Raw genomic sequence first — 55,220 nt, forward strand, 5'->3', positions numbered from 1 at the left:
CGCGCACAATAAATATATGGCGGGGGCCCGGCGCCCGGCGGGTTGTTGGGGGGTGGGTGGGGGCGGGGGGGCGCCCCCCCGCCCCCCCCCCCACGGCTTCACCGGAGTCCCGACTCCACGCGTGTGCGGCCCCGGCATATCGAAACGTTTCGACATGCCACCGTGGTACCGCGTGGAGTCAGGACTCCACCCTACAACTCATCCAGCGAAAAAATCCGCCTGTGCTCGCGGATCGCATACCGGTCCGTCATCCCCGCAATGTAATCCGCAATCTTCCTCGCCTGCTTGTGCGTGTCCCCCGCCGCCACCTGGTAATCCGGCGGCAGCAGCACCGGGTCGGTCATGAAGGCGTCGAACAGTTCGCGCACGATGCGGCTGGCTTTGACGCGCATGCGGTTGACCTTGAAGTGGCGGTACAGGTTCGCGTACAGGAAGCGTTTCAGGGCCGTGGTCTCGGCGCGCATCTGGTCCGAGAAGCGGATCAGGGGCGGCGCGGCGCGCACGTCGTCGATGCTCTGCGGCGCGGCCTCGACGAGGCGCGCGGCCGAGGTCTCGACCAGGTCGGCCGTCATCGCCGTGATCATCAGGCGGATCGTCTCGTACAGGGCGCGCCGTCCCGGCAGGCCCGGGTACTGCGCCTCGACCGTATTGCGGTGGCGCGCGAACAGCTCGACTTCCATCATCTGCTCCATCGTGAGCAGGCCGGAACGCAGGCCGTCGTCGATGTCGTGGTTGTTGTAGGCGATTTCGTCGGCCAGGTTGGTCAACTGCGCTTCCAGGCTCGGCTGGGTCTTGTCGAGGAAGCGCTGGCCCAGCTCTCCCAGCAGGCGCGCATTGTTCGGCGAGCAGTGCTTGAGGATGCCCTCGCGCGTCTCGAAGCTCAGGTTCAGGCCGTCGAAGGCGCCGTAGTGCTCTTCCAGGTGGTCGACCACGCGCAGGCTCTGCAGGTTGTGCTCGAAGCCGCCGTAGTCCTTCATGCATTCGTTGAGCACGTCCTGGCCGACGTGGCCGAAGGGCGTGTGGCCGAGGTCGTGCGCAAGCGCGGTGGCCTCGACCAGGTCTTCGTTCAGGCGCAGGCTGCGCGCCAGCGTGCGGCCGATCTGCGCCACTTCGATCGAATGCGTCAGGCGCGTGCGGAACAAATCTCCCTCGTGGTTCAGGAAGACCTGCGTCTTGTATTCGAGGCGGCGGAAGGCGGTGGAATGGATGATGCGGTCGCGGTCGCGCTGGAACTGGCTGCGCGAGCCCGGCGCCGGTTCCGGATAGCGGCGGCCGCGCGACTTCGACGAGTGCGCGGCATACGGGGCCAGGTGGGCGTCGAAGTCGATCATGCGGCTGTCCTTATCGTTGTATGCAGGCGTCCAGGGTGGCCAGCAGCAGCTCCTGCGGCACGCTGGTGATGCTCGGGCTGCCCAGGGGTTTGAGGAGGATGAACTTGATCGCCCCGCCCTCGTTCTTCTTGTCCACTTCCATCAGCTCGATCCAGCGTGCCTCGCCGAGGTCGGGGGCAGCCGTCGGCAGCCCCGCAGCCTTCACCAGCGCGCGCACGCGTTCGACCGCGGCCGCGTCGATGAAGCCCAGGCGCTGCGACAGGTCGGCCGCCATCACCATGCCGCAGCCGACCGCTTCGCCGTGCAGCCATGCGCCATAGCCCAGGCCCGCCTCGATCGCGTGGCCGAAGGTGTGGCCGAAATTGAGGACGGCGCGCAGGCCGCCTTCGCGCTCGTCCCGGCGCACGACGTCGGCCTTGATCTCGCAGGAACGCGCGATCGCGTGCGACAGCGCCTGCGCGTCGCGCGCCATCAGCGCGCCGATGTTCGCTTCGATCCAGTCGAAGAAGTCCGCGTCGAGGATGGCGCCGTGCTTGATGACTTCGGCCAGGCCCGCCGACAGCTCGCGCGGCGGCAGGGTCGACAGCGTACTGGTGTCGGCCAGTACCGCGCGCGGCTGGTAGAAGGCGCCGATCATGTTCTTCCCGAGCGGGTGGTTGATGCCGGTCTTGCCGCCCACCGAGGAGTCGACTTGCGCCAGCAGCGTGGTTGGGATCTGCACGAAGGGCACGCCGCGCATGTAGCTGGCGGCGGCAAAGCCGGTGAGGTCGCCGATCACGCCGCCGCCGAGGGCGACCAGGGTGGTCTTGCGGTCGCACTTGTTGGCCAGCAGGGCGTCGAACACCTGCATCAGCGAGCCCCAGTGCTTGTGTTCCTCGCCGTCGGGCAGGATGATTTCCACCACGTCGCGCCCGGCCGCGCGCAGCGGCGCCGCCACGGTTTCCAGGTAGAGCGGCGCCACGGTGGTGTTGGTGACGATGGCGACCTTGTTGCCGCCGACGTGGCGCGCCAGCAGCGCGCTGTCCCGGATGACGCCGGAGCCGATGGCGATCGGGTAGCTGCGCTCGCCCAGGTCGACGTTGAGGTTGATGTGTGCTTGTTCGTTCATCGAGGCCGCCCTTGCGCGCCGGGCGCGTCCTGCTTCGAGCGCGTCCAGCTGGTCCAAAATTGTCTGAACCATCGATTGTACGTTAGGTCGGCCGGTATCGATGACGAGGTCCGCGATCTCGCGGTAGAGCGGCTCGCGCTGGGCCAGCAGCTCCTCGAGTTTCTTGCGCGGGTCGGCGGTCTGCAGCAGCGGGCGGTTCTTGTCGTGCGAGGTGCGCTGCAGGATGCTGCCGATGCCGGCGCGCAGGTAGATCACGGTGCCGCGCTCGGCCAGGTAGGCGCGGCTGGCGGCGTCGAGCACGGCGCCGCCGCCGGTGGCCAGCACGATGCCGCGCTGGCCCGTCAGCTCGCGGATCATGTCCGCTTCGCGCCGGCGAAAGCTGGCCTCCCCTTCGATCTCGAAGATCCAGGGGATGGTGGCGCCGGTACGCGCCTCGATCGCGTGATCGGAATCGACGAAGCGCTTGCCCAGCCGGCGTGCGAGCTGGCGGCCGATGGTGGTCTTGCCAGACCCCATCAGGCCGACCAGAAAGATGTTGTGTTGTTTTTCCTCGGGCACGATATCGACGTCGCTCAAAAAGACAAACGGCCAGTACGAGCCTGGCCGCCTGTTGTTACGGTCCCCCGTTGGTCACTTCGATTACGGGCAGCTGAACGCCAGTTTAAACGGAATCGTCGTCACCACCGTGGTTGGCGAGGTGACGGTGACGTTAAAGGTCGACGTGACCGGGGCCGTGCAGTCCTTTCCGCCCGGGTTGGAAATCGAGAAAGTATGCGAGGAACCCTGCGCACCCGAGACGTTGTTGCCGGTGATGTCGTCACCGCTGGACGTATGCGGGTAGATGTTCGGCACCGTGGCCGGCACCACCGGAGCGGCGGAGCCGTTGACCACATTGGTCACCTCGACCTTGGTACCGAAGGGCATCGGGTTCAGGTTGACGTCGTTCAGCTGCAGCACGAAGACCTTGGACTCGGTCGCACGCACGGTGCCCAGGTCCGTCACGGCCGGCGGAGCCAGCTTGACGCCGTCGAGGAAGACGTTGGCCGCACCGCCGCCGCCGAAGAACAGGCCGAGCTTGGCGAAGATCGTGTTGCTGCCGTCGGTGCTGCTGGCGCAGATCGTCGCCAGGCCGGCACGGGTGCTGTCCGGGCTGACGCCGGCGCCGCTGCCGGTGTTGCAGGGGGTCGCCGGCAGGCCCGGCGTCGGGATGCGCGGCGCCTGGGTGCGGAAGTCGACCGAGCAGCCGCCGTTGACCGTGTTGCAGCCGCCTTTGTCCGACGAGCCGACCGAGCCCATATTCGTCTGGAAGACCACCGGGGTACCGTCCGGCACGGGGTTGCCGGAGCTGTCGGCGATCATGACCTGGATCCGGGTGGCCGGTTCGGTCGGGCTGCTGTCGTAGTTCCAGCCCTCGAGGTTGAACTTGGGGGCGCTGAGCGAGAACGCGCGCTGGACCGGCAAGCCGGTGGTCACCACGATCGAGTCGGAGGTGGTCGAAATGTCGGGACTGGTCGTGGTGGCGGTCCCGGGCAGCGTGGCGAAGATGCGGAACGAGGTCGGTACCGTGCCCGAGTTGACGGTGGTGATCACCTCGCCGTTCTCGTCGGTGCTGTCGCTTAGCTTGTTGAGGCTGACCAGGTTGGTCGATGGCCTGAACTCGACGAGACGGCGCGGCAGCGGATTGCCGAACTTGTCGAACACGCGGAACTTCAGGGTGGCCGTCTCGGTGCGATTGAGGCCGCCCTGGCCGCGGATCACGATCGACTTGTCGGTCGGCGAGGCCGAGACGAACTGCACCGAGGCCGCATCGGGCAGCGAGATCTTCAGGGGGGCGCTGGCCGGGACCGAGACGCCATCGGAAGTGACCGTGATGACGTCGTTGTTGGCGCAGCCGAGGTCGCGGTACACGGTGGTTGCGACGCCGCCGTTGGTCGCGACGGTGGCGGCCAGCGAGGCCTTGCCGGCGGCGACGCAGGCCGAGCTGAAGTGCACGTTGACCGGCTGCGCCGTGTAGCGCGCGCCGCCGGCGAGCAGGTCGACCGACAGGTTGGTCGTGCCGTAAGCGGCGATGCTGTCCGACTCCGCCTTGAGCGTACCGAAGGTGAGCGTGGTGGCGCCGACCATGTAGTTGGTCTCGCTGGTGGCGGTGGTGCCGGCGACGCTGCTCGTCACGGTCAGCTTGGCGGCGCCGCCCGCGGCCAGGCTGGCGGCGCGCAGGGTGACGCGGGCCACGCCGTTGGCGTCGGTCAGCGCGGTGCCGGCCGAGGGCGAAAACACGGCCAGCGAAGCGTCGGTCGCGAAGGTCACCAGCGCGTTCGGCACCGGCTTGCCGGCGGCATCCTTGATCACGGCCTGCACCGTCAGCGGCGTCGCGCCGGTGAGCGAGTTGCTGGCCTGGCCGCCGCTCGACAGGGTGCTCAGGGTCACCGTCGGGGCGGCCGACGCCACCGGGGTGGTCGGGGTGGTCGGCGCCGTGCCGCCGCTGCTGGCCGGCGGCGCGACCGCACCGGGGTCGCCGCCACCGCCGCCGCAGGCGGAAAGGACCGCCGCGGCGATCAGGGTCAGGGCCGCCGTGCGTGCGTGGGAGGCCGGGGTGCTTTTCAGGATGTCCTGCATGATGGTTCCAGTTCTTGTTAATTGTTCGATATGGCGGACGATGCAAGCGGCATACATTGCGGTCCCTGAAACGACACAGCGACACGCGGTGGCGTGTCGCTGTGGGTGTAACGCTTTATTTCTTTACAACTGGTCGGGTAACGGTGTCCTCGTCAAAGGCCAGGACGCCGCTCAGCGCGCGCCGGCCACGCGGTCGGCCACGATCTTCGGCGTGATGAAGACCAGCAGTTCCGTCTTCGCGTTCTCGCGTCCCTGGGTCTTGAACAGGTAACCGACCACCGGGATATCGCCCAGCAGCGGCACTTTTGACTCGTTGCTGCGCTCGGTCTGCTGGTAGATACCGCCCAGCACCACCGTCCCGCCGTTCTCGACCATGACCTTGGTCTTCACGTGCTGGGTGTTGATCGCAAAGCCGGCGCGTGTCTCTTCTCCCTTCGAATCCTTGCTGACGTCGACTTCCAGCACGACGTTGCCGTCGGGGGTGATCTGCGGCGTCACTTCCAGGCGCAGGTTGGCCTTCTTGAATTCGATCGAGGTGGCGCCGCTCGAGGAGGCGACCTGGTACGGCAGTTCGATGCCCTGCTCGATCACGGCCACCATCTTGTCTTCGGTGACCACGCGCGGGCTGGAGATGATCTTGCCCTTGCCGTCCGCTTCCAGCGCCGACAGTTCCAGGTTCAGGAAGCGGTTGTCGGCCGACGAGAACAGCGAGAACGCCAGGGTCGAAGGCGAGATGCCGCCGATCGCCGCTGCCGGCAGGTTGACCATCGTCGTGTTGCCGAAACCGTTGGTGCCCTCTCCCGTCTGGCCGGTGATCGTGCCGACGTCGGCCAGGTTGCCGCCGATGGCGACGCGGTTGTTGCCGCCGATGCCGTAGCCGGCGTCGCCGCCGCGCAGGCCGCGCATGTCGTTGAAGCCGATCTTGGCGCCCAGGTTGCGCGAGAAGCCGTCGTTCGCTTCGACCAGGCGCGCTTCGATCAGCACCTGCTTGGAGGCGACGTCGGTCTTCTGGATCAGCATGCGGATGTCTTCGATCTTCGACGCGATGTCGGTCACGAACAGCTGGTTCGTGCGCGGGTCGATGATGGCGCTGCCGCGGCGCGACAGCACGCGGTTGCGGGTGTCGGCGCTGGCGCCGCCGCCGGCGTCGAGGCCGAACACGGTGCGGAAGGACTCGGCCTTCTGGTAGTTCAGCTGGAAGATTTCGGATTTCAGCGGCTCGAGGTCGGAAATCTGGGCACGCTGCTCGAGTTCCAGCTTTTCCTTGGTCAGCAGCTCTTCCTTCGGCGCGATCCAGATGACCGTGCCGTTCTTGCGCATGTCGAGGCCCTTCGATTGCAGGATGACGTCGAGCGCCTGGTCCCAGGGCACGTCCTTCAGACGCAGGGTCAGGCTGCCGGCGACCGAATCGCTGGCGATGATGTTCAGGCCCGAGATGTCGGCCACCGCCTGCAGCGCGGCGCGCACTTCGATGTTCTGGAAATCGAAGCTGATCTTCTCGCCGCGGAAGCCCTGGACGCCCTGCGCCAGCTTGTTCGGGTCTTCCTTCACCGGGCGCACGGCGACCACCAGCTGGGTGTCGCTCTGGAACACCGACTGCTCCCAGTTACCCTGGGCTTCGATGATCATGCGCGTGTTGGCACCGTTGGCGCTGGTCGTCACGCGCGAGACCGGGGTGCCGAAATCGGTCACGTCGAGGCGGCGGCGCAGGGTCTCCGGCAGGCCGGTGTTGAAGAAATCGACCTGCACCCGGTTGCCGAGCTGGCGCACGTCGACCGCGACGTTCCCGTGCGGGAGGTCGACCACGACGCGGCCTTCGCCGTCGCTGCCGCGGCGGAAGTCGAGGTTGCGCAGTTGTTGACGGGGCGCGGCGGCGGGAGCTGCCGAGGCCGACGTGGTGGCGGCGGGCGCCGGAGCAGCTGCCTGAGCGCCCGCGCCTTCGACGGTGACCAGCACCGACTTGCCGTCGATCGCCGTCGCATACGCGACCGGGCGCTTCAGGTTCATCACGAGGCGGGTGCGCTCGCCGGCCTGCACCACGTTCACGCCGCGCACTTCACCGAGGTTGATCTCTTGCGTGTTCTTGCCGGTGGCATTGCTGGTGGCGCCGAAGTCGAGGGCGATGCGCGCCGGGTTGGTGATCGCGAAACCGAGCGGCAGCCTGGCGGGGGCGTTCTTCATGGCGATGTTGACCACCACATTGGCGCCCTGCTGGTTGGCCGTGATCGATTCGATCGCATTCTCCTGTGCCCAGGCCGAACCGATACCGGCGCCGACGGCCAGCACCAGCGCCACGCATTTCATTGCGAATGGGGTCATTTCCCGATCTCCTTACTTTCCTGCAATTCCAGCTTCGATATCCGCTCGACCCAATCGCCGCCCGCGTCCTGTACCACTTCCCGAATCTCGACCGCGACGGGCGTCACGCGCACCACCTGGCCGAAGTTCTGGCCCAGGCGCTGTCCTGCCTTGATTCGGTAGACGCTGCGTTCGATTTGCACCAGGGCAAACCCGACACCGTCCTTCTGCATCATACCGACCATCCGCATGGTGTCGAGCGGATAATTTTCCAGCGCTTCGCGCGGGCGGTTCATGTCCGGCTGCCCGGCGCTCGGCTCTTGCGGCATGCCGCCCGGCCCGGCCAGCTTGTCCGGGTTGAACGGATCGACCGCGCCCTGCTGGTCGTAGGCGTAGGGCACGAATTCCTTGGGCGCCGGCAGCGGCTTGACCATCGGCTGGGTCTGCGCCTTCGTTTCTTCCATCCAGGTGCGCACTTCGCGCACGTCGCTGTCGCCGCAGCCGGCCAGCAGCAGGGCCAGCGTCAGGGCCAGCATCGGGCTGGATGCCTTGTGTAAGGTCGTCATGGCGTGCCCCCTGCTTGCGTGTTCTTCTTCGCCTTCAGGCGTGCCGCCTTCTGCGTCGCCAGTTCGTCGGCGTCGAGGTAGCGGAAGGTCTTGGCGATCGCGTCCAGGGTCAGCTTGCCGTCCTTGTCCGCCTTCAGCGCCATGTTGTTGAGCGTGACGATGCGCGGCAGGTGGGCCATGTCGGCGGCAAACGCGCCCAGGTCGTGGTAGCTGCCGCTGATCTTGATGGCGATCGGCAGCTCGGCGTAGTAGTCACGCACGACGATCTGGTCGGGGCGGAACAGCTCGAACTGCAGGCCACGGCCGACGCCGGCCTGGTTAATGTCCGACAGCAGCGCGGCCATCTCGGCCTTGCTTGGCAACTGCTTCTCCAGGCGCTCGACCGACTGGTCGACCTGCAGCTTCTGCGCCTGCAGCGCTTCCAGGTTGGCGGCCTGCGCGATCTTCATGCGGTATTCCTCGCGCAGCGTGGTTTCCTCGCTGGCGAGCGCCTCCTGGGTTTCGAACTGGCCGCTCCAGTACAGGAAGTGGCCGAGGCCGACGACGGCGGCGAGCACGCCGGCCGCGCACAGCAGGCGCGGCGCCAGCGGCCACAGGCCGGGCGGGCGGCCTTCCAGGCCCTGGAATTGGGACGCCAGCTCGGCGCCCAGTTGTTTGACATCGATGTTCATGGGGTGCTTCCTCCGGCGGCGCCGGCGCCCGGCGCCTTGCCTGGTGCTTCGGTCTCGTCGGCCTCGCGGGCGCGCTTGATCGCCACGGCCAGCGTGAACTCGACCGCCTTGCGCGCGATCTTGTCCTGGGTGAGCACGGCCGCCTTCACCTCGCTCAGCTCGGGACGCTCGAGCCAGGGCGAATTGCTCGAGAGGTTGCGCAGCAGCTCGGCCACGCGTTCCTGCGACTGGGCATAGCCGTTCAGGACCACGCGCTGGCCTTTCTGCTCGAAGCCCTTCAGGTAGACGCCGTCCGGCGCCTGGCGCACCAGCTCGTCGAACAGGTAGACCGGCTGGTTGCGGTCGCCCTGCAGGTCTTCGACGGCCTGCTGGCGCGATTTCAGCGCGTTGATCTCTTCCTTCAGGGTGGCGATGGCCTTGATCTTCTTGTCGAGTTCCGCGTTCTCGGTGCGCAGGACGTTGTTGCGCTCTTCCTGGATGGCGATGCGGCTGGCGTTCCAGCCGCCCACCAGCAGCACCACGGCCGCGCCCAGCAGGCCGCCGAGCACCAGCATGGCGATGAAGGCCGCCTGCTTCTGTTTGCGTTTCGCTTCCCGGTGCGGGAGCAGGTTAATCCGGATCATCAGCCAAACCTCCGCAGCGCCAGGCCGCAGGCAACGAGATACGACGGCCCCTCCTGGCGCAGCTGCTGCTCGCGCATGCCGGCACTGAGCAGCATGCCGTCGAAGGGCGCCACGGCGGCCGTCGGGATGCGGGTGCGTCCGCCGATCAGTTCGGCCAGCCCGGGCAGCTGGGCGCTGCCGCCGGCGAGCCAGATCTGGTCGATGCGGGTGTACGGGGTCGAGGTGAAGAAGAACTGGATCGCGCGCGTGACTTCCATCGCGGCGTTTTCCAGAAAGGGAGTAAGCAGGTCGGCGCGGAAGTTCTCCGGCAGGTCGCCCGATTTCTTGCGTGCCTCGGCATCCTCGTAGGACATGCCGTAGGCGCGCACGATTTCCTGGGTCAGCGCGTTGCCGCCGAAAGGCTGCTCGCGCTCATAGATGGTGTCGCCGTTCTGCAGCATCGAGACGTGGGTCATGCCGGCGCCGATCTGGAACAGGGCAACGATCTTTTCCGGTCCACCCGGCGCAGCGCGTTCGAGGGCGGCACGCGCGGCGTAGGATTCGATGTCCATCACGGTGGCGGTGATGCCCGCGGCCTCGGCGACGGCGACCCGGTCCTCGACCTTTTCGCGGCGCGCGGCGGCCAGCATCACTTCCATGTCTTCCGGCGAATTGGCGGCCGGGCCGACCACGTCGAAGTCGAGGCTGACCTCGTCGAGCGCGAAGGGGATGTACTGGCTGGCTTCGGATTCGACCTGCACTTCGAGCTGGTCTTCGGCCATGCCGGCCGGCAGGATGATTTTCTTGGTGATGACGGCCGCCGGCGGCATGCCGAGGGCGACCAGGCGGGCCTTGGTGCCGCTTTTCTTCCAGACCCGGCGCACGGCCTCGGCGACCTGGTCGAAGTTTTCGATATTGCCGTCCACGACGGCGCCGCGCGGCAGCGCTTCGAACGCATGGCGCTCGAGCCGCAGCACGCCCTTGCCGGCATCGGCCAGCTCGACCAGGCGCAAGCCCGACGTGCTGATGTCGAGGCCGGCAAGCGGCTGGCTCGACTTTCCGAACAAGGAACCTAGATTGATCACGAGCGTACTCCCTCAGCTGCTGTCTGCCTGGCAGACCAATGTTTCAACGCCCGCGCGGGGGAAATGTCTTGTTGAGATACAGTAACTTAGTGCACATTTATGAGGCACTGCATCAAATCGTAGCGATAATAGTGCGTGGCGACAAGATATTTCTACACTGGAACATTACAATCCGGCGGGGATGCCACAATCCGATATTCCCTTGTTAATACCCCTTGTCAGCCATACCACAAAGCAGTTGTCCGGCTGAGCCCGCGCCGCTTGAAGATGGGGTGCCTTATAATGAGGCGGATCAACACAGTGAAGCCAAGCATGAAATCTTCCCAATCATCAAAATCGTCGGCGCCGAATAAATACAGCCCGAAACGGCTCATCCTGCTCGCCTTTGCCGGCCTCACCGGCCTGGCCCTGGTCGGCGTGCTGCTGGTCGTGTTCGCGCTGGCCATGGCCTACCCGAACCTGCCTGCGCTCGACACCATCACCGATTACCGCCCGAAGATGCCGCTGCGGATCTTCACGGCCGATAACGTCCTCATCGGCGAGTTCGGCGAGGAGCGCCGGACCCTGGTGCGCTTCAAGGAGATCCCGGACGTCATGAAAAAGGCGGTGCTGTCGATCGAGGACGACCGCTTCTACGAACACGGCGGCGTCGACTACTGGGGCGTGCTGCGCGCGATGCTGCACAATGCCACCAGCGGCTCGCGCCAGGGCGCCTCGACCATCACCCAGCAGGTGGCGCGCAACTTCTTCCTGTCGAGCGAGCAAACGCTCAAGCGCAAGGCCTACGAGGCACTGCTGGCCTGGAAGATCGAAAAGAACCTGACCAAGGACCAGATCCTCGAGGTCTACATGAACCAGATCTACCTGGGCCAGCGCGCCTTCGGCTTCCAGTCGGCGGCCCAGATCTACTTCGGCAAGGATCTGCGTGACATCAGCGTGGCCGAAGCGGCGATGCTGGCCGGCCTGCCGAAGGCGCCTTCCGCCTACAACCCGGTCGTGAACCCGACCCGCGCCCGCACGCGCCAGCAGTACATCCTGCAGCGCATGCATTCGCTGGGCTACATCACCGACGCCCAGTTCGAGACCGCAAAGAACGAGGAACTGACCATCAAGACCGACAGCACCGCCTTCGGCGTGCATGCCGAGTACGTGGCCGAGATGGCGCGCCAGCTGGTCTATGAACAGTTCAAGGAAGACACCTATACGCGCGGCCTGAACGTGTTCACCACGATCACCAAGGCCGACCAGGACGCGGCCTACCTCGCCGTGCGCCGAGGCGTGATGGATTACGAGCGCCGCCACCCCTACCGTGGCCCGGAGTCGTATATCGACATCCCGAAGGACAAGACCGAAGCCGATGAAGCCATCGAGGCGGAACTGGCCGAGAAGCCCGACAGCGACGACATCGTCGCCGCCGTGGTGCTGGCGGCATCGCCGTCGAGCGTCACCGCCGTGCTGGCCTCGGGCGAAGAGATCAAGATCACCGGTCCCGGCCTGTCGTTTGCCTCGAACTGGCTGTCGAGCAAGGCACAGCCGAACCGCCGCATCCGTCGCGGCGCCCTGATCCGCGTGATGCAGGACGGCGGCGCCGACTGGAAGATCACGCAGATGCCGCTGGTCGAATCGGCCTTCGTGTCGGCCAGCACCGAGGACGGCGCGATCAAGGCCTTGGTGGGCGGCTTCGACTACAACCGGAATAAATTCAACCACGTGACGCAGGCCTGGCGCCAGCCGGGTTCCTCCTTTAAACCGTTCATCTATTCGGCCTCGCTCGAGCGCGGCCTGTCGCCGGCGACCCTGGTCAACGACGCGCCGATTTCCTTCGACGCCGGCCAGACCGGCGGCCAGGCCTGGGAGCCGAAGAACTACGACGCCAAGTACGAAGGCCCGATGACGATGCGGCGCGGCCTGACCAAGTCGAAGAACATGGTCTCGATCCGCATCCTGAACCGCATCGGCGCACGCTACGGCCAGGAATACGCGACCCGCTTCGGCTTCGACGCCGAGCGCAATCCGCCCTACCTGACCCTGGCGCTGGGCGCGGGCGCGACCACGCCGCTGCAGATGGCCGGCGCCTACGCCGTGTTCGCCAACGGCGGCTACCGCGTCAGCCCCTACCTGATCTCGAAGGTGACGGACAGCTCGGGCAAGGTGCTCTCCGAAGCGCGTCCGGAGCGCGCCGGCGTCGAGGCCAACCGCGTGATCGACGCGCGCAACGCCTTCCTGATGGACAGCATGCTGCGCGACGTGGCGCGCTACGGCACCGCGGCCAAGGCCTCGCAAATCCTCAAGCGCACCGACATCGCCGGCAAAACCGGCACCACCAACGACTCGATCGACGCCTGGTTCGCCGGCTACCAGCCGAAACTGGTCGGCATCGCCTGGATGGGCTACGACCAGCCCAAGAACCTGGGCAACAAGGAAACCGGCGGCGGCCTGGCCCTGCCGATCTGGATCGGCTACATGCAGACGGTGCTGAAAACCATGCCGACCGAGGAACGCACGGTGCCGCCGGGGCTGATCATGGCCAACGGCGAGTACTACTACGCCGAGAACCCGCCGGGCACCGGGGTGCAGTCGCTGGATGTGGGAACGACACCGCCGCCGGCGCAGCAGAAGGCGCAGGACGCGGTGAGGAATGAGTTGTTTTAAGTAGGGTGGGCACCCCGTGCCCACGCGGTACGGGCGCCTCCTGTTGGCTGGCGCCGTGCCGTTATCCAACACGTGGCTCCAGGAGCACCTGGGCCAACGGACCGCCGATCGATACCGTTTCGAAAGGCGAACGACACAAGATGCAGCGGCGCCGGCGTAATGCTGGCGCCGTACCGCGTGGGCACGGAGTGCCCACCCTACTAAATCACCCCAGCTTGACCGGCGCCCCGCCCTGCTGCGTGGCGATGTCCGACAGCGCCGTGAAGAACTCCGTATCGTCGCGCGTATTGCGCCACTCGTCGCCTACCCGCTTGTAGTGGTAACCGCCGGCGCGCGCCGCCATCCACATTTCCTGCAGCGGCGCCTGGCTGTTGACGATGATCTTCGAACCGTTGGCGATGAACTCGATCTCGAGCACGTTGCCGTTGCGCTTGCACTCGACGTCGACCACGTCCTTGTCGTTGAGCTCGTCAAAGCAGGCTTCGATGCGGTCCAGCGTCGATTCGGCCAGGTCCAAAAATTCGGTTTCGGTCATGCTACACTCCAAGGTCTTGATCAAACCCTGATTCTAATCGTGAAGTCACCTAACGCGCTTCTCTTCGTTGCCGTGCTCGCAGCCAGCGCCCTCGCCGGCTGCGGCCAGACCGGTCCGCTCTACATGCCGAAGCCGCCCGCCAGGCCTGCCGCGCAGGCCCACGCCGTCCCGGCGCAGGAGCAGGCGCCGACGCCAACGTCCACCACGGTTCCGGCAGCGCCACCGGTCGAACGCACTACCCCCACCAACTAAGATCCATGTCCCATTTTTCGTACCAAGACGGCGTCCTGCACGCCGAGCGTACCCCTTTGCCGAACATCGCCGACGCCTTCGGCACGCCGACCTACGTGTATTCGAAATCGGCCCTGCTCGAGAACTTCGCAGCGTACGCCGACGCCTGCGCAGGCCGCGACGCCCTCGTCTGCTATGCGATGAAGGCCAACTCGAACCTGGCGATCCTCGACCTGCTGGCGCGCGAAGGCGCCGGCTTCGACATCGTCTCGGGCGGCGAGCTGCTGCGCGTGATCGCCGCCGGCGGCGACCCGGGCAAGGTCATCTTCTCGGGCGTCGGCAAGACCGTGGCCGAGATGCGCCTGGCACTGGAAAAGGACATCCTGTGCTTCAACGTCGAGTCGATCCCCGAGCTGCACCGCCTGAACGACGTGGCCGCCAGCATGGGCAAGCGCGCCCCGGTCTCGCTGCGCGTGAACCCGAACGTGGATGCGAAGACCCACCCGTATATCGCGACCGGCCTGAAGGCCAATAAATTCGGCGTCGCCTTCGACGATGCGCTGGCCACCTACCGCGCAGCAAGCTCGCTGCCGAACCTGGACGTGGTCGGCATCGACTGCCACATCGGCTCGCAGTTGCTCGACGACGCGCCGCTGCTCGAAGCGCTCGACAAACTGATCGAACTGATCGACACCCTCGACGCCGAGGGCATCCACATCCACCACCTCGACATCGGCGGCGGTCTCGGCGTCGACTACGGCGTGGCCGGCGACAAGCCGCCGGTGCCGGTCGGCGACTATTTACAACGCCTGTTCGCCCGCATCGACGCCTGGCGCGCCGAGCGCCACGATGGCCGTCCGGTCAAGGTGATCTTCGAGCCGGGCCGCTCGATCGTGGCCAGCACCGGCGTGCTGCTCACCAGCGTCGAGTTCCTCAAGCCTGGCGTGGAAAAGAACTTCTGCATCATCGACGCCGCCATGAACGACATGATGCGTCCGACCCTGTACGGCGCCTGGATGGACATGAAGGCCGTTGCCCCGCGCGCGGGCGTCGCACCGGCCGTCTACGACGTGGTCGGCCCGGTCTGCGAATCGGGCGACTGGCTGGCGAAGGACCGCGAGCTGGCCGTCGAGCCGGGCGACCTGCTGGCGATGATGAGCGCCGGCGCCTACGGCATGACCATGGCCTCGAACTACAACACACGCGGCCGCGCCGCCGAAGTCATCGTCGACGGCGACCAGGTGCATGTGATTCGCCAGCGCGAGAATCCGGCCGAGCTGTTTGCGCTGGAATCGATGCTGAAGTAAGCGAATGAAGTGAGATGAAAAAAATGCCCCCGTCACACGACCGGGGCATTTTTCTTTTGTGCCTGCGCCTTGGCCCGGCTCCAGACCACCCGCGCCAGCAGCAGCACAGCGACGATCGCCGCGAACAGCATCGGCTGCGCCAGGTTGTTCTTGGCCGCCTTCATCCACCAGAAGTGCAGTACCGCGAGCGGCGCGATCAGGTAGATCAAGCGGTGCAGCCACTGCCAGCGCTTGCCGCCGAGGCGCTTGATCATGCCGTTGGTGCTGGTGGCGGCCAGCGGAATCAGCAGCACGAAGGCCGTGAAGCCGACCAAGATGAAGGGCCGTTTCGCCACATCGCGCAGCATGCCGGCGACGTCGAAGAAATGGTCGAACCAGAAGAAGGCGATGAAGTGCAGCAGCGCGTAGAAGAAGGTGAACAACCCCAGCATGCGCCGCAGTTTGACCAGCCAGTTCCAGCCGCTCAGCCGGCGCAGCGGCGTCACCGCCAGCGTGATGCAGAGCAGGTATAAAGCCCAGTCGCCGGTCTCGTGGGTGATGTATTCGAGCGGGTCGACCGGCACCTGCTGCACGACCAGCCAGGCGCCCCACAGGAAGGGCAACAGCGCCGCGACGAACACGGCGGTCTTGATGAGCGAGAGCTGCTTCGGTGCGGGATTGAACGCCATCGATCAGAAGAACTTTTTCAGGTCCATACCCGCGTACAGCGAGGCGACTTCGGGATAGCCGTTGAACATCAGCGTGTCGCGCTTGCGCTTGAAGAAACCGTCCTCGCCGATGCGGCGTTCGGTCGCCTGCGACCAGCGCGGGTGGTCGACCTTCGGGTTCACGTTCGAGTAAAAACCGTACTCCGAGGGCGCCGACACGTTCCAGGCCGTTTTCGGCTGCTGGCTCGTAAAACGGATGCGCACGATCGACTTGGCCGACTTGAAGCCGTACTTCCAGGGCACGACCAGGCGCACCGGCGCGCCGTTCTGGTTCGGCAGCACCTGGCCGTACATGCCGACGGTGAGCAGGGCCAGCGGATGCATGGCTTCGTCGATGCGCAGGCCTTCCACGTAGGGCCAGTCGAGTACGCCCGAGCGCAGGCCCGGCATCTGCTTCGGGTCGGCCAGGGTCGTGAATTCGACAAATTTGGCATTGCCCGTCGGTTCGACATGTTTGATCAGGTTCGACAGAGAATAGCCGACCCAGGGAATCACCATCGACCAGCCCTCGACGCAGCGCAGGCGGTAGACGCGCTCCTCGAGCGGCGCCAGCTTGATCAGGCTGTCGATATCGAGGCGCACTGGCTTTTTGACTTCGCCGTCGACCAGCACGGTCCAGGGACGCGTTTTCAGCGTGTGCGCGTTGTCGGCCGGGTCGCCCTTGTCGAGCCCGAATTCATAGTAGTTGTTGTAGTTGGTCGCGTCCTTGAAGGGGGTGCGCGGCTCGGTCGTGGACAGGGCCGGGTTGGCGCGCGCGGCCAGCTTCTGGCCGCCCGCCGGGGCTTGGGCGAAGGCTTCGCGGTTGGCCATCTCCCACAGCGCGCTGCCGACGGCGGCGCCGGCCGCCATTTTGGCGATGAACTTGCGCCGCTCTTCGTATACCTCGCGCGGCGTGATTTCGGAAGGCGACGGCGGGTTCACGCCGTCGCGGGAGGGTTTGATCAGCATTGCTGGCTCCAGGCTGTTGAAGCCTTACGATACACGATTTCGTCAAATTGCCTTGCCGCGCAGCCTGGAGCGATGCCCGGCATCAGCGCGCCGGCGTCACCCGCCACACGGTGTTCGCCAGGTCGTCCGCGACGATGAGCGCGCCGCGCGGGTCGACCGTGACGCCTACCGGACGGCCACGGGTTTTACCCTCGCCATCGCGGAAGCCGGTCACGAAATCGACCGGTTCGCCAGAGGGACGGCCGTTCGCGAAAGGCACGAAGATCACCTTGTAGCCGACAGGTTGCTCGCGGTTCCAGCTGCCGTGCTCGCCGACGAAGGCGCCCTGGGCAAAGGCGGCGCCCATGGAGGGCTTGGAAAAGTCCAGGCCCAGCGCGGCCACGTGCGAACCCAGGCTATAGTCCGGCTTGATGGCGGCGGCGACCTTTTTCGGGTCCCCCGGCTTGACGCGCGGATCGACGTTCTGGCCCCAGTAGCTGTAGGGCCAGCCGTAGAAGCCGCCTTCGCGCACCGAGGTCAGGTAATCCGGCACCAGGTCCGGCCCCAGTTCGTCGCGCTCGTTCACGACCGACCACAGTTGCCCAGTCTCAGGATGCATCGCCAGGGCCGTCGGATTGCGCAGGCCGGTCGCATACGGCTTGTAGGCGCCGGTCTGGACGTCGATCTGCCACACCATGGCGCGGTCGACCTCCGCTTCCATGCCGCGCTCGGTGATGTTGCTGTTGGAGCCGATGCCGACGTAGACGAAGCGCCCGTCGGGGCTGATCGTCATGGCCTTGGTCCAGTGGTGGTTGATCTCGGACGGCAACTTGGTGATGCTCTTCGGCGGGCCGCCGGCCCGGGTCTGGCCGGTCTGGTAGGCGAAGCTGACCAGTTCGTCCTGGTTGGCGACGTACAGCGTATTGTTGGCGAAGGCCAGGCCGTAGGGAGCGTTCAGGTTTTCCGCGAAGACGGTTTTGAGTTCGTAGACGCCGTCGCCGTCGGCATCGCGCAGCAAGATCAGGCGGTTGCCGCCCTTGACCTTGGTATTGCCCTTGGCCTTGATGTAGCCGGCGATCACATCCTTCGGTTTCAGCTTGGCCGCGCTGCCGCCACGGCCTTCCGCCACCAGGATGTCGCCATTCGGCAGGACCAGGCTCTGGCGCGGGATTTTCAGGTCGGTCGCGATCGCGCTAATGGCGTATCCCTTGGGCACGGTCGGCTTCTGGTCGCCCCAGGCAGTCGGTTCCGCAATCTTCATCTTGGGCAGCAGGCCGCGTTCCGGCGCCGGCAGTTTCGGGTCCGCGCCGTAAGCGATCGTGCCGTTGCCTTCGTTGGAACAGGCGCTGGCCAGCAAGGCCAGGCTGATCAGGGCCAGTGAGTTCAAGCGTTTCATTTCACACCTCCCGTACGCGCGCCCAGTCCCATCCATGCCGCTACGCAGGCCAGCAGGGTCACGATGATTGACAGCACCAGGCCGGCGGGCATGACGGCCCAGGCGTCCTTCGCATGCTGAAAGGCGTTGATCAAGCCCAGCACAAAGGTCGCCAACAGCAGCACGAAGTACACCAGCGGTTGCCCCGCCTTGCGCGGCGCACGCATCAGGTTCACGAGCGCAAACAACAGCGCCAGCCCGCAAAACAGCAAGGCGCCCGCAATCAGCCAGGACGCGAAGTTGCTCCACTGGATTTGATAGCTCTGGTAGTAGGCGATATCGCTCAGCAATGCCCCCAGGAAGAGCGGCACGGTACCGGCGAGCAGGATCGCGTGGAGCGGACCCGGCGCGGTTCGATAGGCCGGGTTGGCCGTAACGGAAGTTGACATGGAATGGCCCTCGATTGTGATTTTAGTTAATCAAATCATATCGCCTATCCAAACGAGCTGGCGCACAGGCCGGTCAGGTCTGACATTCCGACACGGGCTCGAGCATATAGATCTCGCATCGGAACAATTGGTGAGATTCACGCCATTGCCAAGCGGATATACTCAGAAGCGGGATGTTACTTAATAAAAAGGAAATCTATGAAATTTGCAGTCCACGCCGTCATCGGCCTCTCGCTGGCCTTCGCCGCCTCTGCCCATGCAGCAACCCAGCCGACCGTGGCCCAGGCCGCGGTATCCGGTCCCGCGCACGTAAAAGCCGTGCAGGACCTGCTGGGCGCGATGAAGGCTGAAAACGTCTTGCGCGGTGTCGCCGGCCGCAGCCGCTATCCGAGCGCAGCGCAGCGCCAGGCGGTGTTCGCGAAGATCGACAAGATTGCGCCTGCGGAGGTGCACCAGCGCCTGGCGCCCTCGCTGACGCGCGTCATTTCCTTCGACACGGCGACCGAGATGACCCGCTTCTACAACACCCCGTACGGCAAGAAAGTCATCCACAACAAGTACAACAGCGGCCCGCAACTGATGATGCCGGGCGCGACGCCTGCCGTCGCACCGGAAGAGAAGAAAGAGCGCAAGCGCGCCGCCTATGTCCTGGCGAGCAAGGAACTGGCGGCGGCGGAACCGATGGTCGAGCACGAAGCGTTCAAGCTGGTACAGGCGATCAGCAGGGACAAGCGCTGAAAAGAGGCGTCTCCCGGCACGCAACAGCGCGCCGGGAGAAAGCCCAATCAATACTTATAACTCCCCGTAGGAGTGCAGGCCCGACAGGAACATGTTCACGCCGATGAAGGCGAAGGTCGTCACCAGCAGGCCCACCACCGCCCACCAGGCCGCCACGCGGCCGCGCAGGCCGGACATCAGGCGCATGTGCAGCCAGGCCGCGTAGTTGAGCCAGACGATCAGCGCCCAGGTCTCCTTCGGGTCCCATGACCAGTAGCCGCCCCAGGCTTCGGCCGCCCACAGCGCCCCTAAAATGGTGGCGACCGTGAAGAAGGCGAAGCCGACGGAAATCGACTTGTACATCACGTCGTCCAGCACTTCCAGGCTCGGGATGCGGTCGGCCAGGATGCCGTGGGACTTCAGCAGGTAGGCCGTGCCGACCATGGCGGCCAGCGCGAAGGTGCCGTAGCCGATGAAGTTGGCCGGCACGTGGATCTTCATCCACCAGCTTTGCAGGGCCGGCACCAGCGGCTGGATGGTGGCCGCGTCGCGCGAGACCGTGTACCAGAGCAGGAAGGCGACGGCCGCGCCGATGATCAGCAGGACAAAGGCGCCCAGCTGGCGCGTGGCGTAGTGCTCTTCGTAATACAGGTAGAACAGGGCCGTGATCAGCGCAAACAGGATGAACACCTCATACAGGTTCGACACCGGGATGTGGCCGATGTCCGGCCCGATCAGGTAGGACTCGAACCATCGCACCATCATCCCCGTAAAGCCCATCACGACCGCGGCCCAGCACAGGCGCGAGCCGAGCGCGCCGCCGGTGCCCGAGCGGGACAGCAGGCCGATCCAGTAGAACACGGTCGAGAACACGAACAGCGCGCTCATCCACAGGATGGCGGACTGGCTCGACAGCATGTACTTCAGGACGAATTTCTGCTCGGCCGCGGCCAGCGAGCCGTCGTAGAGCGACACCGCCCACAGCGACAGCGCGGCAATGAGCGGCATCAGCCAGCGCACCGGCTTCCAGTGCCAGCCGAGGGCGGCGAAGGTGGGCGCGCTGAGCAGCAGGATCGCGCGCTCGTAGCCGTCCATGTAGGCGGCGTAGCGGTTCAGGGCGAACAGCGCCGCGGCCAGCAGGCCGGCGCCAAAAATCCAGTCGATCGCGTTCAGGCGGCGGAAATAGCCGGGCGTCTCCTTGTAGATCGCCCCAGGGTTCGGTCGGGATGCTTCCATGCTCGTCTCCAATACTTTTTTGTTGCGCCAGCGCCTGCCAGCTTACGCCGATTGCGGCAGCTTGGCTGCCAGCTCGGCGAATTCTTTCTCGAAGTCCAGCGTCTTGCGCTGGGTGCTCATCGCCATCAAGGCATGCGCGCCCTCGCCTTCCTTGCGCACCCAGACCCACAGGCGCCGCTCGCGGATGTAGAACATCGCGAAGATGCCGGCGATCAGCAGCACGCAGCCGAGGTAGACGATCTTCTTGCCCGGCGAGCGTGTCACCTGCAGCACCGAGGCCTTGATCTCGTTGAATTCTTCCAACTGCAGGTAGACCGGGGCGCCGTAGAAGAAGCTGTCCGAGAGCGCATTGGTCGCCAGCTGCAGGAAGCGCGCTTGCGTGTCGTTGCCTTCGACCGGGGCCTCGCCGTCGCGTGCGCGTGCGGCCTGCCACAGGTCCCACAGGACGCCGTTGAGCATCTTGATGAAGACGCCCGCCGCCTTTTCCTGCTCGGCCGCGGGGATCTTTTCCAGGAACTGTGCCACCGCAACGAAGCCGCCCGGGGTGCCGTCGCCGGCGAACATGGCAAGGGTGCGCTCGGCCGACTCGCGCAGCTGGTCGGTAAAGCCCGGCTGGGCCTGCTGGCCGGGCGACACGGCGCGCGCCGCATACCGGCGCGCCGCCTCGGCACGCAGTTGCGGGTCGGCCAGCGCCGCGCGCAGGCGCATCCATTCGCGCACGCCGTGCTTATCGTCGGCGGGAATGCGAAGGAAGCGGAAGGATTCGGCCGGGGTATCGCGCACGCCGGCGAGATAGACCTGGGCACCGTCGAGCAGCACAGGCTGCATGTAGTTCATGAATTCGCGCGCCTGGCCGGTCTGGTCGCGCAGCTTGTATTGCACGCTCGGGCCGACGTTTTTCAGGTCCTTGTTCGCGTCCAGTTTCGCGGCCGCGCCGGACGCTTTACCAAGTGTGGCGGCGAACTGCTCGTTGAACGACTGCCCTTTCGTAACGGCACGCGGGTCGTTGCCGGCCGTGTTCTCGACGTTGAAGGGACGGAAGCCCGTCCACTCGACCGAGAAGGTGGTGCCCGCCGCCTTCAGTTCGGTGGCGCCGTTGACTTCGCCGGCGATCTCGAACGCGTCGTCGAGCTTGCCGGCCATCGGGAAGCCGGTCAGTTTCAGCCGGCTGCCGCCGTCCTCGAAGCTCGACTGGTAGACGGCGACGCCCTTGTAGATCAGCGGCTGGTTGACCTTGATCGTGGCCGGGAAGGTTTTATTTTCCGCGCGGTCGTGCACGATGACGTCGCTGGCAAACAGCTTCGGCATGCCGGTCGAGTAGAAATCGATATGGAATTTTTTCAGTTCGATCGCGAACGGCAGTTCCTGCAGCAGCGAGCCGCTGGCCTGCGCGATGGTGGCGGTCTGCCCGGTCTGGCCTTCGGCCAGCAGGATGTTGCCGCGATAGGTGGGGTTGGCCACGCTCAGGCGGTGCTGGGCCGGCACTTCGCTGATCAGGCCGCCGCCCATGTAGGGCGTCTTGCCGAAGAACCATTGCTGCACGCGGATGGGCAGCTCGGAATCGAGCATGCCGCCCAGCAGGATCACGATGATGGCCGTGTGCGCGAAGATATAGCCGAACTTGTTGCCGGCGCCCTTCTTCGCCGCCACCAGGATGCCGTGTTCCTTCTCGACGATTTTGACCTTGTAGCCGGCGTGGCCCAGGCGTGCCGCGCTCTGCGCTGCCAAGGCCGCCGCGTCTATCGGGGCCGTCCATTCGTTCTTGTGGTGGAAATTGCGCAGCGAGTCTTCGCGCACGTGGTCGCGCCAGCTGCGCATGTCGCGCACCATCTTCGGGGCGTTGCGGATCACGCACAGGGCGGTCGAGATGATCAGCACCAGCAGGATGGCGAGGAACCACCAACTGGTGTAGACCGTGTAGACGCCGAACTTGCGGAAGGTTTCGTACCAGAAGGGTCCGAACTGGTTCACGTAGTTCGGCATGATGTCGCTCTGGCGCACCACGGTGCCGATGATGGCGGCAATCGACAGCAGCACCAGCAGGCTGATGGCGAACCGCATCGACGACACCAGCTCGACCGCTTCGGCCACCCAGCGGCGGCGCGTGTTCAATTCAATTCCGGTGGTGCTCATTTCTCTGGCAACTTCCTCGTGCGGCGGGGTGCGCCGCAGGCTTGCAGCAAAAAGGGCGCCAGCTTCCGCTGCCGCCCTTTCTTTGTTCTTCAATGACTCGTTAGCCTCTGACAAAGCCACAGGGCAAGGCGCTTCGTCGAAGACAGTACGCTAGTACGGCGAGACGAAAGCAACGCAGCCATGTGGCTTTGTCAGCGCAAGCCGGCGATGTAGTCGGCCACGGCCTTCATCTCGGCATCCGACAGGCGCTGGGACAGGGTCGTCATTTGCGGGCTGTTGTTGCGTGCGCCGGTGCGGAAGGCGACCAGCTGGGCCACAGTATAGTCCTGCAGCTGGCCTGCCAGGCGCGGATACTGTACCGGAATGCCGCTGCCGTTGGCGCCGTGGCAGCTGGCGCAGGCGGCGACGCCCTTCTCGGCGATGCCGCCGCGGTAGATCTTGCGGCCCAGTTCGACCGTGTCCTTGTTCTTCGCCGCGCCCGGCTTGACCTTCTGCACGGCGAGGTAGGCGGCGACGTTGCGCTTTTCCTCGTCGGTGAGCATCTTGGCGTAGGTGGTCATGACCGGGTTGACGCGTTGCGGCGTCGTGAAGTCGACCAGTTGCTTGTGGGTGTAGGCTTCGATCTGGTTCGACAGCTTGGGGTTTGCCGCGATGGTCGAGTTGCCGTTGGCGCCGTGGCAGGACAGGCAGGCCGGCAGGCCACGGGCGGTGTCGCCGCCTTCGTACAGGGTGGCGCCTTTGGCGGGATCGGGTTTGGCGGGACGCTGCGCTTCGGCGGCGCCGGCGGCAGTGGACAAGGCCAGGGTTGCAACCAACAACGATTTCACGAACACCGCGCTAGCGGTCGATACAGACACACGATTCATTCGAGCACCCTGAAAAAGTCGACAACAAATTATTGTAAATACAGCTGGTATAACAGGTCTCCGGGAGGACCTCGCAACACTTGATAACCCCTTATTGTACAATAGCTTTGTTTCCCTATTGCTTCATTTCATTGCCTTTTTCACCTCTTCCCCATGTCCAAACTCTGGCAAGCCCGCTTCTTCACGACCGTCAACCAGCTGCGCGATCTCCCCAACACCGTGGTGCCCGAGATCGCCTTCGCCGGCCGTTCCAACGCGGGCAAGTCGACCGCGATTAATATTTTGACGAACCAGAAGGGCCTGGCGTTCGCGTCCAAGACCCCTGGCCGCACCCAGCACATCAATTATTTTTCGATCGGCGGCGCCCACGTCGGCCAGCACCGCAAGGACCCGACCATCGTCGAGGAAATCCGCGCCCTGCTGGTGGACTTGCCGGGCTATGGCTACGCGGAGGTGTCGGGCAATGCCAAGCTGCACTGGCAAAAACTGCTGGGCGACTATGTGCAGCGGCGCGAACAGCTGGCCGCGCTGGTGCTGATCATGGATTCGCGCCGTCCCTTCACCGACCTCGACGTGCAGATGCTGGAATGGTTCGCGCCGACCGGCAAACCGATCCACTGCATCCTGACCAAGGCCGACAAGCTCAACCGCAACGAGCAGGCCAATGTGCTGCGCGAGGCGAAAGGCGTGCTGGAGAGCTATGTCGACGAGGATGGCGAAGGTTTCCCGTTCACGGTGCAGCTGTTCTCGGCCTTGAAACGCATCGGCATCGAGGAAGCGGACGCCAAGATCCAGCAGCTGGTCGGCCTGGACCGCGACGATGACGTTGCCGGCGACCTGCCCGGCGGCGATGCCGCGGGCGATGAAGAGTAAGCCCAGCGATTCCTCTGCAGCGATTTCCCTGAAAAGAAAGCGAATTCGATGACCCCGATTACCTCCGCCATGTATCCCGCCACCCGCATGCGCCGCATGCGCCGCGACCCGTTCTCGCGCGCCCTGATGCGCGAAAACACGGTCACCGCATCCGACCTGATCTATCCGGTCTTCATCCTCGACGGCGAGAACCAGCGCCAGCAGGTGGCCTCGATGCCGGGCGTGGAGCGCGTCTCGGTGGACAACCTGATGGCCGTGGCCGAAGAATGCGTGGCGCTCGGGATCCCGGTGCTGGCGCTGTTCCCGGTCATCGACGCCTCGCTGAAAACCTATGACGGCGTCGAAGCCACGAATCCGGACGGCCTGGTGCCGCGCGCAGTCAAGGCGCTCAAGCAGCGCTTCCCGCAACTGGGCCTGCTGACCGACATCGCGCTCGACCCCTACACGACCCACGGCCAGGATGGCCTGCCCGACGAGAACGGCTACATCGTCAACGAGAAAACCATCGACATGCTGGTGCGCCAGGCGCTGACCCATGCCGAGGCCGGCGTGGACGTGGTGGCCCCTTCGGACATGATGGACGGGCGCATCGGCGTGATCCGCAATGCGCTGGAAGCGCGCGGCTTCATCCACACCCGCATCATGGCCTATTCTGCGAAATACGCCTCGGCCTTCTACGGCCCCTTCCGCGACGCCGTCGGCTCGGCCGCCAACCTCGGCAAGGCAGATAAAAACACCTACCAGATGGACCCGGCCAACAGCGACGAAGCCTTGCGCGAAGTCGGCCTCGACATCGCCGAGGGTGCCGACATGGTGATGGTCAAGCCGGGCATGCCCTACCTCGACGTGGTGCGCCGCGTGAAGGACGAATTCAAGGTGCCGACCTTCGCCTACCAGGTCAGCGGCGAATACGCGATGATCAAGGCCGCCGCCCAGAACGGCTGGCTGGATCACGACAAGGTCATGATGGAATCGATGATGGCGTTCAAGCGCGCGGGCGCTGACGGCGTGCTGACGTATTTTGCGCTGGATATCGCGCGCAAACTGAAAGCGGGCGCGTAAGAGTTCGTCTTGCTCGTGAAAAAACCGTGCGCGAAGCACGGTTTTTTTTCGCCTCAATGTTTCATCACGAACACCGCATCAATACGCCTCGATGTTCACCCCCACCAGCTCCACTTCTCCCTCGTCCATCATGTGATGGTGCCCCATCATCGCGTGCATCGACACCACCCGCAGCCGGACCGACCCGTCGCCCGCCATCGGCTGCATCCTGCCTGATTGTTGCAGCTTGTCGCCCAGCGGCAGCGCGAACGACAACGCGCCGCTGGTGCGGTGCCCGAACATGGTGATCGTCGCCAGGTAGAACGGGCTGCCCTCCTCCACCTGGGCGGGATCGTCCGGGCCGTTGAGGAGGACGACATACGCGTCGCGGCACAGCTGCGGGAAGTTCAGCGTGACGTTGGCGACCAGGTGGGTGCCGCTGCCGGCCGCCTCTTCGACCGTCCCCGCGGGCAGCTGGACCGTTCCCGTGGCCGGCTGCCGGCCTTGCACGTGGCGGTTGAGCACCTTGCCGCCGTAGACGCGCCGCGTCGCCGGCCGCTGGCGGGAGGTGCCGCTCGACCCGGTGACGACTTCTTCTCCCGATCCCGGCTCGTAGTCGTAGCCGAATGCGGCCATCGATTCGTAGTCGCCGTTGCGCGTTTGCTTGACCGGCTGGCCGCGGCTGTCGACGAAGAACAGCAGGGGTTCGCGCGCCCAGCGGTAGTAATCGGTGGCGCGCTCGGCGGCCGATTTCTGGTCGTCCGGCAGGTCGGTGCGCAGCTCGGCGCCGGCCGGCGCGGTCGGCAGGCCGAGCAGGGTCTGCTTGCGCGTCCACACGTCCCACAGCCGGTCCATGTTCCCGTGGTGCAGGAAGAAAATCGGGTCGACCGGCGACAGCATGTCCGCCATGAAGCCGGCCGTCTCGACGAAATTGCAGTCGCGCGAGCCGACGCAGCGGTGCACGGAATTGTGCGGGCGCGCCTCGAGGATGCCGAAACCGGCCGAGGTGGCGTGGTTGGCGCTCTTCGGGCTGCCGAAGGTCGGGAAGTCGCGCGCGTCGAGGGCAGCGCGCACGGTGGCGATCGAGACCGAGTCGCTGGTCGACACATTGAATCCCGGCCGCTCGCGGCGGATGCCGCGCGCATTCGGCTGCTCGAAGAACAGGCGCCCGGACGGGTCGTGCAGGATGTCGAACATCAGGTCGGCGTCGAAGCGCACGCTGCGTGCCAGCAGTTGCCCGAACTGCGAATTGCGGCTGAAGACGCCGCCAGGCGAGGTCCAGTAGCCGGAATTGGCGATCGCGCCGGCCATGCGGCGCTCGAAGTTGTCGGCCGTCGGGATGTAGGCCGGGTGATTCGGATCGAGCACGTCGTCGAACATGTCGTCCGGGATGCGCGGCTCGGCGGTCCAGTCCCAGTACGGCAGCGCGAAGTGCGGATCGTGGCTCAGCTCGCGGCAGATCTGCTCGAACCAGCCGAGATAGCCGCGGTGCCAGGGCAGGAACCACCAGTTGCCGTGCGGGCAGTCGAGCGTGTGGACGATCGCGTGGCGATACCAGTTGCGCGGATCTTCGGGCGGCAGCTCGAGCATCGCGCGCACGGCCCTGGCATAGCTCCTGAGCATGCGCTTGCCCATTTTCGAGGAGGCATTGTAGCGGCGGTATTGCGGCGGTTTGACTGGTTTCTGCGCGAATGCAGCGAGCGGCAGCATGCCGGCGCCGAGAGCGAGGCCTGCCGTTTTGAGGGTAGTGCGGCGTGCGGGATTGAAAGCCGAATCTGACTGGTGGGTCATGACGTGCTCCGGTTGCGTTCAGTTGGGCCTGGAACAATCCAGGATCGTTGCCCCTGTAAAACCGGTCGCTGGTACGCACCAATCTGGGGCACACAGCTCAGCCTAGCTCGTCCGTATAGCGTGTTAATGGCAAAACGCAAACGAGCTGATCAATGGCCGCTTGCCGGGTGCCGGAGGTATTGCCGAGGGAAAAGAAGGTAGGGTGGACGGGTCTCCCGTCCACGCGTTCAACGCACGTTTACCGAATCGCGACTCGTCATGCGATGGTTGACCGCGTGGACGGCACAGCCGTCCACTTTACGAAGCGCTACCACTGTGCAACGTTCCGCGTGGGCACGGGGTGCCCACCCTACCGCGCAGGCGCCCTGTATTCCGGGAACATTTCCTTCATCAGGAAGGCATGCAGCTCGTCCGTATCCTGCGGCCGCGCGCTCATCTTGACGACGCGGCCCAGGCGGTGCGAGTCCCAGTCGAAGTCGCCGGTCTTTTCGCGGCGGATCAGTTCGATCATCTTCTTGACCACGGCCGTCTCGACATCCGGCTCGCTGCCCTGCTCCACCGTCACCGCGGTCAGCCAGCGGCGCTTGAAGTTCGGGTTCCAGCCGCGGAACTTCAGGTCCATGCTGTGGAAGGTCTTGTTCGAGACCGAGAAGATGCCGCCGGACTCATTGGCGTCGTCGCGCCCGCGGCTGTTGATGGCGGCGATGTTGGCCAGCGCATTGCGGGTGCCGCGCGCGGCCTCGCTTTCCTCAGTCGTCGTGCTGGGGTCGCGGGCGCCGCGTGCCTGGCGGCGCTTGGCGATGAAGTCCGCCATGTCCATTTCGGGCGCCACTTCCTCGCGTTTGGCTTCCTGCACCGGCTCGGCCTTGGCGACCTCGACCGGTTTTTCGTCGGGCACGGTGATGGTGTCGGGCAGGCGTTCCACGGGCGGCGTCGTCGGCCGCGTGCGCGGTGCGTTCTTCGTCGGTTCGGTGGGCTTGCGGACGGCCGACTTTTGCGGCGGCGGCGGGGACGGCTTCGACAGCGGCGCGACGTAGACGACTTCTGCGCCGGCCGGCGGCGCGGCCCGCTTTTCGGTGCGTTCCGGCTGCCAGAAATACAGGGCTACCAGCAGCAGGTGCAGCCCGATGGTGACGGCCAGGCCGGTGCGGCTGGTGCGGCGCTCGCCATACTGGAGCACGGTGCGTACGGGCAGGGGCTGCCCGCAATGTGCGCAGACATCGCTTTCGTTCGTGCAGGTATGGGGATCGTCACGCAAGTTCAATAGCACTTCCTGGAAAGTCGGCAAAGGCGGCCAGTGCGGAAGTCTACCCGGTTTGGGTCTCTTCCGCACTTCACCTTTACCGAAGCTTACCCGCCTGCTCTGCTAATGGTTGTTACAACTTGTTTCAGGCAGCGCGCGACGGATGGTGCTTTACCGGCTGGTGCGGCTCGTGGGCGACGTGGGCCGCTTCGGCCGCGGCCACATCGTCGTCCGTCATCGGCCCGGTGCCGCTGTACTTGTCGAGGTACAGGTAAATGACCGGCGTGATGTAGAGCGTGATCACCTGCGAGAAGATCAGGCCGCCCACCACCGCCAGGCCCAGCGGCTGGCGCAGCTCGGCGCCGGCGCCGATGCCCAGCGCGATCGGCAGCGCGCCCATCATCGCCGCCAGCGTCGTCATCAGGATCGGGCGGAAGCGCAGGATGCAGGCCTCGCGGATCGCCTCTTCCGGCTTCATGCCCGCATTCCGCTGGGCGTCGAGCGCGAAGTCGATCATCATGATCGCGTTCTTCTTGACGATACCGATCAGCATCAGGATGCCGATCATCGCGATCAGGGTCAGGTCCATGTCGAACAGCCACAAGGTGAGCAGCGCCCCGACCGCCGCCGACGGCAGGCCGGCGAGGATGGTCAGCGGGTGGATGTAGCTCTCGTAGAGCACGCCGAGCAGCACGTAGATGACGCCGATGGCCGTGATGATCAGGATCAGCTGGCTGGACTGGGTGTCCTGGAACACCGCCGCGTCGCCGCCGTACTGGGTGATGACGGAAGCCGGCAGCTTCATGTCGCGTCCCATCTGCTCGATCGCCGCGGTGGCGTCGCCCAGCGGCACGTTCGGCGCCAGGTTGAACGACAGGGTAATTGCCTGCAGCTGGCCCTGGTGATTGACCGCGATCGGGCCGACCGTGCGCCGCACGCTGGCAAAGCTCGACAGTTTCACCAGTTCGCCGGACTTGGCGCGCACCGACACCTTGGACAGCGCATCGTCGTAATAGCGGTCGGCCTCGGCCGCTTCCAGGATCACGTAATAGCTGGCCGCGGTCGAATAGATGGTCGAGACCTGGCGTTCGCCGAAGGTGGCGTACAGCACGGTGCGCACGCTGGCCATGTCCACGCCCAGCAGCGATGCCTTGTCGCGGTCGATGTCGAGCGTGGCCTGGAGGCCGCGGTTCTGGGAGTCGCTGGTGACGTCGCGGAACAGCGGGTTGGCGCGCATGCGCTCGAGGAACTGCTCGGCCCAGCCGCCGATTTCCCCGCCCGAGACGCTCTGCAGCGTGTACTGGTAGCGGCTCTTGCTCTGGCGTCCGCCCAGCTGCAGGTTCTGCACCGGCGACATGTATACCTGCACGCCGGCGATGCCGCGCGTGGCTTTACGCAGCTCGTCCAGCACCACCGGCATGGCCGGACGTTCGGAGCGCGGCACCAGCACCAGGAACATGCGGCCGGTATTGCCGCCGCCGGTGAACGAGGTCACGTTCTGCACATGCTTGTTGCCGCGCATCGCGTCCACGACCTTGCCCTGGAGTTCCATCAGCTTGGCCGACGAGGTGTCCTCGGCAGCTTCGACCGTGACCCGCAGCTGGCCCAAGTCTTCCTCGGGGAAGAAGCCCTTCGGCATGGTCGAATACAGGAAGACGGTCAGCACCAGGGTGCCGACGGCCATCATCAAGACCAGGAAACGGTGGCGCAGCGCCGAATCGAGGGTGCGCGCATAGCCGTTGCGCACGCTCGTGAACATGGCTTCGAAGCGGCGGCCGACCCAGGACATTTCGTGCGGCTCGACGTGGCCGCCGCCCTTGATCAGGCGCGAGCACAGCATCGGCACCAGGGTCAGCGACACCACGGCCGACACCAGCACGGCCAGGCCGACGACCACGGCGAATTCACGGAACAGCAGGCCGATCACGCCCGGCATGAAGAAGATCGGGATGAACACGGCGACCAGCGAAATCGAAATCGAGATGATCGTGAAACCCATCTCGCGCGAGCCGACCAGGGCCGCATGGAAGGGTTTCTTGCCCATCTCCATGTGGCGCACGATGTTTTCCAGCACCACGATGGCGTCGTCGACCACCAGGCCGACCGCCAGCGTAATGCCGAGCAGGGAGATGTTGTCGAGGCTGTAGCCGAAGGCATACAGCAGCGACAGCGCGCCCAGCAGGGAAATCGGGACCGTGACCGCCGGGATCAGGGTGGCCGTCAGGCGGTGCAGGAACAGGAAGATCACCAGGATGACCAGCAGCACGGTGCCGGCCAGGGTCAGGTTGACGTCATGGATCGCTTCGCGGATCGAGATCGAGCGGTCGTTGACGAGGTGGATCTTGATCGACGCAGGCAGTTGCTGCTCGAACTTCGGCAGCAGCGCGCGCACCGAGTCGACCACCTGCACGGTGTTCGCGTTCGGCTGGCGCTGCACCATCAGCACGATCGAGCGCTCGCCGTTCAGGCTGCCTGCGGCCTTGACCGACTGGTAGCTGTCCTCGACCTGCGCCACATCCTGCAGGCGCACCGGCAGGCCGTCGCGGGTGGCGACGATCAGCTTGGCGAAGTCGGCCGCCCGCATCAGCTGGCCGCCGCCCTGGATGGTCAGGCTCTGGGCCGGGCCGTCGAGCACGCCCAGCGGCGCGTTGGAGTTGGCGGCGCGCAGGGCGGCGGCCAGTTCGTCCATCGAGATATTACGCGCGTTCATCATGTCGGAACGGGCGCGCACGCGCACGGCGAAGCGCTTGCCGCCGTTCACGGTGACCTGGGCGATGCCCGGCAGGGTCGAGATCGCTGGCGACACCATGTTTTCGGCGTAATCGTTCAGCTCCGACAGGTTCATCGACGGCGACGTCATGTGCATGAACAGGATCGGCGAGTCGGCCGGATTGACCTTGCGGTAGGACGGCAGGTCCGTCATCTCCTGCGGCAACTGGCGCTGGGCGGCCAGCAGGGCCGCCTGCACGTCCACGGCGGCCTTGTCGACGTCGATCTCGTTGGCGAATTCGAGGGTCAGGTTGGTATTGCCCTGGGTGCTGGTCGAGGTGATCAGCTTGATGCCGGCGATCGTGGAAAATTGCTTCTCGAGCGGCAAGGCGACAGAGGACGCCATCGTCTCCGGGCTGGCGCCGGGCAAGTTGGCGCCGACGTTGATGACCGGGGTGTTATAGCTGGGGAGCGCGGCGACCGGGATGTGCAGGTAGGCGAGCACGCCGACCAGCACCAGGCTGATCGACAGCAGCACCACCATCACCGGACGGCGGATACACAGTTCGGACAAATTCATGCCGCTTTATCCTTTCCGGCAGGTGCAGCCGTTGCGCCTTGCGGCTTGGCGCCCGCGAGACGCACCTTGCCGCCCGGACGCAGGTTCTGCTTGCCCTCGGTAATGACCTGCTCGTTGCCGGTCAGGCCGGTCACCGCCGCGTTCAGGCCGAAGCCGTGCTGGCGCGCAATTGGCACCATGCGCGCGGTGCCGTTCTCGGCCACGTAGACGAAGGTGCCTTGGGCATTGATGATAATCGCATTTTGCGGAATCACGACGGCGTCCTTGATCGTGCGCACCGTGACGCGAGTGTTCACGTATTGTCCTGGCCACAGCAAGCCCTCGCTGTTGCCGAACTGCGCCTTCACGCGGATCGTGCCGCTGGTCGGGTCGACGGTGTTGTCGACGAAGCTCAGTTCGCCGATGACCGGCTTGGCGTCGGCCACGCCGGTGCTCGCCTCCACCGCGACCTTGCCCGCCCGTTGCGCGGCCAGCAGCGAGCCGAGGCTGGACTCCGGCAGCGTGAAGGCGACGTCGATCGGGTCGAGCTGGGTGACGGTGGTGAGCGAGGTGGCCGGCTGCACCAGCGAGCCCGGATACACGTTGATGGCGCCGACGCGGCCGGCCATCGGTGCGCGGATGCTGGTATAGCTGGCGTTGACCTGGCTGGCGCGCACGGCGGCGGTGCTGGCGGCCAGCGCGGCGCGTGCGGCCTCGACCTGGCTGCGCAGGGTGTCGACGGCGCTCTGGGCGAGGAATTTCTGGGCAACCAGTTCTTGGCTGCGCTTGTACTGCCGCTCGAGGTCGGCCAGGTTCGCGCGGCCGCGCTGGACTTCGGCCTGGGCCTGGGCCACGCTGGCCTGGTCGCTGCGGTCGTCGAGCGAGAACATCAATTGGCCGGCCTTCACGAACTGGCCTTCCTTGATGTGCACCTGGCGGATGGTGCTGGTCGTTTGCGGACGCAGGTCGACCGTGCGCTGGGGCGTGACGGTGCCGTTGGCGGCGACGTCGACGCCGACGTCCTGGCGTTGCGGCGCCACCACATTGACGGTGGTCGGCGGCATCGCGCCGCCGGGTCCGCCGCGGCCGCCCTGGGCGCCCTGCCCGGCCTCGGCGCCGGCCTGGGCGTCGCGGTTCATGTACCAGGTTCCTGCCGCACCGGCGGCAACGACGATGGCGATCACTGCTAGCGTATTCTTTTTCATTCAAGTCCCTTACCGCGCGTCCCGGCGGCTTTATCGATCAATGAAGGCAATGCGAAAAGTCCGATGCTACCGATTAAATATGACAGGCGCATGCGGCTTCGTTATTTTTCAGGATAGTACTCCGGCAGCATCAGCGTCACTTCCAGGCCCCCTTCCGGGTGGTTCGCCAGCGTGATGCTGCCGCCGTGCTGTTCGGCGATGTTGCGGGCAATGGTCAGGCCCAGGCCGGTGCCGCCGGATTCGCGCGAGCGCGAGGTCTCGACGCGGTAGAACGGATCGAACACGCGCTGCATCTCTCCCTGCGGAATGCCGGGGCCGGCGTCGCGCACGCGGATGCGCGCCGCGCCGTTGACCCGGTCCACCATCACCTGCGCCTGGTGGCCGTACTTGACGGCGTTGTCGATCAGGTTGCCCAGGCAGCGGCGCAGGTCCAGCGGGCGGCCGAGCAGCTTCCTGCCCGAGCGCCCCGACAGCGTGACGGCCTGGTTGGCGTCGGCGGCATCGTCGACGCTCGAGGCGAGCAGCGAATCGAGGTCGAGCATCTGCATGCTCTCGGTGGTGTCCATGCTGCGCGCCAGGTCGAGCCCTTCGCGCACCATCGCCTGCATCGCCGACAGGTCGCCGATCAGGCGTTCCTGGAGTTCCTTGTCCGCCACCTTTTCCAGGCGCAGGCGCATGCGCGTGAGCGGGGTCTGCAGGTCGTGGGTGATTGCGGCCAGCATCTGCGTCCGCTGGAAGATGTATTGGCGGATGCGCGCCTGCATCGCGTTGAAGGCGGCGCTGGCCTGGCGGATTTCGCTGGCGCCGGTGAGGTCGAGCGGGGCGCGGTTGATGTCGTTGCCGAGGTCTTGCGCGGCCTGCGCCAGCTGCTTGAGCGGGCGCGTCGTCATGCGCGCGACCAGGTAGGCGAGGAAGGCGATGCTCACGAAAAACAGGGCAAGCACCGAACGGTAGTCGGTCTCGGCCGCCACCAGCGTGCGCGGCGGCAGCACGGCCAGGTGCAGCTGCTCGCCGTCGCGCAGGCGCACGTTGAGGTTCTCGCAGGCACCGCGCCACTCGGCGCTGAGCAGGCCGTACAGGATCGGCATGCGCGGCGGATTGGCGCAGGCGGCGGGACGCTGGACGGCCGAGCGGATCAGGTAACTCTTGCCGAGGCGGTCCGACAGCGTTTTGGCAAAGTTCGAGGACTGCGGCGCCTCGACGTGCGGCGTGCCGGCTTCGAGTTGCAGGCCGGGACGGTTGGCCACGGTCAGGTAGGCGCGGCGCGCCGAGGCGGGCACGATCTCGGTGGCCATGATGAGCTGTTCGGCGCGTTCGATCAGGGTCTGGTCGCGCTGGCGCTCGAGCACGCGCTGGCGCTCGACGTCGGCCAGCCACTGGGTCAGCGCGGCCGACACCAGGATCCCCAGCAGCAGCGTGGCAAAAACACGGCCCGTCATCGAGCCGATAAAGGCTTTCACGTGGCCGGCTCCACGGTCACCTGGCCGGCCAGCACGTAGCCGCCGTTGCGCACGGTTTTGATAATTTGCGGCATGCGCGCATCTTCGCCCAGCTTCTGGCGCAGGCGGCTGATCTGGATGTCGATCGAGCGGTCGAAGGGGTCGGCGTCGCGGCCCTGGGTCAGGTTGAGCAGCTGGTCGCGGTTCAGCACGCGGTTCGGATGCTCGAGGAAGACGCGCAGCAGGCGGAACTCGGCGCCCGAGAGCATGATCACGAGGCCGTCGGGATTGACCAGGTGGCGCGCGGTGAGGTCCAGGGTCCAGCCGGAAAAGCGCATCTGCTGCACGTTCTCGGCCGGGGCGTTCGAGGGCATCGCGTGCGAGCGGCGCAGCACGCTGCGGATGCGCGCCAGCAGTTCGCGCGGCTCGAAGGGTTTCGGCAGGTAGTCGTCGGCGCCCATCTCGAGGCCGAGAATGCGGTCGAGCGGCTCGTTGCGGGCGGTCAGCATGATCACCGGCAGGCTCGAGGTGGCGCGCAGCTTGCGGCACAGGGTCAGGCCGTCGTCGCCCGGCAGGTTCAGGTCGAGCACGATCAGGTCGGGGCGCGACTCGTCGAGAATTTTCCACATCGCGTTGCCGTCGCCGGCGGCAAGCGCGCGGTAGCCGTTCGACTCGAGGTAATCGGCCAGCAGTTGGCGGATGTCGCGGTCGTCGTCGACGATGAGGATAGTAGAGGGATTGTCCATGGCCGCAATTATCCCTGCTTACATGGGGTATGCGCAGCGTATTTGTATCGGTATGTATATGAATTCATGAAGGAAACATATTGATACAAAGTGCGTGGCAGGGGACACGCTGGGCTTACATTTATTCGCGAAGATAGGTCCTGTGCAGCGAGCAGTTCATGCGCACATTTGAACGACTCACACACCCAAAGGATCCTGAAATGAACACCATCCGCAAGAATATCCTGGTTGCCTTCGCCGCCATCGGTTTCGCCGGCGCCGCCATCGCCCAGACCGCCCCAGTGCAACCGTCGGAAGGCCGTCATGGCCATGCCGTCAGCGCCGAGCAGCGCGCAGCCCACAAAGCCGAACGCCAGGCGAAGCGGGCCGAGCGCCAGGCCCAGCGCGTTGCCAAACTGCGTGCCGAGCTGAAGCTGACCCCGCAGCAGGAACCGGCCTTCGCCGCCTTCCTCGCCGCCGGCAAGCCGCAGCAGCGCCAGCTGGCCCAGGCGGGCGGCGAGCGCACGAAGCTGGCCGCCCTGCCCGCACCGCAGCGCCTGCAGCTGCAGATCGAGCGCCAGAAGCAGCGCACTGCACGCATGGAAGCCCGCCTGTCGGCGCTGAACAACTTCTACGCCGTGCTGACGCCGGAGCAGAAGCAGGTCATGGACAGCAAGGGGGCGCGCTTCGGCGGCAAGCACCGCGGTCACCGTGGCCACCACGGTCATCACGGTCATCACGGCCAGCGTGGCGCGGCGCTGCAAAGCTACATTGTTTAGTGAATAAAAATGACAAGGGATGCTTCGGCATCCCTTTTTTTGTCGGCTCGCGTACGGCGTAACGTGCAGGGTGGACTCCCGAGTCCGCTCGTCTGCGCTCGTTGCGTACGCGACGCGTTACCTCCACCCCTGGCATGGGGCTTACGCCGCACGCGTGGGCTCAGGAGTCCATCCTGCGTTTCGCCGTTCAGTCCAGCTTCTGCAGCGACCGCAGGAACTTTTCCGCCCCCTGGTAGCCGATCACCCGGCTGTCCGGAATCTCTGCGCCATTGCGGTCGAACAGGATGATGCCCGGCGGCCCGAACAGGCCGAAACGCTTGAGCATGGCCTTGTCGTGGGCATCGTTCGCGGTCACGTCCACCTGCAGCAGCACGGTATCGGCCAGCTTGGCCTGCACCGCCGGGTCGACGAAGGTCAGCTTCTCCATCTCCTTGCAGGACACGCACCAGTCGGCGTAGAAGTCGAGCATGGCGGTCTTGCCGCGGTTGGCCGCCAGGGCCGCATCGAGCTCGGCGACGGTTTTGACACGCTCGAATTCGAGCGCATGGCGCGGCGTACCGCTCAGGTGCGCGAGCGGCGCCAGGGCGTCGCGGCCGCCGCTGGCCACGCCCACCAGCTGCATCGCACCGAGAATGCCGAACACCGCGCCGAGGGCGAGCGAGGCCCAGTGGCCGCGACGGCTCAGCAGCCAGGCGCCGTAGCCGAGCAGGAGCATCGCCCACAGCACCATCTGCACGGCCGCCGGCAGCACCGGCGACACCAGCCACAATGCCATGCCCAGCATCAGCACGCCGAAGAAGCGCTTCACCGATTCCATCCAGGCGCCGGCGCGCGGCAGCAGCGAGCCGGCCGAGACGCCCACCAGCAGCAGCGGGATGCTCATGCCGATCGCCATCGAGAACAATGCGGCCCCGCCGATCAGGACGTCGCGCGTCTGGCTGATGTAGACCAGGGCGCCGGCCAGCGGCGCGGCCACGCAGGGGCCGACGATCAGGGCGGAGATGGCGCCCATGGCAAACACCCCGGCCAGCTTGCCGGAGGCCTGGCGGCTCGATGCGCCGGCCAGCCTCGTCTGCAGCGCGGCCGGCACCTGCAGCTCATACAGGCCGAACATCGACATCGCCATCGCCACGATCAGCAGGGCAAAGGCGCCCAGCACCCAGGGGTTTTGCAGGGCTGCCGCCAGGCCTTCCCCGATCAGGCCGGCCGCCACGCCGAGCGCGGTGTAGACGATCGCCATTCCGAGCGAGTAGGTCACGGACAGCACCAGACCACGCGAGCGCCTGGCCTTGCCGCCCTCGCCCACGATGATGCTCGACAGGATCGGCACCATCGGCAGCACGCACGGAGTAAAAGCCAGGCCCAGGCCGAGCAGTGCGAACGCGGGCACGATGGCCAGCAGGCGCCCGCCTTGCAGGATGGCGTCGATGCCGGCCATCTCGGACGGCGCCTGTGCAGCCGGCGCAGGCCCTGTCTCAAGCGCGGATGGCGTCGCTGCTGGCGCGGTGCTCATGGCGGCGCTTGCCGGGCCTTCGCTCAGCGGGCTGGCGGACAGGATGGACGAGGACTGCGCCGGCGCATTGGCGCCGATCGGCAGGCTCGCCATCGGTGCGGCGCCGCCGGCCGCCAGTTGCAGGCTCGCTTCCTGCGGCGGATAGCACAGGCCGGCGTCGGCGCAGCCCTGGCTGCCGGCGACGAGCGTGAACGGCCCGCTGCCCTCGACCGGAATGCGGATCGTCACGGAGCCCTTATAGGTCTCGACGTCCTTTTGGAAAGTCTCGTCGTACTTCACCTTGCCCGGAGGGATCTGCGGTTCGCCCAGTTTGACGCCGCTGGCGGTGAACTTGAAGCGCTCGCGGTACATGTAGTAGCCGTCGGCGATGGCATAGGTGACGACGGCGGTGCGCTCGCCCTCCATCCGTGCGGACACGCGGAACGCGATCGACGGGTCGAGGAATTCCTCGGCGGCGCGCGCGGGCGTGGCCGTAGCGCTCATGAGCAACAGCAGCGACAGCGCGAAGTAAAGGATGATGTACTGCGCGCGGGACAGGGAACGGGGCATGACTACCTTTGGATTCGACGACACAGCGGAATGGTACACCGGCTGCGTGCCGATGGGTAATGGCCTGCGTCGGCCGGCGGACGGGCGAAAAAAAACCAGGCACGGGGCCTGGTTTTTCTTGTATCGCGGGAGCGATTACTCGGCGGTCGGTGCTTCTTCAGCCGAGGTCACTTCCGGACGGTCCAGCAGCTCGACGTACGCCATCGGCGCGTTGTCGCCCACGCGGAAACCCATTTTCAGGATGCGCAGGTAGCCGCCGTTACGGTTGGCGTAACGTGGGCCGAGTTCGGCGAACAGCTTCTGCACCATTTCGCGGTCGCGCAGGCGGGCGAATGCCAGGCGCTTGTTGGCCAGCGTGTCGGTCTTGCCCAGGGTCAGGATCGGTTCGATGACGCGACGCAGTTCCTTGGCTTTTGGCACGGTGGTCTTGATGGCTTCATGACGCAGCAGCGAGACGGTCATGTTGCGCAGCATGGCGAGACGGTGGGACGAGGTACGGTTCAGCTTACGGAGGCCGTGACGGTGACGCATGGTACTTCCTTTCGAGTGTATAAATTCCAGTTCTTCGATCGTTCATGCTTGCACATGACCGCGGACCGGTTAGTGAGGTTTAAAACTGCCCGGACAACATTGTCCGGGCAGGTACAGCGTGAATTACTTTTCCAGGCCGGCAGGCGGCCAGTTTTCCAACTTCATACCCAGGGTCAGGCCGCGCGAAGCAAGGACTTCCTTGATTTCGTTGAGCGACTTGCGGCCCAGGTTCGGCGTCTTGAGCAGTTCGTTTTCCGAACGCTGGATCAGGTCGCCGATGTAGTAGATGTTCTCTGCTTTCAGGCAGTTTGCCGAACGGACGGTCAGTTCCAGGTCGTCGACTGGACGCAGCAGGATCGGATCGACCAGCGGAGCACGCGATGGTGCTTCGGCGGCGGCTTCCGTGCCTTCCAGGGCGGCGAACACGTTCAGCTGGTCGACCAGCACGCGTGCCGACTGGCGAATCGCCTCTTCCGGGGTGATGACGCCGTTGGTCTCGATGTTGATGATCAGCTTGTCCAGGTCGGTACGCTGCTCGACACGGGCCGATTCCACCGCGTACGACACGCGGCGCACTGGCGAGAACGATGCGTCCAGGATGATGCGGCCGATGGTCTTGTTGGTGTCTTCCGACAGGCGGCGGACGTTACCAGGCACGTAGCCACGGCCCTTCTCGACCTTGATCTGCATGTCGAGCTTGCCACCGGCGGTCAGGTGAGCAATCACGTGGTCCGGGTTGATCAGTTCCACATCATGCGGCAGGTCGATGTCCGATGCCAGCACGGCGCCTTCGCCTTCCTTCTTGAGGGTCAGCGTCACGGAGTCACGGTTGTGGACCTTGAACACGACACCCTTCAGGTTCAGCAGCAGGTCGACGACGTCTTCCTGCACGCCGTCCAGCGACGAGTACTCGTGCACGACGCCGGCGATGGTGACTTCGGTCGGCGCGTAGCCGATCATCGACGAGAGCAGCACGCGACGCAGGGCGTTGCCCAGCGTGTGGCCGTAGCCACGCTCGAACGGCTCCATCACGACTTTGGCGTGACCGGCGCCGAGCGCCTCGACATCGATAATACGTGGCTTCAACAAACTATTTTGCATGAAATGTCCTTTTCAATACCCTCGGCTCGTTACACCGATAAGGCTGATGGCATGGTGAAAACTGAAAGTGCAAACGCCCGCTCGATGATGGAGCGGGCGTAATTACTAACTACTTATTAACGCGAGTACAGTTCGACGATCAGTGCTTCGTTGACGTCGGCGGCGATCTCGTTACGCTCTGGGAACGAACGGAAGGTACCTTCCATCTTCTTGCTGTCGACCGAGACCCAGCTCGGCATGCCGACTTGTTCAGCCAGCGACAGCGCTTCGACGATACGCACTTGCTTCTTCGCCTTTTCGCGAACGGCGATGACGTCGCCGGTCTTGACTGCGTACGAAGCGATGTTCACGACGTTACCGTTGACCGTGAAGGCCTTGTGGCTGACCAGCTGGCGCGCTTCGGCGCGGGTCGAGCCGAAGCCCATGCGGTAGGTGACGTTGTCCAGGCGCGATTCCAGCAGCTTCAGCAGGGTTTCGCCGGTGTTGCCCTTGCGGCGCGACGCTTCTGCGAAGTAGCGGCGGAACTGGCGCTCGAGGATGCCGTACATGCGCTTGACCTTCTGCTTTTCACGCAGCTGGTTGCCGTAGTCCGAGGTGCGGGCACCCGACTTGACGCCGTGCTGGCCTGGCTTGACGTCCAGTTTGCACTTCGAGTCGAGCGAGCGGCGTGCGCTCTTGAGGAACAGGTCGGTGCCTTCACGGCGCGACAGTTTTGCTTTTGGTCCGATATAACGTGCCACGTTGAATCCTTTGATGTATTAATCACGCCCCAGAGGCATCCCGAGGATGCGGCAGGCGCTAGTCCGACCCATAGTTGAGCGGACGTGGCTGAAAAGATGTCCCGCACGAGGTGCAGGACGACAACAGCCGGGCAGTATACCCGAATTCGGGCTACTGCACCGGCTTTTGATGCTACTTGCTGCTCAAGCGGTGTACTGAAAACAACTGGGCAGCAGAACTGCCCGGCTGGATTTAGATACGACGACGCTTCGGCGGACGGCAGCCGTTGTGCGGCACTGGCGTCACGTCTTGGATCTCGGTGATCTTGATACCCAGGTTGTTCAGTGCACGAACAGCCGATTCACGGCCTGGGCCTGGGCCCTTGATGCGCACTTCCAGGTTCTTCACGCCGCTTTCCTGAGCGACCTTGCCGGCTGCTTCAGCAGCGACCTGAGCCGCGAACGGGGTCGACTTGCGCGAGCCCTTGAAGCCAGCGCCACCCGACGTCGCCCACGACAGGGCGTTGCCCTGGCGATCGGTGATCGTGATGATGGTGTTGTTGAACGAAGCGTGGACGTGGGCGATGCCCTCAGCCACATTCTTCTTCACTTTCTTACGAACGCGTGCTGCTGCTGCGCTGCTTTGTTGCTTAGCCATGGTCGGTTCCTAGATTATTTCTTCAGCGATTGAGCGGCCTTACGCGGACCTTTGCGGGTACGTGCATTGGTACGGGTACGCTGGCCGCGCACTGGCAGGCCCTTACGGTGACGCATGCCGCGGTAGCAGCCCAGGTCCATCAGACGCTTGATGTTCATGGACAGTTCGCGGCGCAGGTCGCCTTCCACGACAAACTTCGCAACTTCGTCACGCAGCTTCTCGAGTTCGTTGTCGTCCAGGTCCTTGACCTTCTTGTTGGTCGCGATACCGGTAGCGTCGCAGATCTTCTGCGAACGTGGACGGCCAACACCGTAGATCGCCGTCAGGCCGATAACAGTGTGCTGATGATTTGGGATGTTAACCCCTGCAATACGTGCCATTCGTTATTCCTCTTAACCTTGACGCTGCTTGTGACGCGGCTCGACGCAGATCACACGGACCACGCCCTTGCGCTTGATGATCTTGCAGTTGCGGCAGATCCGCTTGACTGAAGCATTAACTTTCATTTTGTACTCTCTTCCTGGTGAGTTTACTTAATATTTTTTACTTGGTGCGGAATACGATGCGCGCCCGGGACAAGTCGTACGGGGTCAATTCCACCGTTACCTTGTCTCCCGGGAGAATGCGGATATAGTTCATCCGCATTTTACCCGAGATATGCCCCAGGACCACATGCCCGTTTTCCAGCTTCACACGAAATGTCGCATTTGGGAGATTCTCGAGAATCTCGCCTTGCATTTGGATGACGTCGTCTTTTGCCATTCGGTCTCTTCGCTCCCCGCTTATCGCGTCGGAATCCCGCCCTTGAAGTTCGCCTTGCGCAGCAGCGATTCATATTGCTGCGACATGACGTAGTTCTGCACTTGTGCCATGAAGTCCATCGTCACCACCACGATGATCAGGAGCGACGTGCCGCCGAAATAGAAAGGAACTTTCCAGTACGACTGCATGAACTCCGGCACCAGGCACACCAGGGTGATGTACACCGCACCAGCGAGGGTCAGGCGCATCAGGATCTTGTCGATATAGCGTGCGGTCTGGTCACCTGGACGGATGCCCGGGACAAACGCGCCGCTTTTCTTCAAGTTGTCCGCCGTTTCCTTGCTGTTGAAGACCAGCGCGGTATAGAAGAAGCAGAAGAAGATGATCGCCGCTGCATACAACAAAGCGTGGATCGGTTCACCGGTCGTCAGCGAGGCTGCCAGGTCTTTCAGGAACCCGATGAACGGGCTGCTGGTGTCCTTGCCCCGCGTGTACCAGTCAACGATCGTTGCCGGGAACAGGATGATCGACGACGCGAAGATCGGCGGGATCACGCCGGCCATGTTCAGCTTCAGGGGCAGGTGGCTGGTTTGGCCACCGTACACCTTGTTGCCGACCTGGCGCTTGGCGTAATTCACGAGGATCTTGCGCTGACCACGCTCGACGAACACCACCGCGTAAGTCGTAAAGGCCACCAGGATCACGATAACGATCGCGGCGAAGCTGCTGATCGAACCGTTCGAGACCAGGGTGAACAGGCCACCCAGTGCCGACGGCAGACCGGCTGCGATACCGGCGAAGATAATGATCGAAATGCCGTTGCCCAGGCCACGTTCGGTAATCTGCTCGCCCAGCCACATGAGGAACATGGTGCCGGTCAGCAGGGTCACGACCGTGACGAAGCGGAAGCCGAGACCCGGGTCGAGCACAAGGCCCGGCTGGGTTTCGAGCGCGGCGGCAATGCCGAACGCCTGGAACAACGCCAGCACCACCGTGAAGTAACGGGTGTACTGGGTGATCTTGCGGCGCCCTGCTTCGCCTTCCTTTTTCAGCGCTTCCAACTGCGGCGAGACGATCGACCCCAGCTGCATGATGATCGAAGCCGAAATGTAGGGCATGATCCCGAGTGCGAACACGGTAAAGCGTTCAAGCGCGCCACCCGAGAACATGTTGAACATGCCCAGGATGCCGCTTTCGTTCTGCTTGAACAGCGATGCCAGCGCTACGGGGTCGATCCCGGGAACCGGGACGTGGGCACCGAGGCGGTACACGACCAATGCGCCAAGCAAAAACCACAGCCGACCCCAGGGGAAGCCGGCGGCAGCGCTTTTACCAAGTTGTGAATTAGTCGCCAATTTGTGCTCCGATCAGGCAGCGGCCGCTTTAGGCGACCGAACCGCCAGCTGCTTCGATAGCCGCTTTCGCGCCCGCCGTTGCCTTCAGGCCCTTGAGGTTCACCGCACGGGTGATCTCGCCCGACAGGATCACGCGCACGTCGCGCGCCACCACTGGCAGGATGCCTGCTTGCTTCAGCACCAGGATGTCGACATCGCCGACGGCCAGGGCGTTCAGGTCCGACAGACGCACTTCAGCCTTGAACGTAGCGTTCAGCGACTTGAAGCCGCGCTTCGGCAGACGACGCTGCAGAGGCATCTGACCGCCTTCGAAGCCGACCTTGTGGAAGCCGCCCGAACGCGACTTCTGACCCTTGTGACCGCGACCGGCGGTCTTGCCCAGGCCGGAGCCGATACCGCGGCCGACGCGACGCTTAGCGTGCTTGGCGCCGTCAGCTGGTTGAATGGTATTGAGTTCCATTGTTTTCTCCGTTCGCAAGCCGAGGCTTACGATACAACTTTAACGAGGTACGCGACTTTGTTGATCATGCCACGCACGGATGGGGTGTCCTGCAGCTCGGAGACCGAGTTGACACGACGCAGACCCAGGCCGCGCACGGTGGCACGGTGATCCTGACGGGTACCGATCAGGCCCTTGACGAGCTTGACTTTGACAGTGTTTGCCATGTTTGTTCCCCTTAACCCAGGATGTCTTCAACCGACTTGCCGCGCTTGGCAGCGATATCGGAAGCAGTGCTCATTTTCGACAGGCCGTCGAGCGTCGCGCGAACCAGGTTGTACGGGTTCGACGAACCGGTCGACTTGGCGACCACGTCGGTCACGCCCATCACTTCGAAGATAGCGCGCATTGCGCCACCAGCGATGACGCCGGTACCAGGCTTGGCTGGCGACATCATGACGCGCGAGGCGCCGTGACGACCGGTGACGGTGTGGTGCAGCGTACCGTTCTTGAGAGGCACCTTGATCAGGTTGCGGCGGGCTTCTTCCATCGCCTTCTGCACGCCGACAGGAACTTCCTTCGACTTGCCCTTGCCCATGCCGATGCGGCCATCGCCGTCACCAACCACGGTCAGCGCTGCAAAACCCATGATACGACCACCCTTGACCACTTTGGTCACGCGGTTGATCGCGATCATTTTTTCGCGCATGCCATCATCCGGCTTGTCGCTTGCCATTTTCGCTTGCATTTTTGCCATGACAATTCTTCCTTAGAACTTCAGACCGGCTTCACGCGCGGCTTCAGCCAGCGCCTTGACACGGCCGTGGTAACGGAAACCGGAGCGGTCGAACGCAACTTCGGTGATTCCTGCTTGCAGTGCTTTCTCTGCGACGCGCTTGCCAACCAGGGCAGCTGCGGCAGCGTTGCCGCCCTTGCCGCTTTGGCCAGCCAGTTCGGCGCGCACGTCTGCTTCCAGCGTCGAAGCCGAAACCAGGACCTTCGCATCCGGGCTGATCAGGTTCGCATAGATGTGCAGGTTGGTGCGGTGAACCGACAGGCGGTTCACGCCTTGCTGCGCGATCTTGATGCGGGTTTGGCGTCCGCGACGCAGACGCGATTCTTTCTTGTCCATCGTCAGCTCCGATTATTTCTTCTTGGTTTCTTTAAGCTTCACCACCTCGTCCGAATAACGGACGCCCTTGCCCTTGTAAGGCTCAGGGGAGCGGTAAGCGCGCACTTCAGCGGCAACCTGGCCGACCTTTTGGCGATCGATACCCTTGATCAGGATTTCGGTCGGGGTCGGGGTCACTGCGGTGACGCCTTCCGGCATCGCGTGCAGCACCGGGTGCGAGAAGCCCAGGGACAGGTTCAGGGCGTTGCCCTGCACTGCTGCCTTGTAGCCCACGCCGACCAGGTTCAGCTTCTTCTCGAAGCCCTTGGTGACGCCGGTAACCATGTTGTTGACCAGGGCGCGCAGGGTGCCCGACATGGCGTTCGATTCGCGGGAATCGTCGACCACGTCAAACGTCAGCGTGCCGTTGTTGTTTTCTACCTTGACCAGGCCGTTCAGCGGCTGGGTCAGGGTGCCCAGTGGGCCTTTGACCGTGATCGCTGCTGCAGTGATCGCCACTTCGGCGCCAGCTGGGACAGCGATTGGCATCTTAGCTACTCGAGACATCGTCTACTCCTTAAGCTACGTAGCAGATAACTTCGCCGCCGACGCCATTGGCGCGGGCTTTGCGGTCAGTCATCACGCCTTGCGGGGTCGACACAATCGCGACGCCCAGGCCGTTCATGACGGTCGGGATCTCGTCTTTGCCTTTGTAGACACGCAGGCCAGGACGGGACACGCGCTCGATGCGCTCGATAACCGGACGGCCGGTGTAATACTTCAAACCGATTTTCAGTTCCGACTTGCCACCTTCGGTGGTCACGGCGAAATCCTCAATGTAACCCTCGTCCTTCAGGACGTTGGCAATGGCAACCTTGACTTTCGACGACGGCATTGCGACCGTGGTCTTCTGAACAGTTTGTGCGTTGCGAATGCGGGTCAGCATATCGGCGATAGGATCGCTCATACTCATTGCTTATTCTCCTATTACCAGCTGGCTTTGGTCATACCCGGAATTTCGCCCTTCATGGCGAATTCACGGAGTTTGGTACGGGCGAGGCCGAATTTGCGGAACGTGCCACGTGGGCGGCCGGTCATGGCGCAGCGGTTACGCTGGCGGGTCGGCGCCGAGTTACGTGGCAGTGCCTGCAGTTTCAGGCGCGCTTCGTAACGCTCTTCTTCGGTCTTCGACTGGTCGTCGATGATTGCTTTCAGAGCTGCACGCTTTGCGGCGAATTTCTCCACCAGGTCTGCACGCTTCTGTTCGCGGTTAATCAGTGCAAGTTTTGCCATGCTCTTAGTTCCTGAACGGGAATTTGAAGGCGGCGAGCAGCGCTTTGGCTTCGTCGTCGGTCTTAGCGGTCGTGGTGATCGAGATGTTCATGCCACGCAGCGCGTCGATCTTGTCGTAATCGATTTCAGGGAAAATGATCTGTTCCTTGACACCGATGTTGTAGTTGCCACGACCATCGAACGATTTGCCATTGACACCGCGGAAGTCACGCACGCGCGGCAGGGCCACGGTGATGAAACGGTCCAGGAACTCGTACATACGGTTGCCACGCAGGGTGACCATCGTACCGATCGGGTAGCCTTCGCGGATCTTGAAACCTGCGATTGCCTTGCGCGACTTGGTCGTGACTGGCTTCTGGCCGGCGATCTTGGTCAGGTCGCTGACAGCGTGCTCGAGCACTTTCTTGTCGGCGATCGCTTCGCCCACACCCATGTTCAGGGTGATCTTGGTCAGGCGCGGCACTTCCATCACCGACTTGTAGCCGAATTTCTCGGTCAGGTCAGCGACGACTTTTTCTTTGTAGAATTGTTGGAGACGGGCCATGATCTTAAACCTTCACAACTTCGCCGGAGGACTTGTAGACGCGGACTTTCTTGCCGTCCTGGTCTTTGAAGCCTACGCGGTCAGCCTTGCCGGTCGCAGCGTTGAACAGCGCGACGTTGGAGACGTGAATCGGCATCGCCTTGTCGACGATACCACCTTGGACGCCGGTCATCGGGTTTGGCTTGACGGCCTTCTTGGCGACGTTCACGCCATCGACGATCACGTGCTCGGCGTCGACGCGACGCGAAACCACGCCACGCTTGCCCTTGTCTTTACCGGCCAAAACGATGACTTCGTCGTTTTTACGAATCTTATCCATTACGACTCCTTACAGTACTTCAGGTGCCAGGGACACGATCTTCATGAACTTTTCAGTGCGCAGTTCGCGGGTCACTGGTCCGAAGATACGGGTGCCGATCGGTTCCAGCTTGGCATTGAGCAGAACGGCGGCGTTGCCGTCGAACTTCACCAGGGAGCCGTCTTGGCGGCGCACACCTTTAGCGGTACGCACAACCACAGCGTTATAAATTTCACCTTTTTTGACGCGACCACGTGGCGCAGCAACCTTGACGGTTACCTTGATGATGTCGCCAATGCTCGCATAACGGCGCTTGGAGCCGCCCAACACCTTGATGCACAAAACTTCTTTTGCACCCGTGTTGTCGGCTACTTCGAGCCGGCTTTCAGTTTGAATCATAGTATTTTCTTTCCCAACTTAAGCCGAAGAAACCCCACGGTAAACCGTAGGCCTGCGGTCAGTCTTGGTCCCGCCGCACCGCCCCTGCTGGAGCACTACGTTTGGGTGATTGGACTTTCCAATTAGCTTCGTACAGGCCGCAGTTACCGAGGGAGACAAACTGCGGCAACACATGAACGAAGCCCGCTAGTATCGCAGATACCAGCGGGCCACGCAAGACAAATTTTTAGTGCTTACAGTACCTGTGCAACCTGCACAACACGGGTCACAGTCCAAGCTTTCGTCTTCGAGATCGGACGACCTTCCGCGATCTCGACCGTGTCACCGGTCTTGGCCTGGTTGGTCTCGTCGTGCGCGTGATACTTGTTCGAGCGCACGATGATCTTGCCGTACAGCGGGTGCTTCACGTGACGTTCGATCAGTACGGTCACCGTCTTGTCCATTTTGTCGGACACGACTTTGCCGACCAGCGTACGCTTCAGCGCCGTTTTAGTGGTGTCGTTCATTTGGCTTCCTTCTGGTTCATCACAGTCTTCACACGCGCGATGTCGCGACGTACTTTCTTGAGCTGCGCGGTGTTGCCCAGCTGCTGGGTAGCGATTTGCATGCGCAGGCCAAACTGGGCCTTCAGCAGCTCACTCAGCTCCTTTTGCAGCGCTTCCTGGTCCTTGCCGCGGAGTTCCGATGCTTTCATATTCAACTCCTGTTATTGGCCGACCTGGCGCACCACGAAGGTGGTAGCCAGTGGCAGTTTGGCAGCGGCCAGGCGGAATGCTTCGCGCGCCAGTTCTTCTGCGACGCCGTCCATCTCATACAGGACTTTGCCTGGCTGGATTTCAGCGACGTAGTACTCCGGATTACCCTTACCGTTACCCATACGGACTTCGGCCGGCTTGTTCGAAATCGGCTTGTCCGGGAAGATACGGATCCAGATACGACCGCCACGCTTGATGTGACGGGTCATGGCGCGACGTGCCGCTTCGATCTGGCGTGCGGTGATACGGCCGCGGGCAACTGCCTTCAGACCGAATTCGCCGAACGAGACCGCGGTGCCGCGGGTGTGCGAAATGCCGGTGTTACGGCCTTTCTGCTCTTTACGATACTTCCTGCGCGATGGTTGCAGCATGCTTATTCTCCTGCTTTCTCAGCTGGTGCAGCAGCGGCCGGGGTCGCCAGCTTGACGGCTGGACGCGCACGCACGGTTGGCGCTGCGGCTGGACGGGCACCGCCAGCTGGGCGTGGGCCGCGCGATGGCTTGCCATCGTCACGACGTGGGCCGCGTGGCTTCTTCTCGTCCGGCGGGGTGTCGATGACTGGGGCTTCGCCGGTGACCGAACGGTCGCCCTTGTAGACCCAGACCTTGACGCCGATGATGCCGTACGTGGTCGATGCTTCGCTGGTGCCGTAGTCGATATCGGCGCGCAGGGTGTGCAGAGGCACACGGCCTTCGCGGTACCATTCGGTACGTGCGATTTCGATGCCGTTCAGACGGCCCGACGACATGATCTTGATGCCGACGGCACCCAGACGCATGGCGTTTTGCATGGCGCGCTTCATCGCGCGGCGGAACATGATGCGCTTTTCGAGCTGCTGCGAGATCGAGTCGGCGATCAGCTGCGAATCGATTTCCGGCTTGCGGATCTCTTCGATATTGACGTGCACGGGCACGCCCATGATCTTCGTCAGCGACGACTTCAGCACTTCGATGTCTTCGCCTTTTTTACCGATCACGACACCTGGACGCGACGAGTAGATGGTGAAGCGCGCGTTCTTGGCTGGACGCTCGATGACGATGCGGCCGACCGAAGCGTTCTTCAGCTTCTTCTTCAGGAAGGCGCGTGCCTTCAGGTCTTCGTTGAGCATCTCAGCGAAGTTGCCGTTGCCGGCGTACCAGCGCGACGCCCAGTTACGGGTGACGGACAGGCGGAAGCCTGTTGGGTGAATCTTCTGTCCCATCGTGTGACTCCTTAGTTACCGACAGTCACGTAGATGTGACAGGATTGTTTCGAAATGCGATCACCGCGGCCTTTGGCACGTGCCGTAAAGCGCTTCAGGATCGGACCTTTTTCAACGTAGATCTGGGTGATCTTCAGCTCGTCGATATCGGCGCCGTCATTGTGTTCCGCGTTGGCAATGGCCGACTCGAGAACCTTCTTGATGATGGTGGCGCCCTTCTTCGGGCTGAACTGCAGAATGTTGAGTGCTGCGTCAACTTTCTTGCCGCGGATCAGGTCCGCAACGAGGCGGCCCTTTTGTTCCGACAGGCGCACGCCTTTGAGGATAGCTTTAGTTTCCATTATTTTTTCGCCTTCTTGTCAGCGGCGTGGCCCTTGAACGTACGGGTCAGCGCGAATTCGCCGAGCTTGTGGCCAACCATGTTCTCGGAGACGTACACCGGCACGTGCAGCTTGCCGTTGTGCACAGCGATCGTCAGACCGATGAAGTCAGGCGTGATCGTCGAGCGGCGCGACCAGGTTTTGACTGGCTTTTTGTCTTTGTTCGCTTGCGCGGCTTCGACTTTTTTCACCAGGTGGGCGTCAACGAACGGCCCTTTTTTCAATGAACGAGTCATGTGTTATCCCTTATTTCTTGCCGCGGCGCGAGACGATCATCGAAGAAGTACGCTTGTTCGAACGCGTCTTCTTGCCCTTCGTCTGTTGACCCCATGGCGACACTGGATGACGACCAGCTGCCGTACGACCTTCACCACCACCGTGCGGGTGATCGATCGGGTTCATGACCACACCGCGAACGGTAGGACGAACACCGCGCCAGCGCATTGCACCGGCCTTACCGATCTTGCGCAGGCTGTGCTCGGCATTGCCGACTTCGCCCACGGTTGCACGGCACTCGATGTGCACGCGACGGACTTCACCCGAGCGCAGGCGAACCTGGGCGTAGGTGCCTTCGCGGGCCATCAGGACCACGGCGGCGCCGGCGGTACGGGCCATCTGGGCACCCTTACCTGGCAGCATTTCGACGCAGTTCATCACAGTACCGACCGGGATGTTACGGATCGGCAGGCAGTTACCCGACTTGATCGGCGCTTCCGAGCCGTTCATGACGCTGTCGCCGACAGCCATGCCCTTGGTGGCGATGATGTACTGACGCTCGCCGTCCGCGTAGCACAGCAGTGCGATGTGCGCGGTACGGTTCGGGTCGTATTCGATACGCTCGACCTTGGCAGGAATGCCGTCCTTCTGGCGCTTGAAGTCAACCAGACGGTAGTGTTGCTTGTGACCGCCACCGATGTGACGGGTGGTGATGTGGCCGTTGTTGTTACGGCCAGCAGTCTTCGATTTCTTCTCAACCAGTGCTGCGAACGGACGGCCCTTGTACAGGCCTTCGGTCACAACTTTCACCATGCCGCGGCGGCCTGGGGAGGTTGGCTTCATCTTAACGAGTGCCATTATTTAGCCTCCTCGACAAAATTGATTTCCTGGCCTGGCTTCAGGCACACGAAAGCACGCTTGGTGTGGTTGCGACGACCGTTGAAACGGCCCGAACGCTTCTGTTTGCCTTCGCGGTTCACGGTCTGGACCGATTCCACTTCGACTTTGAACAGCAGCTCGACGGCAGCCTTGATTTCCGGCTTGGTCGCGTCAGGCAGGACCTTGAACACGATCTGCTCGTTCTTTTCCGCGACGAAGGTGGCCTTCTCGGAAATGACCGGAGCCATCAGCACCTTCATCAGGCGCTCTTCGCTAAATTTGATTGCGGTGCTCATGCGTACATCTCCTCGATCTTGGCCAGTGCAGCTTTGGTGACCAGGACTTTCTTGTAGAACACCAGCGACATCGGGTCGGCTGCTTTCGGCTCGACAACCAGCACGTGCGGCAGGTTACGCGATGCCAGCAGCAGGTTTTCGTCGATGGTGTCGGTGATCACCAGGACCGATTCCAGGCCCATGCCCTGCAGCTTTTGCGACAGCAGCTTGGTCTTCGGAGCTTCGATCGACAGGTTTTCGACAACGCTCAGACGGCCTTCGCGGGCCAGCTGCGAGAAGATCGAGCAGATACCTGCGCGGAACATCTTCTTGTTGACCTTGTGGGTGAAGTTCTCGTCAGGCGAGTTCGGGAAGATGCGACCACCGCCGCGCCACAGTGGCGACGACGACATACCAGCACGAGCGCGGCCGGTGCCTTTTTGGCGCCATGGCTTCTTCGTGGTGTGGCTGACTTCTTCACGGTCTTTTTGCTTGCGGTTGCCGCTACGTGCGTTGGCAGCGTAGGCGACCACGACCTGGTGGATCAGGGCTTCGTTGTATTCGCGACCGAAGACTTCATCGGCAGCTGCAACGCCGGCGCCGGCTTGACCTTGCTCATTCAGGAGCTGAAGTTCCATAATTAAGCTCCTTTCTGTGCTTTGGTTTTGACGGCTGGCTTGACGATCACTTGACCGTTTTTCGCGCCAGGAACGGCACCCTTGACCAGCAGCAGTTGACGCTCAGCGTCGATGCGTGCGATTTCCAGGTTCTGGGTGGTGACGGTGACGTCGCCCATGTGACCGGTCATGCGCTTGCCTGGGAACACGCGGCCTGGATCCTGCGCCATACCGATGGAGCCAGGAACGTTGTGCGAACGCGAGTTACCATGGGTCTGACGGCCCGATGCGAAGTTGTGACGCTTGATGGTACCGGCGTAGCCTTTACCGATCGAGGTGCCTTGCACGTCGATCTTCTGGCCCACTTCGAACAGCGAGACATTGACGGTGTCGCCAGTTTTCAGCTCGGCTGCCTTAGCAGCGTCAACGCGGAATTCGCGCAGCATGGTGCCAGCTTCGACGCCTGCTTTTGCGTGGTGACCCGCAACAGCCTTGGTCACGCGGGAAGCGCGACGTTGACCGAATGCGACCTGAACAGCGGCGTAGCCGTCGGTTTCAGGAGTTTTGATTTGTGCGACACGGTTGTTCGACACGTCGAGCACAGTAACTGGGATCGAGTCCCCGTCATCCGTGAAGATGCGCATCATGCCAACCTTGCGACCGAGAAGGCCCAAGCTCATTTTTTCTCCATTCCCACCTACGATTGGGCGGGGGTAGTTGAACTACTAAAAACGTACAGAATCTGAACGACGATCCCATACCGAAGCCGGCTAGTATAGCGCGCAAAAGGGCTTGACGCAACAAGATAATCGGGGGTATGTCGCCCCTGTTGCGCGTTTTTCGCAGTGTCCTGGAGAAGAAGGAATCTGGCCTGGCTGGCCAGCACAGAAAAGGCACTATTGCGCCTTTTCTCTGCAGCGCTTCGAAAGCGCCGCGACTATTTGGAGTGTTTGGTGGGCGGTGCAGGATTCGAACCTGCGACCCCTTGGATGTCGACCAAGTATTCTAACCAACTGAACTAACCGCCCGGGGAGCCGCATTATGCCAAGGGTTCAACAGGTTTGCAATAGCTGAGTTGTGCGCGGGTGGTTTGGGCGGGCGCTCGTGGGGCTGCTGCCTGTTCCGTTCGTAGTGTGCATGATCCGCGTGGGCATGAATGCCCACCCTACGGATGAGGCCGCTGACTCGCGGCGGCAAACCCTTGCGACCGCGAGTTTCGTAGCGTGGACACTTGTGTACACGCTGAGGGCCTGCCCATACCGCCCAGCCCGCCTAAGTCTGCCATAAGACCCGATGTGTAATATTCGTCAATTAGCGCTATATTCACACCAGCGCCCACGCGGCCCGCACGGCCGCGCGATACACATCCGATTCATCCCACGAAAGGAGCTGTAATGGCAATCAGTCTGCAAAAAGGCGGCAACGTCAACCTCAGCAAGGAAGCACCGAACCTCACCAAGGTCATCGTCGGCCTGGGCTGGGACCCGCGCTCGACCGACGGCGCCGCCTTCGACCTCGACGGCTCCGCCTTCCTGCTCAAGTCCGACGCCAAGGTGCGTGCCGATACCGACTTCATTTTCTATAACAACCTGAAGTCGAGCGACGGCTCGGTCGTCCACAACGGCGACAACACCACCGGCCAGGGCGAGGGCGACGACGAGACGGTGACGGTCGACCTGTCGCGCGTCCCGGCCGACGTCGAGAAGATCTCGTTCTGCGTCACCATCCACGACGCCGAGAGCCGGCGCCAGAGCTTCGGCATGGTCGGTAAAGCCTTCATCCGCTGCATGAACGCCAACGGCAACGCCGAACTGGCGCGCTACGACCTGTCCGAAGACAGCTCGACCGAAACCGCGATGATCTTCGGCGAACTCTACCGCGCAGGCGCGGACTGGAAATTCCGCGCCGTCGGCCAGGGCTACAACGGCGGCCTGGGTCCCCTCGCCCGCTCCTTCGGCGTCAACGTCTGAACGCTGCGGCCGTGAGGCCTTGCGGCCTCGCTCTCCGCCCCGCCGGCCACGGGGCATCTCTCTCCCTGCAACGAAGGATTTCATGCGCGTCTGGTTCAATCGCACCTTCTCGTCCGTGTATGCCGCGATCGACCTGATCCGCGAAGCCGACACCGGCGGGCGTTTCCACATCATCCACAGCAATCCGAATGCCCGCACGCCGGCCGCACGCGTGGCCCACGAATTCCACCCCGAGCCGACCGGCCTCGCGCCGGACGAATACGTCGACTGGTGCCTCGCCTTCTGCCGGGAGCAAAGGGTCGACATCTTCGTGCCCGGACGGGAGGCGACGCTGCTGGCCGGCTTCCATGCGCGCTTCGAGGCGGCCGGCACGCGCGTCCTGAGCGCGGGGTCGGAGGATGCGCTGCAGCTCATCCACGACAAGGCGCGCTTCTATGCCGAGACCGATCTCCCCGGCGCGCCCGTGGCCGAGTTCCGCCGCTTCGAGGATGCCGCCGGCTTCGAGGAAGCCTACGACACGCTGCGCCGGCGCCATTCGACACTGTGCGTGAAACCCTCGCACTCGATCTACGGCCTCGGTTTCGCCGTGCTCGACGAGGAGCGCAATGCCGCGCAACTGCTGATGGCGGGCGCGGAATACCACGTGTCGCTGGCCGACTTCCGGCGCGGCCTGGGCGAGATGGGCAACTTCCGCACGATGCTCCTGATGGAATACCTGGAAGGACGCGAATACAGCGTCGACTGCGTCGGCGACAGGGGCCGCCTGGTGACGGCCGTGGTGCGGCGCAAATCGCAGGGCGCCGGCGCCGGCCAGCGCATCGACCAGCGCGCCGACATCCTCGACGCCACCGCCCAACTGTGCAGGACGCACGGGCTGAACGGCATCTTCAACGTCCAGTTCAGGGAGAGCGCAGGAAAGCCGCGCCTGCTCGAGATTAACCCGCGCATGTCGGGCGGGATCGCCATGGCGTGCATTGCCGGCCCGAACCTGCCCTACATCGCGCTGCGCGGCTTCGCCGACGGCTACGCGGGCGTCGAGATCGCCCCGGTGCGTGACGGCATGCGCGTCGGCGAGCAGTCGCACGCCGTGGAGCTGGCATGAACGCGCGCATCGATGGGGCACCTGCCCAGCACCTGAGCCAACAGCTGCCGACCGGCCTGCTCGAGGTCGCGCTGCACGCCGGCGCCGAGGAACTCGACGCCCTGCTCGGCTTTGCCGCCCGCGCCAACGCCAAGCGCGGCTTCCTGTTCGTCAGCAAGGTGCTCGGCAAGCACTGGCCGGTCAAGCCAGCGCGCATGCTGGACGTCCACGCACGCCTGGCTGACCAGGTGCCCGAGGGCGAGGGCCCGGTCGTCTTCATCGCCATGGCCGAAACGGCCGTCGGCCTCGGCCAGGGCGTGTTCGAAGCCTGGCTGCGCGCCCATTCCGGGCGCGAGGCGCTGTTCCTGCAGACCACGCGCTACCGCGTCGGCAGCGGCCCGATCATCGAATTCGAGGAGGCGCACAGCCACGCGCCGCGCCAGTTCCTGCACCTGCCGGCAGGCGCCCACGAACAGTCGCTGCTCCTGAACGCGCGTACCATCGTGCTGGTCGACGACGAAGCGAGCACCGGCAACACCTTCCTGAACCTGACCCGCGCCTGCCAGCGCCTGAACCCGGCGATTGAACGGGTGCACCTGGCGGTCATCGCCAATTTCATGGGCCAGGCGGCAACAACGGCCCTCACCGAGCGCTTCGCGCTGCCGGCGACGATGGGCGCGCTGCTCGAAGGCGAATACCGCTTCGAGCCCGCCCCTTGCCCGGTCGACGCCGCACCGGCCCAGCGCTACGATGCCCGCGCCGAACGCGGCGCCAGCACGGCATTCGGCCGCCTCGGCC

General features: G+C 64.0%; 61 protein-coding genes and 1 tRNA gene (1 of these 62 running past the window's edge). 10 read left to right on the forward strand and 52 right to left on the reverse strand.

The annotated features are described in order from the left end of the window. Positions 1-191 precede the first annotated feature (191 nt). From ACWCIA_RS21050 to ACWCIA_RS21085, 8 genes are all read right to left on the reverse strand, one after another. Positions 192-1,331: a deoxyguanosinetriphosphate triphosphohydrolase gene (locus ACWCIA_RS21050; protein WP_454166458.1), complete on the reverse strand. Its 1,140-nt coding sequence runs from the start codon at positions 1,329-1,331 to the stop codon at positions 192-194. Between the two features lie 10 nt (positions 1,332-1,341). Next, positions 1,342-3,015, reverse strand: coding sequence for a bifunctional shikimate kinase/3-dehydroquinate synthase AroKB (gene aroKB, locus ACWCIA_RS21055; protein ID WP_454166459.1), 1,674 nt, complete (start codon positions 3,013-3,015; stop codon positions 1,342-1,344). A gap of 63 nt (positions 3,016-3,078) precedes the next feature. Next, the gene (locus tag ACWCIA_RS21060) at positions 3,079-5,055 is read right to left on the reverse strand and encodes an Ig-like domain-containing protein (RefSeq protein WP_454166460.1); all 1,977 of its coding nucleotides are present in this window, start codon (positions 5,053-5,055) and stop codon (positions 3,079-3,081) included. A 171-nt stretch (positions 5,056-5,226) separates the two neighbouring features. Continuing rightward, on the reverse strand, positions 5,227-7,374 hold the full coding sequence (gene pilQ / locus ACWCIA_RS21065; RefSeq protein ID WP_454166461.1) for a type IV pilus secretin PilQ: 2,148 nt from the start codon (positions 7,372-7,374) through the stop codon (positions 5,227-5,229). After that, positions 7,371-7,919 carry a pilus assembly protein PilP gene (locus ACWCIA_RS21070; RefSeq protein WP_454166462.1) on the reverse strand — a complete coding sequence of 183 codons (549 nt, stop codon included), beginning with the start codon at positions 7,917-7,919 and terminating at the stop codon, positions 7,371-7,373. The genes pilQ and ACWCIA_RS21070 overlap by 4 nt, the downstream gene beginning before the upstream one ends. After that, positions 7,916-8,590: a type 4a pilus biogenesis protein PilO gene (locus ACWCIA_RS21075; protein WP_454166463.1), complete on the reverse strand. Its 675-nt coding sequence runs from the start codon at positions 8,588-8,590 to the stop codon at positions 7,916-7,918. Before ACWCIA_RS21075 ends, ACWCIA_RS21070 begins: the two co-directional genes overlap by 4 nt. Then, the gene (locus ACWCIA_RS21080) at positions 8,587-9,213 is read right to left on the reverse strand and encodes a PilN domain-containing protein (RefSeq protein ID WP_454166464.1); all 627 of its coding nucleotides are present in this window, start codon (positions 9,211-9,213) and stop codon (positions 8,587-8,589) included. The genes ACWCIA_RS21075 and ACWCIA_RS21080 overlap by 4 nt, the downstream gene beginning before the upstream one ends. Continuing rightward, positions 9,213-10,277 carry a pilus assembly protein PilM gene (locus ACWCIA_RS21085; RefSeq protein ID WP_454166465.1) on the reverse strand — a complete coding sequence of 355 codons (1,065 nt, stop codon included), beginning with the start codon at positions 10,275-10,277 and terminating at the stop codon, positions 9,213-9,215. Before ACWCIA_RS21085 ends, ACWCIA_RS21080 begins: the two co-directional genes overlap by 1 nt. A gap of 312 nt (positions 10,278-10,589) precedes the next feature. Here ACWCIA_RS21085 and ACWCIA_RS21090 point away from each other — a divergent pair, with 312 nt between their 5' ends. Continuing rightward, positions 10,590-12,929 (forward strand): penicillin-binding protein 1A, encoded by a 2,340-nt coding sequence (locus tag ACWCIA_RS21090; protein ID WP_454166466.1) that lies wholly within the window; start codon positions 10,590-10,592, stop codon positions 12,927-12,929. Between the two features lie 205 nt (positions 12,930-13,134). Here the strand turns inward: ACWCIA_RS21090 and cyaY are convergent, their stop codons facing one another. Further along, positions 13,135-13,464: an iron donor protein CyaY gene (gene cyaY / locus ACWCIA_RS21095; protein WP_454166467.1), complete on the reverse strand. Its 330-nt coding sequence runs from the start codon at positions 13,462-13,464 to the stop codon at positions 13,135-13,137. A 39-nt stretch (positions 13,465-13,503) separates the two neighbouring features. Between cyaY and lptM the strand changes: the two genes are divergently transcribed. Beyond that, positions 13,504-13,716, forward strand: a complete 213-nt coding sequence (lptM, locus tag ACWCIA_RS21100) for an LPS translocon maturation chaperone LptM (protein WP_454166468.1) — start codon at positions 13,504-13,506, stop codon at positions 13,714-13,716. A gap of 5 nt (positions 13,717-13,721) precedes the next feature. Then, positions 13,722-15,002: a diaminopimelate decarboxylase gene (lysA, locus tag ACWCIA_RS21105; protein ID WP_454166469.1), complete on the forward strand. Its 1,281-nt coding sequence runs from the start codon at positions 13,722-13,724 to the stop codon at positions 15,000-15,002. Positions 15,003-15,034: 32 nt separating this feature from the next. On the opposite strand, the gene ACWCIA_RS21110 is transcribed toward lysA, so the two are convergent. The 4 genes from ACWCIA_RS21110 to ACWCIA_RS21125 form a co-directional block, all read right to left on the reverse strand. Next, positions 15,035-15,670, reverse strand: coding sequence for a sulfite oxidase heme-binding subunit YedZ (locus ACWCIA_RS21110; RefSeq protein WP_454166470.1), 636 nt, complete (start codon positions 15,668-15,670; stop codon positions 15,035-15,037). A gap of 3 nt (positions 15,671-15,673) precedes the next feature. Continuing rightward, the gene (gene msrP / locus ACWCIA_RS21115; RefSeq protein ID WP_454166471.1) at positions 15,674-16,657 is read right to left on the reverse strand and encodes a protein-methionine-sulfoxide reductase catalytic subunit MsrP; all 984 of its coding nucleotides are present in this window, start codon (positions 16,655-16,657) and stop codon (positions 15,674-15,676) included. 82 nt (positions 16,658-16,739) lie between these two features. Further along, positions 16,740-18,032: a PQQ-dependent sugar dehydrogenase gene (locus ACWCIA_RS21120; protein ID WP_454166472.1), complete on the reverse strand. Its 1,293-nt coding sequence runs from the start codon at positions 18,030-18,032 to the stop codon at positions 16,740-16,742. After that, entirely contained in the window at positions 18,029-18,460 is a 432-nt protein-coding gene (locus ACWCIA_RS21125) for a DUF2231 domain-containing protein (protein ID WP_454166473.1), read from the reverse strand. The genes ACWCIA_RS21120 and ACWCIA_RS21125 overlap by 4 nt, the downstream gene beginning before the upstream one ends. A 198-nt stretch (positions 18,461-18,658) precedes the next feature. Between ACWCIA_RS21125 and ACWCIA_RS21130 the strand changes: the two genes are divergently transcribed. Continuing rightward, positions 18,659-19,198, forward strand: a complete 540-nt coding sequence (locus tag ACWCIA_RS21130; RefSeq protein ID WP_454166474.1) for a hypothetical protein — start codon at positions 18,659-18,661, stop codon at positions 19,196-19,198. 54 nt (positions 19,199-19,252) lie between these two features. Here ACWCIA_RS21130 and ccsB read toward each other — a convergent pair whose 3' ends face one another. From ccsB to ACWCIA_RS21145, 3 genes are all read right to left on the reverse strand, one after another. Next, positions 19,253-20,413, reverse strand: a complete 1,161-nt coding sequence (ccsB, locus tag ACWCIA_RS21135) for a c-type cytochrome biogenesis protein CcsB (protein ID WP_454166475.1) — start codon at positions 20,411-20,413, stop codon at positions 19,253-19,255. 42 nt (positions 20,414-20,455) lie between these two features. Continuing rightward, positions 20,456-22,546, reverse strand: coding sequence for a cytochrome c biogenesis protein ResB (locus tag ACWCIA_RS21140; protein ID WP_454166476.1), 2,091 nt, complete (start codon positions 22,544-22,546; stop codon positions 20,456-20,458). Between the two features lie 191 nt (positions 22,547-22,737). Continuing rightward, complete coding sequence (locus ACWCIA_RS21145) at positions 22,738-23,412, reverse strand: c-type cytochrome (RefSeq protein ID WP_454166477.1); 675 nt, start codon at positions 23,410-23,412, stop codon at positions 22,738-22,740. Positions 23,413-23,565: 153 nt separating this feature from the next. On the opposite strand from ACWCIA_RS21145, the gene yihA reads away from it, so the two are divergent. Continuing rightward, a complete protein-coding gene (gene yihA, locus ACWCIA_RS21150) occupies positions 23,566-24,285 on the forward strand; it encodes a ribosome biogenesis GTP-binding protein YihA/YsxC (RefSeq protein WP_454166478.1) in 720 nt (239 codons plus the stop codon). A 48-nt stretch (positions 24,286-24,333) separates the two neighbouring features. Next, positions 24,334-25,347, forward strand: coding sequence for a porphobilinogen synthase (hemB, locus tag ACWCIA_RS21155; RefSeq protein WP_454166479.1), 1,014 nt, complete (start codon positions 24,334-24,336; stop codon positions 25,345-25,347). A 78-nt stretch (positions 25,348-25,425) separates the two neighbouring features. Here the strand turns inward: hemB and ACWCIA_RS21160 are convergent, their stop codons facing one another. The 6 genes from ACWCIA_RS21160 to ACWCIA_RS21185 form a co-directional block, all read right to left on the reverse strand. Then, a complete protein-coding gene (locus tag ACWCIA_RS21160; protein ID WP_454166480.1) occupies positions 25,426-27,117 on the reverse strand; it encodes a tyrosinase family protein in 1,692 nt (563 codons plus the stop codon). Positions 27,118-27,466: 349 nt separating this feature from the next. After that, entirely contained in the window at positions 27,467-28,381 is a 915-nt protein-coding gene (locus ACWCIA_RS21165) for a hypothetical protein (RefSeq protein ID WP_454166481.1), read from the reverse strand. Positions 28,382-28,505: 124 nt separating this feature from the next. After that, positions 28,506-31,649, reverse strand: a complete 3,144-nt coding sequence (locus ACWCIA_RS21170) for an efflux RND transporter permease subunit (protein ID WP_454166482.1) — start codon at positions 31,647-31,649, stop codon at positions 28,506-28,508. Further along, on the reverse strand, positions 31,646-32,833 hold the full coding sequence (locus tag ACWCIA_RS21175) for an efflux RND transporter periplasmic adaptor subunit (RefSeq protein WP_454166483.1): 1,188 nt from the start codon (positions 32,831-32,833) through the stop codon (positions 31,646-31,648). The genes ACWCIA_RS21170 and ACWCIA_RS21175 overlap by 4 nt, the downstream gene beginning before the upstream one ends. A gap of 101 nt (positions 32,834-32,934) precedes the next feature. Further along, positions 32,935-34,293 carry an ATP-binding protein gene (locus ACWCIA_RS21180; protein WP_454166484.1) on the reverse strand — a complete coding sequence of 453 codons (1,359 nt, stop codon included), beginning with the start codon at positions 34,291-34,293 and terminating at the stop codon, positions 32,935-32,937. Further along, positions 34,290-35,018, reverse strand: coding sequence for a response regulator (locus ACWCIA_RS21185; protein WP_454166485.1), 729 nt, complete (start codon positions 35,016-35,018; stop codon positions 34,290-34,292). The genes ACWCIA_RS21180 and ACWCIA_RS21185 overlap by 4 nt, the downstream gene beginning before the upstream one ends. 200 nt (positions 35,019-35,218) lie before the next feature. Here ACWCIA_RS21185 and ACWCIA_RS21190 point away from each other — a divergent pair, with 200 nt between their 5' ends. Then, positions 35,219-35,776: a Spy/CpxP family protein refolding chaperone gene (locus ACWCIA_RS21190; RefSeq protein WP_454166486.1), complete on the forward strand. Its 558-nt coding sequence runs from the start codon at positions 35,219-35,221 to the stop codon at positions 35,774-35,776. Between the two features lie 187 nt (positions 35,777-35,963). On the opposite strand, the gene dsbD is transcribed toward ACWCIA_RS21190, so the two are convergent. From dsbD to ACWCIA_RS21340, 30 genes are all read right to left on the reverse strand, one after another. Continuing rightward, positions 35,964-37,838, reverse strand: a complete 1,875-nt coding sequence (gene dsbD, locus ACWCIA_RS21195) for a protein-disulfide reductase DsbD (RefSeq protein ID WP_454166487.1) — start codon at positions 37,836-37,838, stop codon at positions 35,964-35,966. 135 nt (positions 37,839-37,973) lie between these two features. Continuing rightward, positions 37,974-38,369 (reverse strand): 50S ribosomal protein L17, encoded by a 396-nt coding sequence (gene rplQ, locus ACWCIA_RS21200; RefSeq protein WP_005663400.1) that lies wholly within the window; start codon positions 38,367-38,369, stop codon positions 37,974-37,976. Between the two features lie 123 nt (positions 38,370-38,492). After that, entirely contained in the window at positions 38,493-39,470 is a 978-nt protein-coding gene (locus tag ACWCIA_RS21205) for a DNA-directed RNA polymerase subunit alpha (RefSeq protein WP_026354946.1), read from the reverse strand. Positions 39,471-39,586: 116 nt separating this feature from the next. After that, entirely contained in the window at positions 39,587-40,210 is a 624-nt protein-coding gene (gene rpsD, locus ACWCIA_RS21210) for a 30S ribosomal protein S4 (protein WP_379781526.1), read from the reverse strand. Between the two features lie 232 nt (positions 40,211-40,442). Further along, entirely contained in the window at positions 40,443-40,847 is a 405-nt protein-coding gene (rpsK, locus tag ACWCIA_RS21215) for a 30S ribosomal protein S11 (protein WP_005663404.1), read from the reverse strand. Positions 40,848-40,861: 14 nt separating this feature from the next. Further along, the gene (gene rpsM / locus ACWCIA_RS21220) at positions 40,862-41,227 is read right to left on the reverse strand and encodes a 30S ribosomal protein S13 (RefSeq protein ID WP_056337616.1); all 366 of its coding nucleotides are present in this window, start codon (positions 41,225-41,227) and stop codon (positions 40,862-40,864) included. Positions 41,228-41,239: 12 nt separating this feature from the next. Next, a complete protein-coding gene (gene rpmJ / locus ACWCIA_RS21225) occupies positions 41,240-41,353 on the reverse strand; it encodes a 50S ribosomal protein L36 (protein ID WP_005663407.1) in 114 nt (37 codons plus the stop codon). Positions 41,354-41,390: 37 nt separating this feature from the next. Further along, entirely contained in the window at positions 41,391-41,609 is a 219-nt protein-coding gene (gene infA, locus ACWCIA_RS21230; RefSeq protein ID WP_005663428.1) for a translation initiation factor IF-1, read from the reverse strand. Between the two features lie 20 nt (positions 41,610-41,629). Next, entirely contained in the window at positions 41,630-42,964 is a 1,335-nt protein-coding gene (gene secY, locus ACWCIA_RS21235) for a preprotein translocase subunit SecY (protein WP_454166488.1), read from the reverse strand. Positions 42,965-42,992: 28 nt separating this feature from the next. Beyond that, the gene (gene rplO, locus ACWCIA_RS21240; protein WP_454166489.1) at positions 42,993-43,424 is read right to left on the reverse strand and encodes a 50S ribosomal protein L15; all 432 of its coding nucleotides are present in this window, start codon (positions 43,422-43,424) and stop codon (positions 42,993-42,995) included. Positions 43,425-43,450: 26 nt separating this feature from the next. After that, positions 43,451-43,630 (reverse strand): 50S ribosomal protein L30, encoded by a 180-nt coding sequence (gene rpmD / locus ACWCIA_RS21245; RefSeq protein ID WP_036246278.1) that lies wholly within the window; start codon positions 43,628-43,630, stop codon positions 43,451-43,453. A gap of 11 nt (positions 43,631-43,641) precedes the next feature. Then, positions 43,642-44,160, reverse strand: coding sequence for a 30S ribosomal protein S5 (gene rpsE, locus ACWCIA_RS21250; RefSeq protein ID WP_036208946.1), 519 nt, complete (start codon positions 44,158-44,160; stop codon positions 43,642-43,644). Positions 44,161-44,172: 12 nt separating this feature from the next. Further along, positions 44,173-44,535, reverse strand: coding sequence for a 50S ribosomal protein L18 (gene rplR / locus ACWCIA_RS21255; RefSeq protein WP_454166490.1), 363 nt, complete (start codon positions 44,533-44,535; stop codon positions 44,173-44,175). Between the two features lie 12 nt (positions 44,536-44,547). Beyond that, the gene (rplF, locus tag ACWCIA_RS21260; protein WP_290423799.1) at positions 44,548-45,081 is read right to left on the reverse strand and encodes a 50S ribosomal protein L6; all 534 of its coding nucleotides are present in this window, start codon (positions 45,079-45,081) and stop codon (positions 44,548-44,550) included. Between the two features lie 10 nt (positions 45,082-45,091). After that, a complete protein-coding gene (gene rpsH, locus ACWCIA_RS21265) occupies positions 45,092-45,487 on the reverse strand; it encodes a 30S ribosomal protein S8 (protein ID WP_379749613.1) in 396 nt (131 codons plus the stop codon). A gap of 14 nt (positions 45,488-45,501) precedes the next feature. Then, complete coding sequence (gene rpsN / locus ACWCIA_RS21270; RefSeq protein ID WP_036240351.1) at positions 45,502-45,807, reverse strand: 30S ribosomal protein S14; 306 nt, start codon at positions 45,805-45,807, stop codon at positions 45,502-45,504. A 4-nt stretch (positions 45,808-45,811) separates the two neighbouring features. Continuing rightward, a complete protein-coding gene (rplE, locus tag ACWCIA_RS21275; protein WP_379749610.1) occupies positions 45,812-46,351 on the reverse strand; it encodes a 50S ribosomal protein L5 in 540 nt (179 codons plus the stop codon). Positions 46,352-46,355: 4 nt separating this feature from the next. Then, complete coding sequence (gene rplX, locus ACWCIA_RS21280) at positions 46,356-46,670, reverse strand: 50S ribosomal protein L24 (RefSeq protein WP_454166491.1); 315 nt, start codon at positions 46,668-46,670, stop codon at positions 46,356-46,358. Between the two features lie 9 nt (positions 46,671-46,679). After that, complete coding sequence (gene rplN / locus ACWCIA_RS21285) at positions 46,680-47,048, reverse strand: 50S ribosomal protein L14 (protein ID WP_005663451.1); 369 nt, start codon at positions 47,046-47,048, stop codon at positions 46,680-46,682. Positions 47,049-47,281: 233 nt separating this feature from the next. Beyond that, positions 47,282-47,554, reverse strand: coding sequence for a 30S ribosomal protein S17 (rpsQ, locus tag ACWCIA_RS21290; protein WP_020655684.1), 273 nt, complete (start codon positions 47,552-47,554; stop codon positions 47,282-47,284). After that, positions 47,551-47,742 (reverse strand): 50S ribosomal protein L29, encoded by a 192-nt coding sequence (rpmC, locus tag ACWCIA_RS21295; protein ID WP_159698333.1) that lies wholly within the window; start codon positions 47,740-47,742, stop codon positions 47,551-47,553. The genes rpsQ and rpmC overlap by 4 nt, the downstream gene beginning before the upstream one ends. 12 nt (positions 47,743-47,754) lie before the next feature. Beyond that, a complete protein-coding gene (rplP, locus tag ACWCIA_RS21300) occupies positions 47,755-48,174 on the reverse strand; it encodes a 50S ribosomal protein L16 (RefSeq protein WP_005663456.1) in 420 nt (139 codons plus the stop codon). 2 nt (positions 48,175-48,176) lie between these two features. Then, positions 48,177-49,004, reverse strand: a complete 828-nt coding sequence (rpsC, locus tag ACWCIA_RS21305) for a 30S ribosomal protein S3 (protein ID WP_454166492.1) — start codon at positions 49,002-49,004, stop codon at positions 48,177-48,179. Between the two features lie 11 nt (positions 49,005-49,015). Beyond that, positions 49,016-49,348 carry a 50S ribosomal protein L22 gene (gene rplV, locus ACWCIA_RS21310; protein ID WP_182991690.1) on the reverse strand — a complete coding sequence of 111 codons (333 nt, stop codon included), beginning with the start codon at positions 49,346-49,348 and terminating at the stop codon, positions 49,016-49,018. Next, positions 49,345-49,620, reverse strand: a complete 276-nt coding sequence (gene rpsS, locus ACWCIA_RS21315; protein ID WP_056337578.1) for a 30S ribosomal protein S19 — start codon at positions 49,618-49,620, stop codon at positions 49,345-49,347. Before rpsS ends, rplV begins: the two co-directional genes overlap by 4 nt. Before the next feature lie 10 nt (positions 49,621-49,630). Next, on the reverse strand, positions 49,631-50,458 hold the full coding sequence (gene rplB / locus ACWCIA_RS21320) for a 50S ribosomal protein L2 (protein WP_182990703.1): 828 nt from the start codon (positions 50,456-50,458) through the stop codon (positions 49,631-49,633). Then, entirely contained in the window at positions 50,458-50,775 is a 318-nt protein-coding gene (gene rplW / locus ACWCIA_RS21325; protein WP_182990702.1) for a 50S ribosomal protein L23, read from the reverse strand. The genes rplB and rplW overlap by 1 nt, the downstream gene beginning before the upstream one ends. Beyond that, the gene (gene rplD, locus ACWCIA_RS21330; RefSeq protein ID WP_379749601.1) at positions 50,772-51,392 is read right to left on the reverse strand and encodes a 50S ribosomal protein L4; all 621 of its coding nucleotides are present in this window, start codon (positions 51,390-51,392) and stop codon (positions 50,772-50,774) included. Before rplD ends, rplW begins: the two co-directional genes overlap by 4 nt. Positions 51,393-51,394: 2 nt before the next feature. After that, a complete protein-coding gene (gene rplC / locus ACWCIA_RS21335) occupies positions 51,395-52,051 on the reverse strand; it encodes a 50S ribosomal protein L3 (RefSeq protein ID WP_454166493.1) in 657 nt (218 codons plus the stop codon). A gap of 271 nt (positions 52,052-52,322) precedes the next feature. After that, positions 52,323-52,399: transfer RNA gene (locus tag ACWCIA_RS21340), tRNA-Val, on the reverse strand. Between the two features lie 366 nt (positions 52,400-52,765). Between ACWCIA_RS21340 and ACWCIA_RS21345 the strand changes: the two genes are divergently transcribed. From ACWCIA_RS21345 to ACWCIA_RS21355, 3 genes are all read left to right on the forward strand, one after another. Then, positions 52,766-53,341, forward strand: coding sequence for a TerD family protein (locus ACWCIA_RS21345; protein WP_454166494.1), 576 nt, complete (start codon positions 52,766-52,768; stop codon positions 53,339-53,341). Positions 53,342-53,423: 82 nt separating this feature from the next. Continuing rightward, positions 53,424-54,443, forward strand: coding sequence for an ATP-grasp domain-containing protein (locus tag ACWCIA_RS21350; RefSeq protein ID WP_454166495.1), 1,020 nt, complete (start codon positions 53,424-53,426; stop codon positions 54,441-54,443). Beyond that, positions 54,440-55,220, forward strand: the 5' portion of a protein-coding gene (locus tag ACWCIA_RS21355; RefSeq protein WP_454166496.1) for a phosphoribosyltransferase domain-containing protein. 404 nt of this gene lie beyond the right edge of the window; the window shows 781 of its 1,185 coding nt (coding positions 1-781); it begins with the start codon at positions 54,440-54,442; its stop codon lies off the right edge, out of view. Before ACWCIA_RS21350 ends, ACWCIA_RS21355 begins: the two co-directional genes overlap by 4 nt.

It is taken from the genome of Massilia sp. SYSU DXS3249, assembly GCF_053668055.1.

Coding starts and splice junctions, on each gene's coding strand:
- rplB (WP_182990703.1), bottom strand. CDS start 50,458: ATGGCACTCGTTAAGATGAAGCCAACCTCCCCAGGCCGCCGCGGCATG.
- ACWCIA_RS21205 (WP_026354946.1), bottom strand. CDS start 39,470: ATGCAAAATAGTTTGTTGAAGCCACGTATTATCGATGTCGAGGCGCTC.
- rpsN (WP_036240351.1), bottom strand. CDS start 45,807: ATGGCAAAACTTGCACTGATTAACCGCGAACAGAAGCGTGCAGACCTG.
- pilQ (WP_454166461.1), bottom strand. CDS start 7,374: ATGACCCCATTCGCAATGAAATGCGTGGCGCTGGTGCTGGCCGTCGGC.
- ACWCIA_RS21190 (WP_454166486.1), top strand. CDS start 35,219: ATGAACACCATCCGCAAGAATATCCTGGTTGCCTTCGCCGCCATCGGT.
- rpsS (WP_056337578.1), bottom strand. CDS start 49,620: ATGACTCGTTCATTGAAAAAAGGGCCGTTCGTTGACGCCCACCTGGTG.
- rplD (WP_379749601.1), bottom strand. CDS start 51,392: ATGGAACTTCAGCTCCTGAATGAGCAAGGTCAAGCCGGCGCCGGCGTT.
- dsbD (WP_454166487.1), bottom strand. CDS start 37,838: ATGCCCCGTTCCCTGTCCCGCGCGCAGTACATCATCCTTTACTTCGCG.
- rpsC (WP_454166492.1), bottom strand. CDS start 49,004: ATGGGACAGAAGATTCACCCAACAGGCTTCCGCCTGTCCGTCACCCGT.
- rpsK (WP_005663404.1), bottom strand. CDS start 40,847: ATGGCTAAGCAACAAAGCAGCGCAGCAGCAGCACGCGTTCGTAAGAAA.
- msrP (WP_454166471.1), bottom strand. CDS start 16,657: ATGCTGATCAAACCCTCCCGCGACGGCGTGAACCCGCCGTCGCCTTCC.
- rplO (WP_454166489.1), bottom strand. CDS start 43,424: ATGGAACTCAATACCATTCAACCAGCTGACGGCGCCAAGCACGCTAAG.
- ACWCIA_RS21060 (WP_454166460.1), bottom strand. CDS start 5,055: ATGCAGGACATCCTGAAAAGCACCCCGGCCTCCCACGCACGCACGGCG.
- infA (WP_005663428.1), bottom strand. CDS start 41,609: ATGGCAAAAGACGACGTCATCCAAATGCAAGGCGAGATTCTCGAGAAT.
- rpsE (WP_036208946.1), bottom strand. CDS start 44,160: ATGGCAAAAATGCAAGCGAAAATGGCAAGCGACAAGCCGGATGATGGC.
- cyaY (WP_454166467.1), bottom strand. CDS start 13,464: ATGACCGAAACCGAATTTTTGGACCTGGCCGAATCGACGCTGGACCGC.
- rplC (WP_454166493.1), bottom strand. CDS start 52,051: ATGAGCTTGGGCCTTCTCGGTCGCAAGGTTGGCATGATGCGCATCTTC.
- ACWCIA_RS21080 (WP_454166464.1), bottom strand. CDS start 9,213: ATGATCCGGATTAACCTGCTCCCGCACCGGGAAGCGAAACGCAAACAG.
- hemB (WP_454166479.1), top strand. CDS start 24,334: ATGACCCCGATTACCTCCGCCATGTATCCCGCCACCCGCATGCGCCGC.
- ACWCIA_RS21075 (WP_454166463.1), bottom strand. CDS start 8,590: ATGAACATCGATGTCAAACAACTGGGCGCCGAGCTGGCGTCCCAATTC.
- ACWCIA_RS21145 (WP_454166477.1), bottom strand. CDS start 23,412: ATGAATCGTGTGTCTGTATCGACCGCTAGCGCGGTGTTCGTGAAATCG.
- ACWCIA_RS21120 (WP_454166472.1), bottom strand. CDS start 18,032: ATGAAACGCTTGAACTCACTGGCCCTGATCAGCCTGGCCTTGCTGGCC.
- rplR (WP_454166490.1), bottom strand. CDS start 44,535: ATGGACAAGAAAGAATCGCGTCTGCGTCGCGGACGCCAAACCCGCATC.
- ccsB (WP_454166475.1), bottom strand. CDS start 20,413: ATGGAAGCATCCCGACCGAACCCTGGGGCGATCTACAAGGAGACGCCC.
- rplP (WP_005663456.1), bottom strand. CDS start 48,174: ATGCTGCAACCATCGCGCAGGAAGTATCGTAAAGAGCAGAAAGGCCGT.
- rpsH (WP_379749613.1), bottom strand. CDS start 45,487: ATGAGTATGAGCGATCCTATCGCCGATATGCTGACCCGCATTCGCAAC.
- ACWCIA_RS21170 (WP_454166482.1), bottom strand. CDS start 31,649: ATGAATTTGTCCGAACTGTGTATCCGCCGTCCGGTGATGGTGGTGCTG.
- ACWCIA_RS21125 (WP_454166473.1), bottom strand. CDS start 18,460: ATGTCAACTTCCGTTACGGCCAACCCGGCCTATCGAACCGCGCCGGGT.
- ACWCIA_RS21090 (WP_454166466.1), top strand. CDS start 10,590: ATGAAATCTTCCCAATCATCAAAATCGTCGGCGCCGAATAAATACAGC.
- rpmD (WP_036246278.1), bottom strand. CDS start 43,630: ATGGCAAACACTGTCAAAGTCAAGCTCGTCAAGGGCCTGATCGGTACC.
- ACWCIA_RS21185 (WP_454166485.1), bottom strand. CDS start 35,018: ATGGACAATCCCTCTACTATCCTCATCGTCGACGACGACCGCGACATC.
- ACWCIA_RS21050 (WP_454166458.1), bottom strand. CDS start 1,331: ATGATCGACTTCGACGCCCACCTGGCCCCGTATGCCGCGCACTCGTCG.
- rplF (WP_290423799.1), bottom strand. CDS start 45,081: ATGTCTCGAGTAGCTAAGATGCCAATCGCTGTCCCAGCTGGCGCCGAA.
- yihA (WP_454166478.1), top strand. CDS start 23,566: ATGTCCAAACTCTGGCAAGCCCGCTTCTTCACGACCGTCAACCAGCTG.
- ACWCIA_RS21110 (WP_454166470.1), bottom strand. CDS start 15,670: ATGGCGTTCAATCCCGCACCGAAGCAGCTCTCGCTCATCAAGACCGCC.
- rplX (WP_454166491.1), bottom strand. CDS start 46,670: ATGGATAAGATTCGTAAAAACGACGAAGTCATCGTTTTGGCCGGTAAA.
- rpmJ (WP_005663407.1), bottom strand. CDS start 41,353: ATGAAAGTTAATGCTTCAGTCAAGCGGATCTGCCGCAACTGCAAGATC.
- rpmC (WP_159698333.1), bottom strand. CDS start 47,742: ATGAAAGCATCGGAACTCCGCGGCAAGGACCAGGAAGCGCTGCAAAAG.
- rpsM (WP_056337616.1), bottom strand. CDS start 41,227: ATGGCACGTATTGCAGGGGTTAACATCCCAAATCATCAGCACACTGTT.
- rplE (WP_379749610.1), bottom strand. CDS start 46,351: ATGGCCCGTCTCCAACAATTCTACAAAGAAAAAGTCGTCGCTGACCTG.
- ACWCIA_RS21350 (WP_454166495.1), top strand. CDS start 53,424: ATGCGCGTCTGGTTCAATCGCACCTTCTCGTCCGTGTATGCCGCGATC.
- lysA (WP_454166469.1), top strand. CDS start 13,722: ATGTCCCATTTTTCGTACCAAGACGGCGTCCTGCACGCCGAGCGTACC.
- rplW (WP_182990702.1), bottom strand. CDS start 50,775: ATGAGCACCGCAATCAAATTTAGCGAAGAGCGCCTGATGAAGGTGCTG.
- rpsQ (WP_020655684.1), bottom strand. CDS start 47,554: ATGAACGACACCACTAAAACGGCGCTGAAGCGTACGCTGGTCGGCAAA.
- ACWCIA_RS21345 (WP_454166494.1), top strand. CDS start 52,766: ATGGCAATCAGTCTGCAAAAAGGCGGCAACGTCAACCTCAGCAAGGAA.
- ACWCIA_RS21130 (WP_454166474.1), top strand. CDS start 18,659: ATGAAATTTGCAGTCCACGCCGTCATCGGCCTCTCGCTGGCCTTCGCC.
- ACWCIA_RS21175 (WP_454166483.1), bottom strand. CDS start 32,833: ATGAAAAAGAATACGCTAGCAGTGATCGCCATCGTCGTTGCCGCCGGT.
- ACWCIA_RS21160 (WP_454166480.1), bottom strand. CDS start 27,117: ATGACCCACCAGTCAGATTCGGCTTTCAATCCCGCACGCCGCACTACC.
- rplQ (WP_005663400.1), bottom strand. CDS start 38,369: ATGCGTCACCGTCACGGCCTCCGTAAGCTGAACCGTACCTCGTCCCAC.
- ACWCIA_RS21070 (WP_454166462.1), bottom strand. CDS start 7,919: ATGACGACCTTACACAAGGCATCCAGCCCGATGCTGGCCCTGACGCTG.
- rplN (WP_005663451.1), bottom strand. CDS start 47,048: ATGATTCAAACTGAAAGCCGGCTCGAAGTAGCCGACAACACGGGTGCA.
- ACWCIA_RS21140 (WP_454166476.1), bottom strand. CDS start 22,546: ATGAGCACCACCGGAATTGAATTGAACACGCGCCGCCGCTGGGTGGCC.